This window comes from Streptococcus suis (assembly GCF_046032535.1).
GTDB lineage: Bacteria > Bacillota > Bacilli > Lactobacillales > Streptococcaceae > Streptococcus > Streptococcus suis_AK.
In genome coordinates this window covers 1-46527 of sequence record NZ_JARQPL010000014.1, presented here as the reverse complement: position 1 = coordinate 46527, position 46527 = coordinate 1, and the positions used below count along the sequence as shown (strand labels likewise).

The window sequence follows — 46527 nt, the reverse complement described above, 5'->3', positions numbered from 1 at the left end:
CTCCCTTTCTGGTCAGAACGATTTGGGTCACAGAAGAATAGCTTAGATTCTCCACGAACATCCATTTCGATGTCGTCTACTCTAGCGAATTCACCACCATTATCGGTCAGAATGACAGGGAATAGTTCGCAGAAGCTCATCTCTTTCTGATGCAGGTCGTTCTTGATAGCGTAGAGGTGTTTAGCGACCTCATTAGCTGTTTTATTATCAAGTAACCGAGCGAAGATAAAGTTACAGAAGGAGAGGTTAAAGGTGAGAAGTACCTTTCCGCCGATCCGTCCAGTAACGGTATCCATTTCCAGCCAATAGCTGATTCCTTTCTCTGTGAGAAAGCCTTGGAAGTCCTCGTAAGACCGTCCTTCTTTGGCAGATTTAGGAATGGCTTGTAGGTTTCTGGTTCTCCGCTTTCTGAATTTTACGACACGAGGGAAATCAATAGGCTTTGTGGACAGATAGCCTTTTTCAAGGTATCGGTAGATGGAAGCTCTGGATGCCGACAGTTCGTTTGAGGCGATGATGTGGTTGAGGTGTTGTCCCTTTTGGATGGCAGAAGAGACAATCTCGTCCATGCGATAGAATTCTTCTTTATTTAGGGCAACACCTGTTCTCGAATCTGAGAGCTTAGCTTCATAATCAAGCTGAGCTCTTTTTGCGTAGTAGAACTGTTTCTGGTATCCACAATTGGTTCTCTTTTTCGGACAGGCATTACAAACGTAGGGAGCCTTTTTGAGTAGAGGGCAGGCCTCGCAATTAGATGTACTAGAGTTCTCCTTTATCACCCTATTTCTCCGAACTTCTTTTGAGATTGTGGACGGGTCTTTTCCTAGCTTAACAGCGATAGCTGAGAAGGGCTTAAGTTGTTCAATTCCTATTTGAATATCATTGCGATCAGAGAGAGTTAAGTGTTTGTTTTTCATTGTCAGTTACCAACTTGTCCCATAGTAAGTTCTACCTTATTTCTTTGTCTCAGTCTAATTTCCAGTTTTTAAGACAGACTAGAACTTACTTTGGGAATTTAGCACATAAAAAGTTTTCAGAAAATTTAATCAAAAGTATTGACAAAGATTGATGGATGCCGTATAATCATCTGTAATCAGAAGAAGTAGTAAAGCAGAAGTCTTCAGGGAGCCTGTGGTACTGGGAACAGGTGGCGGAGTTTTATGAAATGGGCTGATGTGCATTTATGTCTATTTTATGACGTCGTTAGTCGGTCTTGCCGTACCACCAGTACTGCCTTCGCCCGACTGCCTAGTCCTAAAATGCCCTAAATTCACAATGATTGTTTGGCATAGCATACTTTGCGTAGACTGTTTTGGCTGAGTACGAGGCAGGTCGACGTAGCTTATACTGGCGGTATAGCAAGGAGAGCTAACAAAGTACTCAGCCAAAACAGTCACGCAAATGAACTTAAAACAATGATAGTTCGGTCGGCACACCTTACAGTGCAACTCCTTGTTGGAGGAGATGAGATATGGGAGAATTCTAGACAATTCCCATAAGTGAGGTGGCACCGTGTCATTGACGCCCTCGCATACTGTTTTTCAGTATGCGGGGGCTTTTTCCTTGTCTTGGTAGATTGTCGTTCAATTGAAAAAATGAAATACAGATAATGACATTCTACTTTGACAATGATAGAAATTAAGAGGTAATCATGATGAAACGATGGCGATGGTGGGATAATATATTGATGACGTAGAAATTGTATATTGTGTATTTTACGAGGAGAATGAATATGTTGAAAAATAAAAATTTACTTGCTACAATTGTTGCCCTTACTGTTATGGTAGTTGCTGCTTTGTTTATGACGCAAAAAGAACAGAACAATTCAACGAATAGCACAGAAAAAGTTAAAATTGGGGTTCTGCAGTTCGTGACCCATGATTCATTAGATGAGATTTATAAGGGAATCAAGGCAGGCCTTAAAGAAGGTGGTTATACCACAACGGATAATTTGGACATTGATTTTATGAATGCAGAGGCTGACCAGTCACAGGTTCAAACCATGAGTAAAAAATTGGTGGACAATGGCAATGAACTCTTGATCGGTATCGCGACACCAGCTGCACAGGGGTTGGCAAATGCTACGACAGAATTGCCAATCATCATGGGTGCGGTAACAGACCCAGTTGGTGCCAACTTGGTCAAAGACTTGAAAAATCCTGGTGGAAATATCACAGGGGTATCTGACCAGACACCTGTAGCAGACGCAGTTTCTCTCATCAAGGAAATCACACCAGAGGCAAAATCAATCGGCGTCCTCTATTCTTCAAATGAAGACAATTCAAAAATTCAAGTAGCAGAATTTAAGGCTGCAGCGGAAGAAGCAGGCTATACTGTCCTTGAATATGCAGTGGCTTCTAGCAATGAATTGGCAGCTACAGTAGAAGTGGCAACCAGCAAAGCAGATGTTCTTTTCACGCCAGTAGATAACACAGTCGCGTCTGCATTTTCAACAGTCGTTTCTGTGGCAAATAAAACCAAAACTCCTATTTTCACCAGTGTAGAAGACATGGTCGAAGGTGGAGGTATTGCATCAGTAACCCTCAGCCAATATGACTTGGGTGTGGCAACAGGTAAAATGGCTGCCAAAATCTTAGACGGTGCAAATCCTGGGGATACACCAGTGCAAATTTTCAATGAAGGTACTGTCGTAGTCAACCAGAAAGTCGCAAAAGAATTAGGTATTAGCTTGTCTGAGGACGTTATCAATCAGGCAAGCAAGGTTATCGAATAAAACAAAGGAAAGTTATGATAGTATCAACAGTTTCACAGGCTCTCTTATGGGCTGTACTAGGTTTGGGCATATTTGTCACCTTTCGAATTTTGAATTTCCCAGATATGACAACTGAAGGCTCTTTTCCGCTTGGAGGAGCAGTTGCAGTAACCTTACTGACACAGGGAGTTCATCCTGTCTTGGCTACTCTGGCTGCTGTTTTGGCAGGTTGCTTGGCAGGATTGGTTACGGGCTTGCTCTATACCAAGGGAAAAATTCCTACTCTATTGGCAGGTATTCTGGTCATGTCTTCATGCCACTCTATTATACTCTTTATCATGGGACGGGCAAATCTAGGCTTGTTAAATACCAGTCGATTGCAGGACTTGATTCCATTTTCCGAGCAAGTAAATGGTCTCGTGCTAGGTTTGGGAAGTGTTGCCCTAGTCATTGGAGCCTTGATGTTCTTCCTTTATACTCGGCTAGGTCAAGCCTTTATTGCAACAGGGGATAATCCAGATATGGCACGCAGTTTTGGTATCAATACAAGTCGAATGGAGTTGCTAGGTCTTGTTCTTTCAAATGGGATTATCGCTCTTGCAGGTGCCTTGATTGCACAACAAGAAGGCTATGCGGATGTGTCGCGTGGTATTGGTGTCATTGTGGTCGGTATGGCTAGTCTGATTATCGGTGAGGTAATTTATGGTAACCTTACTATGTTAGAACGATTCTTGGCCATTGTTGTCGGAGCGATTTTCTATCAGTTCTTAATTTTGGTGGTCATTTCCCTCGGTATCAATACCAGCTACCTCCGTATCTTCTCAGCCATGATTCTGGCAACTTGTCTCATGGTTCCTGAGTTGAAAAATAAACTTCTGAAAGGAGCCAGTCTGTCACGATGAAAGCAATTGTTGAATTAAAAAATGCCACCAAGGTGGTGACAAACGGTTTTGATGAAGAACGTGTGATTTTGGATAATGTCAATCTGACCATCTACCAAGGGGATTTTATTACTATTTTAGGTGGAAATGGGGCTGGGAAGTCAACTCTCTTTAATGTCATTGCTGGAACCTTGCCCTTGACCAGTGGTTCAGTCCATATTCTTGGTGAGGATGTAACCAATTGGCCTGCGGAAAAACGTGCTAAGTATCTGGCGCGTGTTTTCCAAGATCCTAAAATGGGAACTGCTCCGCGGATGACAGTGGCAGAAAATATGCTCATCGCCAAGTATCGTGGTGAGGGGCGGGGCTTAGTGCCACGCAGATTGGCCCAACAGACGGAAGAATTTGCCCAGCTTTTGCCGAGAGTGGGAAATGGTCTAGAAAAACATCTGGATACGCCAGCGGGGCTCCTCTCAGGTGGTCAACGCCAGGCATTGAGTTTGTTGATGGCGAGTTTGAAACAGCCTGAACTTTTACTCTTGGATGAGCATACTGCAGCCCTTGACCCTAAGACCAGCCAATCCTTGATGCAATTAACGGACGAGTTGATTGAGACCAAGGGAATGACGGCCCTCATGGTCACTCACCAGATGGAAGATGCTCTGCGTCACGGTAATCGCTTGATTGTCATGAAAAATGGTCAGATTATACAAGACCAAACTAGCGAAGAGAAGTCCCAGATGAAACTGGAAGATTATTATAAGTTGTTTGATTAAAGTCTGGAGAAATCCAGGCTTTTATTATCCTTTGAATTTTTAGTTAAAAAGCAGTATAATATACTAAATATGTCAAGAGGTGCTGTCATGGATAAATTGGTTTTTGAAAGCTTAGCTGACTTTGGAATGGACTATACCGTTGTAGAGCATCCACCAGCTCTGACAACTGAGGAAGCAGACCGTTACATTGAAGGCTTAGAAGGAGTACGGACCAAGTCCATGTTTCTGACTAATAAGAAAAAGACAGCCTACTATTTGCTGATTATGGATGATCAAAAGCAGCTGGATATGGACCAGTTTCATGATTTGGTGGGAGCCAACCGCATTCGGCTGGCCTCGAGTGATAGCTTGATGGAAAAAATGCACTTGCCTGCGGGTGCGGTATCTGTTTTTGGCTTGTTACATAATGTTGATAAGGATATTCAAGTCTTTTTTGATAAAGAAATCCTTTCTGAACCCATTCTAACTTTCCACCCCAATGTTAATACGAAAACGATTTTTGTAAAGACAGAAGATGTTTTGCGTTTTGTAGAAGAGATTGGCTTTTCAGCAACGATTGTTGACTTGGGGTAACAAAGATGAGAAAATGTTTAGCTATTTGTAGTCTATTGTGTTGTCTTTTTTGGTAGGATGTCGGACAGGAGCAGCTTATCAGGCAGAGATTGAACCGATGGAACAATCAGAATTGTATACGGAAAAAGAGATTGAGGCGGCTATTTTTGTCGTTCAAGATTACTTTGATCACCATTTTAACAGTTGTAAATTGCTGACTATCGGTTATAGTGGTGATAATGAAAAGGAATTTGATGAGTGGGCGGAGCACTATGGTGCAGAGGAAGCTATTATCCTAACTTCGTCTTTTAAGGTAGCAGCTGAGGGAGCAGAGCCCACCTTAGAGCCTAATAGTACCCATACGGATTGGAAATGGATTTTAGTGCGGAATGTTGGTGGTAAGTGGGAACATAAGGGACATGGTTACTAATGTATATGTAGAACTTCGTTGATTTTCAGCGGAGTTTTTTGTAAATTTTCTTGAAAAAATGTATAATAGAAGCGATAGCTATTTAGGTATTTCTATTTAAAAGTTGCGTTGATGGTTGAATATAATTTTGAACCAAGGTGTGTCTTTTGCAAATAGAGCTCCGACATAGCAGACTGTAATTCGACTTGGGCATCCCAAGGACCGTTGGTAAGAAAAATAAAATGGACACCTGTGGGATGTCCAAAAAGGAGAAAAAATGAGTAGCATAAAAATCATGGCTCTCGGAGGTGTACGTGAAAATGGAAAAAACCTGTACATTGCCGAAGTGAATGAACATATTTTTGTTTTGGATGCAGGGGCAAAGTATCCTGAGAATGAACAGTTAGGTGTGGATGTAGTCGTCCCAAATTTCGATTATTTGGAAGAAAATAAGCACCGTGTAGCAGGGGTCTTTTTATCTCACGGGCATGCAGATGCTATCGGGGCGCTTCCTTATCTCTTGGAGAAAGTGAAAGTGCCAGTATTTGGTTCGCACTTGACGATTGAATTGGCTAAGCTACTTGTCAAGGGGAATAATGCTACTAAGAAATTTAATGATTTCCATGTTATCAATGCTGAAACTGAAATTGATTTCGGGGATTCAGTGGTATCTTTCTTTCAGACGACCCACTCTATTCCAGAGAGTTTAGGAATTGTCGTTAAGACGGATGAAGGAAATATTGTTTACACAGGTGACTTTAAGTTTGACCAGGCGGCAGATAAGTTTTATCGTACGGATTTTGGGCGATTGGCTGAAATCGGTAACGAAGGTGTGTTGGCCCTCTTATCAGACTCAGCAAATGCAGATAGCAATGTTCAAGTAGCGAGCATGCATGAGGCCGGGGAGGAAATTCTGAATACGATTGCTGACTGTGACGGGCGTGTTATTGTGGCAGCAGTTGCCAGCAATATTGTACGTATTCAACAGATTTTTGATGCAGCAGAAGCAACTGGTCGTCGTGTCGTGTTGACAGGACATGATGTGGAAAACATTGTCCGAACAGCGATTCAATTGAAAAAACTTCGTTTGGTCAGCGAACGCTTGTTGGTAAAACCAAAGGATATGAACAAGTATGAAGACCATGAATTGATTATTCTAGAAACTGGTCGTATGGGCGAGCCGTTAAATGGATTGCGTAAAATGTCTATCGGTAGACATCGCTACGTTGAAATCAAAGAAGGTGATCTAGTTTATATTGTTACCACTCCAAGTATTTCAAAAGAAGCGGTTGTTGCTCGTGTAGAAAACTTGATTTACAAGGCTGGTGGAACGGTCAAATCCATTACAAAAAAACTGCGTGTATCTGGTCACGGCAATGCGCGTGATTTGCAGCTCATGCTCAACATCATGAAGCCTAAATATCTTTTCCCAGTTCAAGGGGAGTATCGTCAATTGGATGCTCACGCTAAGGCTGCGCTTGAAATCGGTATGTATCCAGAAAACATTATCATCGTTAAGCGTGGGGATGTCATGGCTTTTGAAGAGGGGGATTTTGTCCATAGCGGAGCGGTTCCTGCTGGTGATGTCATGATTGACGGAAATGCCATGGGCGATGTTGGAAATATCGTCCTTCGTGACCGTAAGATCCTCTCAGAAGACGGTATCTTTATCGTGGCTATCACTGTCAACCGCCGTGAGAAAAAAATCATTTCCAAGGCCAAGGTCAATACCCGTGGTTTTGTCTACGTGAAAAAGAGCAAGGACATCTTGCGTGAGGCATCAGAATTGGTGAATACAACGGTGGAAAATTACTTTACAAAGGATAGCTTTGACTGGACAGAGCTTAAGAGTGCTGTTCGCGATGATTTAGCAAAATTCCTCTTTGACCAAACCAAACGTCGCCCAGCTATTTTACCGGTAATTATGGAAGTCAAGTAAGCTGATTTATATATAGTCATTTGAATTAACTTTGATACATCGTCACTTTCGGCTTGCCGTACTCTAGTACAGCCTGCACCTCAGTTCCTTGTCTGAAAGCTAATTCATTCGACTATACATAAGAAGAGCCGAGGGCAACTCAGGCTCTTTACCATAAGGAGAAGATTTATGGCAATAATGAAAATTGAATACCACTCAGAAGCTCTAGATATGTCTAGACAGGTTACGGTTTTATATCCAGATCGCAATCGTGTGGAAAATCCTGATGACAACGATATTCCTGTCCTATATCTTTTGCACGGTATGGGAGGCAATCAGGATTCCTGGCTGAATCGTTCTATAGTGGAACGATTGGTTCGTTATACCAATCTTATCGTGGTTATGGTCAATACAGATAAAGGCTGGTATACCAATACCACTTACGGTATGAATTACTTCGATGCCATTGCAGTAGAGTTGCCTCAAATTCTCAAACGATTTTTCCCAAATATGTCTGACAAGCGGGAGAAGAATTTTATCGCTGGTTTGTCTATGGGTGGTTATGGGACTTTCAAGATTGCCATGATGACCAATCGTTTTTCACATGCAGCTTCGCTTTCAGGCGCATTGTATTTTGATTTTGATAATCCAGCGACAGCAGAATTGGGAAGTCTTTCGTATTGGCGAGGAGTATTTGGTGACATTTCTGATAAACAGAATCCAAATAATTTGTTAGAAATTGCTAAACAATCCGATAAAAAGACCAAATTTTATGCCTGGTGTGGCGAGGAAGATTTTCTCTTTGAAGGGCATCAAAAGGCAGTTGGGGAGTTGAAAGAGCTGGGATTTGATATAGAGGCAAGTTTCGGACCTGGTAAACATGAGTGGTACTACTGGAATCAGCAGATTGAGAAGGTATTGGCTTGGTTGCCAATTGATTTCAAATTGGAAGAAAGACTGTCCTAGTTTTTAAGAAAAGTTTCAGAAATTATGGCTATACTAAAACCTATTTCTAGAAAGAGGTATAGTCTATGAAACTTATTGGAAATATTCTACGGAGGATTTGGCGGACATTTTGGGGTCTGATTTGGTTATCAATGGTGTTGGCTTGTGGTCTAGGTCTATTATTCTATTTTCAACAGGAAGCAGCGCCTCAGATGTTACAAACTTTAGCTCAGGAAGTGCAATTGATGGTCAAAGGACAGTCTGAAGTGACGATTGAAGAAGGTGTTAATACCATTAAGCACCTGACGACTGATACGGTCAATACATCTGATCATGGTCGATGGGAAAGCAATACTGCGACTGTTTACATTGAAACCCAGAATCCAACATTTGTAGCTGCCTATGAAACAGCCATTGCAAATTGGAATGCGACAGGGGCCTTTACTTTTGTGATGACAAGTAATCCAAATCAGGCTGATATTATTGCTACTGAGATGAATGATGGAAATACCCAGGCAGCAGGTGAGGCCAATTCAACGACTAATTTATTGACGAATTATTATAGCTCGGTAACGGTGCGTCTGAATAGTTTTTATTTATTAAACGACCAATATGGTTATGATGGGAGTGGGAAAGAACTCGACCAAGATAAAAAGAGTTCGTCTTCCCACCCCCGCACAGTTGATTAGGCCAGATTTGGAGTGCAAAACACGAACAAATCTGCCAATCAACCACTGCGCTGAGATGTTGACACGAACTCTGAGTAGTGGTCCTGGGCTTTTTGCCCAGCCTCACAGCTGAGCATGAATTGGGCCATGCTATTGGCCTAGATCATGAAGATAGTCAGACCTCTGTTATGGAATCGGCAGGTTCTAATCATGGTATCCAGCAAGCAGATATTGATGCGGTCCTTGCCTTGTATTCAGAATAGAAGGGAAAATATGTTTCGAACAATTACAAACACAATAAAACGTTATCCTGAGCAAGCTCTGCTCTTTCTCTATAATGCTGGGATTTTTGCATGGATGCAGTCTACCAGTCATTCGATTATGGAACAAATCGGTATAGATAGCAGCTGGTTTGATAAAATCCCTGAACCTATCAAGGCCTGGACAGGTGCCAGTCTAGAGAGTATGCAAACCTTACTCAATTCTTCCGCTTGGGGATGGCTGATTGTATCTATGATATTGATGTTGGTCATCCGCTTTGTTAAGGGCTTGATCAAGTTTGTCATCATGCTGATTATTATCGGCGGTGGTCTTTATCTACTTTGGCAGAATAAGGAATTGCTTAGCGGATTGAAGGTATAAAAATCACAAAAGAAAAAAAGAAGCTGAGCAAGCCATCTTAGATGTCTGCTCAGCTTTTTTGACTTATAATACTCTTCGAAAATCAAACTCAGACCTTGTTGACTTGATTTGATGAGTGAAAGGGGAGCGGAAAAGAACTCGACCAAGATAAAAAGAGTTCGTCAACAATTTTTCGTTTTAAGTTGTTGAGTTGAGATGTTGACACGAACCCTGAGAAGCGAGGTTGGTCTTTTGGGCCCAGCCTCACTTTCGCAGAATACGGCAAGCCGAAAGTGACGATGTATCAAAGTTAATTCAAATGACTATACCTTGAAACAAAATAGTAACAGGGTTCTATCTGCATAAGTAGAAACGAACTAAGTTCGCCTATCTCCAACCTCCAAAGGTTCCCCAAACCTTTTGTAGCAAACTTCGTTCGCTTTATTTCCAACCACCCAAGTTTCCCCAAACCTTTTGTAGCGAACTTCGTTCGCTTTATTTCCAACCCCCCAAGGTTCCCCAAACCTTGGGGGCTAGTCTGATTTTGATTTTCATTGAGTATAAAATCCGGATAACAAGGTCAGCTTTTTATAGTGGTTTGAATTAGGGAAAGGACAAGTTTGAGTTATAGTGTTAGAAACACACTCCTAAAATAACTTTAGAGTTCTCAAATTGATAAACGTAGCTAATCCTGTTTTTGATTTGGTTTGCTATATATCCGCCACAACCTGTCAGCCTGAATCACTATCAAGTTTTCAAAGCTTTACTGCTCCCCTGTAGTGCTCCTATCAGAAGCTTCTTTCTTGTGGCTGATGGTATCAAGGGTTTCTTGACCATAGCTGTCTTTCTTGTTACTTAATATGCCCAAAAATAGAAGAATACTGAGAATAATACAAATGGTTTGCTCGATCTTATTCAATTCCTGACTGATATTGTAGCCAAAATAACTTGAGGCAATATTGTCAATCAGCATGAGAATAAGGGAAACAAGACCAATCCAAAACATATGGAGTTTGAGACGTTCTTTTAGTTTCATATGAATCCCTTTCTGTCATTGAAATTTTCTCCTGATAGCCCAAAAGGATAGCTGTTTTCTAATTCGATGGTAGACCGATTAACTATCGGATGAGGATTGAATCCCTAATTTTTGTAGGATATACCGGTAAGTATCATTTTCGGTTACCTTGTGAGTCAGGTGCCGCTGTTGGTGATTTAAGAGACGCTGTTTGTAGCAATCCACGGCAAGGCTAGGGTCAAGACCAGCAAGAAGCATGTCAATAATCAAGGTTTCATAGCCTTTGATATCACTTAATGTATTAACAGGTGAAGAAGGGGCGTCTGAAAGACTTCCTTTTCTTTTTCGGTAGCAATAGAGATTTTTAGAATAATAGACTGTTTTATGACTGTTGAGGACAAGCAAATGTGTCGTATACCTGTCTTCCGCTACTCTCACATTCGGAAAGCGAATGTATCTATTGTGTTCTTTTGAAGTAAATAAGTGACTACGGAACAATTTGCCCCAAGCAGTTAAGAAGGCAATAGTCCCCACAGTCAATAAATGTGAAAAATAGTTTTCAATCGTCAATACTTCTGTTCTCACTTCTTGAGAATGGATATAGTAGATGCCATTGTTTTCATCGAAACCATAGTATTCTCCAATGACGATATCAGCCTCATGGAGGGTAAGTTGTGTAAACAGATCCTCGATGAATGTTGTTTCGAGGTAGTCGTCGCTATCCACAAAGGTGACAAAGTCACCAGTCATGTTTTCTAAACCTAAATTTCGTGAATTTGCTACACCAGAATTGCATATTTTTTTAAGTAAACGAATCCGCTCGTCTCGTGCTTGGTATTCTTGACAAATGCTTACGCTACTATCTGTCGAAACGTCATCAATGAGAAGAATTTCTAGGTTTTGATAGGTTTGACCAATAATACTATCTAAACATTGCCTGAGATAGTTTTCTACGTTATAGATGGGGACAATAACTGAAATAAGTGGCTTTTCCATTAGGTATCCCTTTCTTAAAAAAAGTTTTGAATAGCCTGCACCATTTCTTCCGGATGGTTACTCGAAATCATGGTATTCGTTAGCTCTGGTTGATGGGCGACAGTATCAAAACTATAGATGGGAATTTGTTTTTGCTGACAGCGGTTGAGGATGTCTTTGACTTCCCACCAGTGATTGATGTCTAGATAGATGGAGGTACGATCCAAAATCTCATCTTCCAGTTCAGTATCGTTGATATTGCTATAGATATTGACATTGCTAAAACGACGAAAACTATTGAGATGAGGAGAGATATGGGTTCCAGCCAAGATATTGAAAGCAATATCCGGCAGGGAAGTAACCAGGTATTCCAAGTGTTCCAGAGTATCGGATGCCGTAAAGGTTGTGACCTGTTTGTCAAATTGTGGTCGAGGTCGATAGGTCATAGTTCCTGATGAGGTCACAATGGTATTGGCAGGGACATCCTTATAGATAGTGCAGCCTGCTCCGATGATCACATTGTCACCGATGGTCACCCCCTTTAGGATAACAGAATTAGCTCCGACCCAACAATGTCGTCCAATGGTGATAGGGGCTGTGCTAAAAGAGATGGTTTCAATGTGGTGATGGGAGTAGTGGTGATTGTTGTCATAAATTTTGACTCCATCACCAAACAGACAATAGTCACCGATGGTCACTTTCTCCATACATCTTAGAACACAGGAGGAGTTAAAAAAAACCTGCTTGCCGATTCGTAATTTGGCATAATTCTTGACTTCAAAGCTACAAAAGTTTTTAGCTATGACTCCTTCTGCAACCTGAATATCAGCATGTTCTTCAAGTTCTAAATTATAGTATTGGCCTAAATAATTGATTGGTAGTTTATGTTTCATATTGCTTTCCATTTTCTATCAAATAGGCAAATTTTAATAGTCTATTATATATTTCTGTATTTGTTTTTCCTCGTTCTTCTAGTATCGCAAGATATCTGCTTGTTCGATAACTATAGTAAGGGAAACTATTTTCTAAAGGATATCCGTGTAGGAATAAATCAAAAACTTGTGTCAGGTAGTTTTCAACAATATCTTCTATAGATTCTGGATCAGATAACGTGCTTGTTAGGTTACCATCTGTTCTGGTTCTATAACAGTAGCCTGCTAAGGAGTAGTAAATCGTTTTTTTACTTTTTAGATATAGTTGGTAGAGTACGAATTGATCCTCACAAACTCTTATGTCCGTTGGAAAACTTACTTTAAAGTCATTAAAAAATAGATTTTTCTTAATGAGCTTAGCAACAGGAAAATTAAAAATATCTGTATAAGCAAGAAATATTTTATCTATACAATCATGTTTGGATAATTCTTCTTTAATGATATTGTGTACATGGATGATAAAGTTTCCTTGATTTTCGATATAGCGATAATATTCCCCAACCACAATATCAGCATATTCAGCTATAGACACTTCGTATAATTTTTCTATAAAGTTGTATTCGATGTAATCGTCGCTATCAATAAAGATAATATACTCACCCACACAGTTTTCAATTCCCCAGTTTCGAGAATCAGATACCCCTCTGTTTTCAGGTTTATTGAATAGTTTAATTCGACTGTCTAACTGGGCATAGTGCTGACAGATTTGTTTACTGTTATCGGTAGAAGCATCATTTATTAAGAGTATTTCTATATTTTTATAAGTTTGATTGATGATGCTTTCCAAACATTGTGATAAATATTTTTCCACATTGTAGACGGGAACGATAACTGAAATTAAATCGTCCATACTGTGTCTCCTCCTAAATCATAACCTGATGAACCGTATCAGTCAGTAGCTTTTGAGCAAAGTAGCCCTTCGTAATCAGTTCTCGGAAATTCCAAAGAGAATCAAGGAGGGAACGGTATTCTTCCTCAGTGATAGAGGAAACGATGGCATTGGCTTCTTCCAGACTATCGACAAGGAACCCCAGCTTGTATTCGGAAATATAGTGGGCATTGGAGAGGCTACGCGGTGCAATGACAGGTAGACCTGCTGCGATGTAGGTGCTTAATTTGTAGGAAACGTTGAGATTATAATATTCTGCATCTTCCCCTTGAGACCAGACAAGACCAAAGCCACCATTTTTATTTAATTCTTGGAGTAGGCTGAGACTGTATTTCCAACCTTGGTAGGCTACATTGTTGGGTTTGGTTGGGTAATATTCTGGCGCAAAGAGATTGAGCGGTGTTGCAAACTGCCAGTCGTCAACAAAGTGGAAACGTTGCGGATTTCCTGTGAAGTTGACAACACGGTGAAAGGCAGGTTTTTCTAACCATATATCTGTTTTATGATCCCACATATTTTGCAAGAGAGTATTGGTGACCCGAAGACCGTGCTGGTAGAGCAGGTCTAGCATTTTCTGTGAAGGGGCGATAATCAAGTCAGCCATATTATACATCTCAATGGTCTTTTCCATCAGGTAGAAGTTGGAGCTGAACATGAGTGGTGGAATATCGTGGATAAAGATGACAATTTTTATGCCAGCGTAAATTTTGAGCCGTTTAATGTACTCGTGGTCAAAGTGGGTACCGTTCCAGCTAGGTGCTTGGAAGATGATAACATCGCCATTTCCTACAGCAGCGTTCATGCCATCAAATCGAATAGCCAGATTTTCAACGCTTTCGCCATCGGCATTGAAACTATAAATGCCGATTTCTTTGATATCTAATTTTTTTGCAATATCTGCGACCATGTTTTGAGCCATAAGGGCGACACTCAGGGGGGATTGGCCGTAGAGATTGGTGATATGAACTTTCATTGTTTTCCTCTCATTGTCTTATTTTTTGTACTTGTTATACTGTTTCGATTTGTTTCTAGTCTACCCAAAAAACATACTATTTTAAGGCTTATCTTGCCAATTGAAATAGGTCATCAATCTTTTTCCTATATATTCATACACCTCGCAATCTTGTTGCTGGTGATTTTCAAGATAGGTTTTATGTTGGTTTAGTAAGTAGATGTAGCATTCTTTTAGATAGGTCATATCTTTGTTTAATAAGGCAAAGTCAATTATTTTCTCTTCAAAGCCCTTGATTTCGTCCATAATACGCTTTTCTGATAGTTGCGTTTTGGTTATGCTATTTTCTCGTCTTCTGTACACATATAGATATTCATCGACAAAAATGTTTTTTTGGCTTTTAAAAAACAGTTTATGCGTCGTGTACTGATCTTCATGCAAGATATCTACAGGATATCTGATGGATTTATATGGGGTGTTATCATTGAATAAGTTGGCTCTATATAGTTTAGCCCAAGCAGTCACAGCAATAAATGAAAAATATCTATGACATTTTTCAAGGCATTGCTCTCCAGTCAACAATTCTATTTTATTGACACTATTTTGAGAATTAGGAAATACAAATAATTTGTTATCTTCTTCAAACTCTATATACTTGCCAATGGCAATGTCTGCCTGACAAGTTTTTGCATGTATATATAAGGTTTCGATGCAATGATTTCCAAGATAGTCATCACTATCAACAAAGGTTACAAACTGACCAGTCATGGCATCCAGTCCCTTATTTCGAGCATCAGATAGTCCGCCATTTTCTTGATGAATGACCATTATCCGCCCATCTTTTGCGGCATAGTCATCACAAATCTTGCCTGAACTATCGGTCGAACCATCATTGACCAGGATAATTTCTAGATTTTGATAGGTTTGGTTGAGGATACTATCCAGACATTCGTGTAGGTAATTCTCGACATTGTAGACAGGGACGATAACACTGATCAGCTCTTCTTTGATTTTTCGATAGACATAGAGAGTTTCTTTGACATAAGAAATCTTGTCGGTTTCATAGCTCTTCGGGATCAAATCATGGGCTAAATCGATATTGTTGTCTCTTACATAGCTTGTTTTGAAGAGTTTACAATAGGGATTTGTCAGATAGGTTTTATGTCTAGGGAAAGTCTGGAAGTGCTTTTTTACAGTTTCAGCCGTCACTGTCTCTTCCTTGAATAGATTGGCATGGAAGTAGTAATTACCATCGTTTTCATTAAAGTCACAGTTTTCCAGCAATACAATATCAGACTGGTATTGTTCAGCACTGTTCAAGGCTGTTTCGATAAATGAATCATCCAGTTCATCCATGTGGTTGAGACTGAGTAGGTATTGTCCTTTGACCAGCTTGAGCAAGTCTTGTCCTGAAGGACTTGCTGGGTCGACCTTTAAGATGTCTACACTTTCCGCATCCAGTGGGTATTTGGAGCAGACATCTTGCCTCTGAATATTTCCCTCAGTATTGTAGTTTAGAAGGATGAGTTGGATGTTTTTGTGGCTTTGTTTGCAGACTGTTTCGATAGTCGCTAGACTTGTTTCGTTGTAAATTGGTAGTAGGAGACTTACTAATTTATTTTCAGTCATCATTGTTTCAGTTTAACCCTTTCAATTTATATAAGATGAAAACAGGGTAGGAAGGTTTAGTTTATCAAATTTTAATTCCCTCCCCCAAAAGTGCAAGCTGCATGTCAATTTCTTCTGCCAAGTTTGGAGGTAGGGTAGCTGTGTTATTAGACAGGGACAGCAGTTCGTGACGATAGAAGTCTTTGTCCGCTCCCTTTGTTAAGACGTGATAGGTTTGTAGTGCAGTCAGATAGTCTGAGGCTTCTTGATTGTTGGTTATTAAGGTTTGGTCAGGTCGACTATTGCTAGAAATATAGGCTACTTCTGGTAGATAGACCAGACTTGCTTGGGAATGTAGCAAGAATCGAGTCAGGAGCTGGTCTGGGAGGTCTGTTCTTCGTTGCCAAGCCCTTGTCACCACTTGGGGAGCTAGGAGCATACCAGACAAGGATTGGTAATAGGCGACCTGCTGGCTGGGTGCCAGCTGGGTCTGTTGTAGGTAAGATTTTCCATCCAGAACTTGTTTTTCTTGCCACAAGGGGTTGAAAAAGTAGAAGTTACCAGTAGTCTGTTCAAATTGGCTACAGCTGACTTTGCTGATGTCAGCCTGATTTTCTTCTAGTGCTAGAAAGAGCTTGGCGAGATAGAAAGAGTCTACCCAATCATTTGCATAAATCAGACTGAGATAGCTACCTGCCATCTTTTCCAAACCTTCTTTAAGAAAATTGTGCTGATTATTTGGTGTAAAGTGATAGTAGCGGAAGATGGAGGAGGGTTTCACTGCTGCCAAACACTTTTCTTTTGTTTCCCTATCGGCTGAATAATCCAAGATGATACAATCAATATTGCGATAAACTTGTTGAGCAATGGAATCCAAGGTTTTATCCAAGTTGTCTGCTGCTTCAAAAATAGGAAGTACTAGGCTGATTTTAGGCTCGATAAACTGGAGATAGGCCTGATGAAACTCCAAGTAACGATTGACTGCGAGCCGATTGTACTCTGGAACATCAAGTTGGCGATTCCAAGGTTTTTCTAAACTAAAATGGTTTAACACAATATCGGCCTCTTTGCGAAGATTTGCCTGCCTTTCCATATAGCCGTAATTATAGATAGGGTCTAGGGATTTTATCTTCCCTTCCAATGCGACATTGATAATGTCTTGGTCTTGGAGACGAATCTTATCCTTGATGGTATGTCCGCATTCGAATAACAAGCTTTCAATCTTATCTTCTCTGATTTTTTTAAGGTCCATGAGTAGAACCCCTGAGTTAAAGTAGTAGGTCGGGTCCGTCATCCCAATACTCCGACGGTAGTCAAAACCGCCTTCTGATGGTGGTTCACTAACTGCGGCCATATAAGCCCCGTCTAATGGAGTTTCCCAGAGGGGCTGGAGATCCTTTTGAGCTAGAATATCGCTATCTAGGTACAAGATACGGTCTAAATCAGGAAGAAGACTGGCAAAGGCCATGCGGAAATAAACCTCAGGCCGTGTGATATGGCTACGGTTAAGAGGTAAGTCTTCGAACTGTTTGGCATCCACCACAAGGATATGGATGTTTAGATTGTGAAAGCGGTCTTCTAATTTTTGAAGTTTAAAGCGACTATAGTCTGATATATCAGATGTGAGGACATAGACGGAAACAGGGGATTTTCTTGTATGCACCATGATGGAATAGAGGGTGGTTCCCATGTAGTCTATATAGGAATCGCTGACAGTAAATGCTAGGTTCATAATGTTTCCTTAATAGAATGGCTTGTGATGAGGAAGTTGCTCTAAGAATTGCAATTCATTGAGCTTCGCTTCTATCTTGGTAGCGAGCTCTTCTTTCTCTAGTTTCTGGGCAGTCACAAGCAGGTCATAGAGTTCTTGTTTGTAGTATGTTTGGTAATGAGAGAGAGAGAGCTTGCAGAAGGCTAGATAACTAGCAAATCGACTTAATTCTTCCATTCGAGTACGAATTGCTTCCTCAGTTTCCAGTTGGGCTTTTGAGAGGAATGAGCTGCGTTTGACATATGTTCTGTTGTTGACAAAGGCTACAGATTCGCCGACCAAGTAGAAGAGGCAGGCTAGTAAATCTTCTGAGTGATAGCTGGCTAGTTGACCTGCTCTCTGGATGATAGTGGAATGGTAGAGTTTGCCATCTAGGTGGGTATGACGGAAAGTTTCATACCATTTTAAGCCGAAGAGGTTTTCTAACAAATAGCTGGTTTGTCGGTGGCCGTCAGCAAGGTCAGGCTCAAACATCTTGTAGATCCCCTCCTCCTCTTCTAGTAAGGTAAAGGGCGCACTGGCTATGAAGGTATCTTGCTCCACAAGCTGATGGTAGAGGGATGAGATATGGGTTTTGTCCAGCCAGTCCTCTGCCTCTATCATGCTGAAATAGCTGGTTTTGATGTGCGCTAGTCCTGCATAATAGGCTTCCATTTTTGTGGCAAAGTCTTTTTTGATCACCATTACTGGATGCTCTTTGGTCAGGTAAGGAATCAGGATTTCTTCCAGTTCAGGTTGGTCTTCTGGTAGCAGGAGTAGAATCTGTAGGTTCTTGTAATCCTGCTCAAAGACGCTGGCTAGGCATTGGCTGAGGGAGGCTGGTCTGGTCTGCCAAGCGTTGACTAGGAGAGTAACTGCTGGCTCGACAGTGGAGAGGTAGGCTTGAAAGGTTCTGCGATAGAGTTCGAAACTCTCGCGATTGTATTGGAGATAATTTTGGTCCTTTCTCCAAGGCTTGTGCCAATTGAAGTGGATAATGACCGCTTCTTCCAGCGAGATATGTTTGACCTTGCGTTGATAGGCAGTCATATTGTACTTGGCTTCAAGGTTTAGGATTTGCCCCTTCAAACCGATATTGATAATATCTTGGTCTTGATATTCAATGTAATTCTTTATCTCTTGCGCTTTGGCAAAGAGGAATTCCTCAATCTTGTCTTGGCGCATTAGCTCTAGGTTAAAGAGAAGTACCCCTGCATTTACATAAATATCCTGAGGGGTGAACCCGATTTTTTGTCGATAATCGGAGTTATCATGGAGCATGTCCAATTCGTTGACTCCGGCCAGGTAATGGTGAGTCAGGTCACTTTCCCAGAGAGGGTTGAGTGAGCCCTTTACCAAGATGTCACAATCGAGATATAAGATGCGGTCCAGTTCTGGCAGTTGGCTAGGCAACAGGATCCTGAAATAGGTTTCGAGCGAAATACCTTCTTTCAAAGGAAGGTGCTCAAAAGTCTTACTATCAATCTCAATAAAAGAAATGCTCACCAGCTGAGAAGTCAGGCGATTGAGTTTAAAACGACTATGGTCAGACATCCATTTGGTCAATACATAGAAATGCAGTTCCTGGTTAGGATGGTGTTGAATGATGGAATAGATGGTCGTTCCTAGATAGTCGGCATAGGAATCAGTAGCACTAAATGCGATATGCATCCGGTTCTCCTTTGTTTTTTTAGTTCTAAATCTACCTAGTCTTGCCCTCTTTTGTGGATAATAAGGTCTGTTAGTTTACTTTTAGCGCAGTCTGTACTGAAGGTGGAAATAAGGCGAACAGAGTTCGCTACAAAACTGTCTGGGAGACAGTTTGAGGTTGGAAATAGAGCGAACTTCGTTCGCTACACAAAGGTTCGGGGAACCTTTGGAGGTTGGAGATAGAGCGAACAGAGTTCGCTACAAAACTGTCTGGGAGACAGTTTGAGGTTGGAGATAAAGCGAACTTCGTTCGCTACACAAAGGTTCGGGGAACCTTTGGAGGTTGGAGATAGAGCGAACAGAGTTCGCTACAAAACTGTCTGGGAGACAGTTTGAGGTTGGAGATAAAGCGAACTTTGTTCGCAACAATCGTAATGGTCAGATTTGGAGTGTAAAACACGAACTGCTGAGATTTGCCTCGCAAATCTTATCTCCCACCTTTAACCTCGCTTTTTCCTTTCTAGGCTCGGGCTGAAACAGTTCACTGAACTGTTTCACTCCCCCAGACTGTTAAAGCCAATCAACCACTGCGCTGAGATGTTGACACAAACCCTGAGAAGTGCGCTGGACTTGAGCCCAGCCTCCCCTCGTCGAAGTATTAAAGGAGAAACTAAATGACCTTATCTGCTGGCTAGAGTAGATTGAGTCTTGCTAAGGTTTGATGATAGAGTTGATGATTATTTTGACAATAGCTTTCCTTGGCTAGTAGTTGGGCTTGTTCTTTATAGTAATCCATAAAATCAACGGTCAACAGTTGGTTATTGGCTAGCAAGGTAAAGAGATAGGCTAGGTCATCCACTCTATTGTTTAGTATTTCTAAGTTTTCAGCTTTTTCTTTAAAGCGACGTACATAGAGTTTGTGACGGCTAATCACCACTTTGCCAGCAGTTAGATAGGCAAGATAGGCTAATTTTGTGTTGTTTAATGACTGTCGATGAAAGATAGGTGAGAAAATTTGGGCATGGAATAATTTTCCAAACAAATTCTCATGTCCTTCTTTTTCAAACCAAATCAAGCTGTGTAAACATTGAAGTAGTTCTTTGCTCTTTATGACGGTACCGATTGGAAACTCTTCTGAATAGAAGAGGTAGTTTTGCTGTTCCTCATCAAAGACAGTGAAAGAGGTCTGGGCGATCTGGCAATCTTTCTCAGTCAAGGAGGTCAATAAGCACTCGATGTACTCTAAATCCAGCCAGTCAGTCTGACGTACAAAGGTTAGGTAATCTCCGTTTGCCTTTCGGATGCCAGCCTGATCGAGAGTAGTAACCTCGGTATCTACGGTGAGCAAGTGGAAACGGCTATCTTTCTGGTAAGCCTCCATTAGCGCTTGGCTATGTGAATAAGCTTTGTTCTGCACCAAGAGGATTTCAAGCTCGCGATAGGTCTGCACGCTGATAGATTCTAGGCAGGCTTGGAGATAAGGGCTTTCTTCGCCGATAGGGATAATGATGCTGACCACAGGCTTATTCTGTAGGGCTATGAATGCTGCCTGATAGTCTTGGTAGGTCAGGGCAGAAGCCTTGAGATAGTCGGGTATTTTTGTGATAGCATGCCAGGCCTTGATGTCACCGTTGAAGTGTTCGATGACAATCTCGTCAGCTGTCAGTTCCCTATTTTGCTTGCGGACATCGGTATAGTTGTAGGAAGGTGACAATTGCTTGAACTGTCCCTTGTAGTAGGTATTTAAAATATCTTGGTCAGGAAATTTATAGTCTCGAGCCTTTTCTAAGGCTATGGCAATCAACTGATTGGTAGTACCATTCTGACGCATCTTGTCAAGGTCCATCAAGAGCACACCTGAGCTAAAGTAGGCATCATTTGGACCAAAGCCCAGACTATCCAGATACCATTGGTAGTATTTGAAAATATCTGCTTCAACGATTGCTCCAAGCTCATATTCCTCTAAATCCGTTTGGAAGAGCTCCATCAAGTTTCCATGTACCAAGATGTCCACGTCTAGGTAGAGAATTCGACCCAAGTCAGCTAGGAGTTCTGGAAGTAGGAAACGGGAGAAGGATTCAATTGGAAATTGTTCAGTTCGGATAGGAATGGCTGAAAACTGCTGGTCTTCCAACAAATGGAAGTGCAACTCTAAATTGGGAGTTTGTTGAGCTAGGTTGCCCAAGTCTTGGAGAATGCTCTGAGCAATCTCCTTGTAAAGAATATGGACTCGTACCTCTTCCTTTGGATGATGGGCGAGGATAGATAAGATAGTGGCGCCAAGGTATTGGGCATAGCGATTATTAACAGAGAAAGCAATATCTATTGTTTTACTTTCTTGGACAGTCGGCAGGACCTCACCTGTCAAGTCTAAGACAATTTGTTGTAGATAGTCTTGATCCTCAGTGAAGATGATATCCTGGTCAAAATTATGTTCAGCTGTGTGCTTGTGCTGGAGTTTGATTTTGGTTTGAGCCTGCATGGTAAACCATTCATACTCCGAATCAATATGGCCAATATCAATTGCTTGCATACCTGTTTTAGACAGACGATAGGCCAGGACTTTGGCAGTTGGTCCCAACATCAAAAGGACTAGTTTGTCTTGTCCGTAGGTCTTGATGGCCGAAATAATCTCGTCTATTTGGGCGTAGGCATTTTTTGACGGGCAGATAATCCGCTGGATAGATTTGGCTTCTTGAAAGAGGTCATTGCCAACACCTGAGCGAGAGGTTTTGCCTTCGACAATCAGGATGTCTTTGTCTATCCAAATCTGCTTTAAGCTTTGAAAATAGCCTGCCGAGACGCTCTTATCAGCCAAGTCGATATAAGGGCGTGAGATAAAGGTGCTTCCATACCAAGGAGCTTTACAAATCTGGCGGTAGTAGTCTTGGTAGTGCTGTAAGTGCCCTTCCCAAAAATGATTACAGGCGTCTGTATAGCGTTCTCTGTTTTCGAAAACATCTGATAAACAGACCATGAAGTGCTGGTTGCTTTCAAGTCCTAGTATCTCTTTTAATTCACTGGCTAGCTGAGGGTCATAGTCTTGGTAAGGAATGCTGTGACCTGCAATAATGTCCATCTCTCCATCGCCAAATCGTGCGACAGAGCAGGAGTGTTCCAAAATATAATCTAGGCTTTGAGAAATAGGTTTTACTCGGATGGGGATAGTTGGTGTATTCATAGGAAATTGCTTGTTTCTTTCTGATTAGGAGGTTCTTATTCACTAAATAGTTCCAGTTTGTTTAAAACACGTAGGTATTCTAAGCTATCGCTACACTGATGGACTTCTAATTCATGTTTGGTATGTAATAGGACATTATAGAGTTTTTGGCGAACCAGCTCCGTATCCTTCTTGGCTAAAACCAAATCAACGATGCGTTCTTCCAAGGCTTCGATATTGTTCATGGCTGTTTCTAGTTTGAAGTCGGTGGTCATAAAGCTCTGACCATGACGGCGGTACATGTAAAATTCGCTATGAATCAGTGCGATTTGCTTGGCTTTTAAAAAGGTCTTGTGAATGGTATATTCATCCTCATACCTTTTGTTCTTGGGAAAACGAAGAGTATCGAATAAGGAAGCCTTGAAGAGTTTACCACACGGAATTACAAAGGGGGCAGTATTGAGGTTTTTCCAAACAACTTGGCGGTCGAGGGCTTCTTGAACGGTTAGAAATTCTGTCTGATCCTTTTGTGCCTGCTCAACGAAGTAGTAGAAGGTATGGTTTCTCTCGTCCCAGATGAAAAAGTGACCAATGACAATGTCGACATCATGCTGAATAGCAGTTGTCAGACAGGTTTCTAGAAAATCTTCACGAATACCATCGTCAGAGTCTAGGAAGGTAATATACTCCCCTTTTGCAAGGGACAGACCAGTATTGCGGGCTTCGGACACACCTTTGCTTTTTTTTATATGCTTTATGTAGATACGCTCATCACCTTTAGCATAGTCATCACACATAGTTCCGGATGAGTCGGTTGAGCCATCATTGATGAGTAATAATTCCCAGTTGGAGTAGGTTTGACCGAGGACCGTTCGAATACATTCATCCAGATAGTTTTCGACATTATAGACAGGGACAATAATACTGATTAGTGGCTTATTCAAGAGAATCTCCTTTTAGATAGGTATACTTGATTATTTTATCACAAAATGGACAATTTATACAGTAAAATTCGATACAAGCGCTTTGCTTGTGAATACAGGTTCTTAGGCAAGAAAATCCTTGTCCAGTATATGCTGCCAGCAACCCACCAATTTACTTCCGATGGACATTATGATAAAATAAAATGATATAGAAACTTAGGACCTGTATTTACAGTTCAGCACTTCCAGCAACTGCTGGTTTTTCAGTTACTCATTGTTCGTTGTTTTCAAAATACAGTCAATATTCTCTAACAACCTGCCTTGATTAGCGAAAAACAATCTCTTCTATTACAAGTATACAAGCGCTTCACTTGTGAATACAGTTTCTTGAAAGAATGTTAGATTTAGCGATGAATAAATTATTTTTTAGGTATCCTGTTTTAGGAAAAATCCTCGTTACAGGTTTGATTTTGTTTATCATTCTAGCAGGTCGTTATCTACCTGTTCCCTTAGTGAATTTGTCGGGCTATCTGCCTCAGACAGCGCTTGAAGAACTACCTTGGCATCAGATACCACAAAGTAGTTTGCCTATGCTATCCATCTTTTCACTAGGTTTAGGGCCTTGGATGTATGCTACGATTCTCATCTCTCTCTTCTCAATTGGCAGTAAGCAGAGCTCTCTTTCTCCACGGATGATGGAGTTTCGTAAGAATGCTCTGATGTTGCTTTTGGCCTTTATTCAGGGCTTGGGGCTGGCTATTGGATTGAACTATGGCGAGGGTGGCAAACTAGCCATTATTGATGAGATTTTTTTTGTAACCTTGGTCACGATTGCAGGTGCCTTTGTGATTAGCTGGCTGGCCAGCATGAATGCTGCTTATGGTCTGGGGGGGACAGCTATTATCATTCTGATCAATATTATTGTTGGGCAGCTTTATATTTTTCCTCTTTTCCTTGATTTATTCCAGACAGAATTGGCTTTTGTAGGAGGGTTGATATTAGCCTGGACAGCCCTTTCCATCTATTTAACGGTTGTATTAGACCATGCGGAATACCGGATACCTATCCAACGGATTGCTATCAAGAACGATTTGATGAAAGAGGCTTATATGCCTATTAAACTCAATATATCGGGTGGGATGCCTTTCATGTATGCCTATACCCTATTGGCTTTTCCGCAGTATATTTTCTTGCTTTTGTCTTTCTTGTTTCCCAATCAGGCCATGATTTTTCAATATTTGGCTAGTTATTTTACATTGACGAATTTGGAAGGGATTTTGTTCTTTTTGGCTATATTGGCTCTTTTAACCATCAGTTTTGCCTTTACAACGGTTAATCCAACAGAAAAAACAAGAGAAATGCGTCGAACAGGAGATTATATTCCTCTTCTTAGACCAGGTCAGCCAACCAAGGCCTACCTGATCTCCCTTATTTTTAAAATTGGTACCATCAATGCTGTTTTCTTGCTGTTTATGGTTGGTCTTCCTCTGTTGCTTAGTCTGGATTATCCAGATATTCAGAGGATTGCAGGACTGCCAGGGATTTTTATGATGGTTGTAGGTATTTTGTTGACAATTATCAAAGAAGTGAAAATGATGGGCTTAAAGAAACGCTATGGTTCACTCTTTGAATTGAAGTAGGAGAACGTATGACACATTACTTTATTCCAGCTTGGTATCCAGAACAAAGGACTTGGTATGATAATACCAATAACTGGTACAATATGTGGTCGACCGCTCGTTTTGATGACACCATCAATCAGTTGCGCATGTTCGAAACGGCAGGAGAAAAGAATCGACTGCTCATCTTGAATTATATGCCCAATCTTCGGTATTACAAGCACCGTTACGATTTGTTTGAGGTGGATACCTGGTCTCTTTTCGATCAGTTGCAAGGAATTGGAGACTATCAGGGAGCAGTGATTGATTATCTGGATTTTGACTGGCCACAGGGGATTGAATTTGTCAATAGCCCTTTCCTAGCTCTTGCTCTCTTAGGTGGAGAAGTCTATGCCCAGATCGAATTTGGTGAATCGGGTCAGGTTATTTGGATTAGTTTCTTTGACAAGGGGAGTTTGTTCAAGAAAATGGTCTTTGATGATCGGGGCTTTGTATCAAGTATTCTTTACTACCAGGATTGGCAGCCTCTCTATCAGGATTATTTGGGCTTAGACGGCAGGTGGAGAATTCGGGAATTTTTAGGGGACAATGACCAACATATTGAAATCAATCCTCAATTGGAAGTGGCCATCTCGGATAAAGCATTCTATGAGAACATGGAAGAATTGGTTCAAGAACGTTTGGCTTATTATCTGAAAAGTAGTTCAGAGGAGGCCCATATCTTTTTAACGGCCTCTCCTCAGCACTATGATGTGGTCATGAAGGCCAAGGGTAGCCAAAAGGTTGTTCTATCGTTTTTTGGTCAACGTTTCCCTTTGGAGCAGACAGCAAAACTTCTACCTATGTTGGCTATGGCTGACTTGGTTCTTACGGATAGTAAGAAGACAGCTGATTACTTGTCAACATTTAAGATTGCTCCAGTCCATCATTTGTCCTTGTTTGATACCCGTTTGTCCTTGGGTAAGAGCCAACGTTTGAAAGAACTAGAAGTTTACTTTTTATTGGATGGTTTAAGCCCAGACGAGTACCAGGCTTGCTTGGAAGTGCTCTTTAACAGGATGGAAGAATACGAGGATATGCATCTGCATCTGGTGTCTTATCAGACAAACCAAGAAACGGTCAAAAATCTTAGTCAAGATTTAGAAGAATTTCTAGAAACCAGGTCGGAACCCTATCTGTTTTTTGAAAAAGAAGAAGGACAGATGTTCGAATTTGGAGATTCAGAAAGTCAGGAGAGTCGCATCAAGCTGTCCTTTTTACATAGCGAAAATGAGATTATTCAAGCCTTTCAATATGTTCGATTGATTATTGATTTGGCAGAAGAGCCAGATTTGTATACCCAAATTGCAGGGATTAGTTCTGGTATTCCTCAAATCAATCGAGTGGAGACAGAATTTGTTGAACATATGAAGAATGGTTTTATTCTTTTCAGGGATGGAGGCCTACTAGCAGGTATCGATTTCTACCTAGCAGGTCTGACCAATTGGAATAAGTCGCTCATTCATTCTGTTCAAAAAATTTCGGAATATACAAGTGGTGTCCTAGTAGAAAAAGTGAAAGAAAAAATAAACTAATGGGAAATAAAATAGCTATTTTACAAGTTGGTGGAAAGAATTGGCGGGAAGAAGTAGCCATCTCTGAAAAGTTAGAATGGCATTATTATTCTCTAGATGATTTGGACATCCTGCTTGGTCAGATTGATGCTGCGAAAAAGGATAGGTCTAGATTAGAGAAAACAAGAAAACGGTTGGCAAGCTTGTTAGAGGAAACTGAAAAAAATAAGAAAGCTGAGAAAGTCCAGGAGGAGAATCTGCTACTGGAAACCTTGGAAGAAGAGGTAGAGCTTTTACAGAAAAAACTGGATGCTTATCCTCAGTATGCTGTCCTTATTTTAGCTGATGAAATATACCCAGGGACTGTGAAAAAGGTTTGTGAACTGTTTAAGGTTTATGAGATTTTTTATCCAGCAGGTTGGAACACGTCGGAATGGCTCCAGCAGTTTTTAAAAAAGGTCATGGCTCAAGCCTATAATCCTAGAGAAAAAGAGGCTTTTGTCCATACCCTATCCAAGGGATTATTTGTTGGACAATATGGTGCCAAGGTTCATATTAGTGATATGGAAGTTTCCCCTAATTTTTCAGGCAAGGTTCACATGCAGGGGCGAAAATACATGACTTTTGAAGGGGAATTTGGGGACGATTTTCAGCAGTTGGCCTTCTTTCGTTACAATATTCCCTATGGTGAATGGCAGTTTTTGAATTTATTTTTAGAGCACAGTCATTCTTCTACGGCTGACATCCGAATGCTTGTTCGGCTCATCCCAAATGGGGCTACCAGTCAAATTTATCAGCAGTGGGAATTTGATGGGGATAGCTTGAAGGATCAGGTTGTCATCGATGCTGATATAGATGGCTATCTCTTCATTTCTATCTTAGCTAAAGGTGTTGGAAGAGTAGAAATCGGTGACCTTCACTATCGTTGGGGAAGGAATGGATTGGGTGAGTTTATCTTGGGCGGACAACGGCTTGTCGACCATCAGCTCCAGGAGATTTTTACTTACTTTGACCCTGCTGATTTTAAACCACCCCTCTGTGTTTATTTCTCAGGTTTTCGTACTGCCGAAGGCTTTGAAGGTTTTTGGATGATGAAAGGCTTGAAAACACCCTTTATGCTGATTTGTGATCCAAGATTGGATGGTGGAGCCTTCTATTTGGGAAGTCAGGAACTGGAAGATAAGATTCAAGGCAAGATAGAAGAAGCTTTGGATTTTCTAGGTTTTGATTCCAGTCAATTGATCCTATCCGGCATGTCCATGGGGACTTTTGGTGCTTCCTACTATGGAGCCAAATTAAAACCTCATGGGATTGTGATTAGCAAGCCTCTTTTGAGCTTGGGGGATATGGCTTTAGCTGAGCGTTTACATAGGCCTGGTGGATTTCCAACGTCCTTGGATTTGTTATATTCAACCTATCAGTCCATGGATCAAGAAGCAGCAGACAGGCTCAACCAGCGTTTTTGGACCTTGATGGAAGAAGGAGTCTATGCCTCGACAAAATTTGCGGTGGCCTACATGAAAGAAGATGATTATGATGCGGCTGCTTTTGAAAATTTGGTTCGAACCAGTAAGGAAACGGGAGCGACTATTTTGGGTAGAGGTTACTCGGGTCGCCACCTAGATGGTAGTGCTGCAACTTCTGGTTGGTTTATCAAGCAGTATTATGATATGCTGCACAAGGATTTTAATAGGAGAAAATAGTGTGCGGTTAGAGATTAAGTGGAACCATTTTGCACAAGACACCTATTCGTATGGGAGTCGGATTGATTTTGAAAAAGAGGCTATTTCTTTTGAAAATCCCCTCATGCCTCCAAGTTTTGAAATAAAGCACTGGTATTCTCGGACCAATTTCCAGGCCAAGCGGCAGACCCCGACTCTTCCTGTTTTGAAAAAGGGAGCCAGCTACCAGTTGATTCTGGATGCGGAGGCCTATCCTCAGGGGAGTATTTACTTGCGCGTGGTGTTTTTTGATCGTTTTGGAAAAGAGCTGGGATTTGAGATTTTAAAAGATAAGAAAGCATCTTTTACCTATCCCAAGGAAGCTTATTCCTATGAGATTGCCTTGTTGAATGCTGGTTGTGAACGTTTGACCTTTCGCTCTATTTGGTTGCAATCGGTCTTCTCCCCTCAGGAAGAGTTGATTTTTTTGGAAGAAAAATGTAATCCTACAAGTTCTTCTCGCTTACATATTGTTTTTCTGGAGCATCCTGAAGATGTGTACTATGAGAAGGATTTGTTTGCAGAATGTATAGACAGGCTAGGTGATATAGTCTTTGTTTCTGATAGAGCTGACGATGTGTCCATGTTCCATCCTCAAACGGAGCAATTTATCATGGATTGTGTGGCTAGACACCCGGAAGCAAGGGTTCAGTTTTTTGCTTATGGGCCAAGAGGGAATCTAGCAGCTGCTTACTATAGCGAGAAAATAAAACCGGCTGGCTTGTTTCTAAGTTCGGTATTTTATCCTATTGAGACCTATCATTCACTTTTGGAAGAACAAGGGATTTCCCTTTCGCATGTAGAGGATTTGATAAAGCGTGCTAGGAGGGAGAGAGAAGAGAGGAAGGATGTCAGTGAAGGTTTTGTTTCTTCTCTGGTTCATCCCCTCCGATTCCTTATCCAGCAATTTTTAGACAAGGACGGTTCTTGAACGAATGAAAAAACTCCGACAATTTTTCTCTATGGATTATTATCGTTTAAAGAGATTGAAGAGGATTTTTACAGAAATTGATAGCTTAAAAGAGGAGATGGCAGGCCTGACGGATGCTGAAATGCGAGCTAAAACTCAGGAGTTCAAAGCGAGATTGGCAGCTGGTGCTAGCTTGGATGATCTCATGGTGGAGGCCTATGCCTTGGTTCGCGAGGCGGCCAAGCGTGTCTTGGGCATGTTTCCCTATCCTGTTCAAGTAATGGGAGCCATTGTTCTTCACGAGGGCAATATTGCGGAGATGAAGACGGGCGAGGGCAAAACCCTAACAGCTACCATGCCTCTCTATCTCAATGCTTTAGAAGGCAAGAGTGTTATGCTGGTAACGACCAGTGGCTATTTGGCGCGTCGTGATGCAGAAGAGATGGGAGCGGTCTATCATTTTTTGGGATTGACAGTGGCTTGTGGTGTGGATGATTCGGATGATCGGACCACCAAAGATGCTCTCAGTAAGAAAGACATCTATGCGGCGGACATTGTTTATACGACCAATGGTAGTTTAGGTTTTGATTATCTCTTTGAGAATCTGGCGACCCATAAGAATAATAAATACCTGCGCCCTTTTCATTATGCCATTATTGATGAAGCAGATGCTGTCTTGCTAGACACAGCCCAAACACCTTTGATTGTTTCAGGCTCTCCCCGTGTGCAGTCTAACCTTTATGCTATTGCTGATCATTTCGTTACTGGTTTGAAAGAGGGCGTGGGCTATTACTATAACCGAGAGCACGGAGAAGTTTGGTTGACCCAGGCAGGAATGGATGAGGCAGAGCGTTATTTTAGTTCGCAGGAATTGTTTGATATTGATCATGCGGAATTGGTCCGTCATGTCATCTTGGCCTTGCAGGCCCATAAGTTATACACTTTGGGAAAGAATTATGTTATCCAAGATGATGAGGTGAAATTGCTGGACAAGACGGACGGGCGTGTGCTGACTGGCACCAGGCTACAGGGGGGCATTCATCAGGCTATTGAACAAAAAGAAGGGGTCAAGGTCACTCCGGAAATGCGTTCGATTGCGTCAGTGACTTACCAAAATCTTTTCTTGATGTTTGATAAGCTGGCTGGAATGACAGGAACGGGTAAGACCGCAGAGGCGGAATTTATCGAAACCTATAACATGGAAGTGATTCAAATTCCGACCAACAAGCCTGTCATTCGCAAGGATTATCCGGACAAGATTTATACGACCATGCCTGAAAAAATTACTGCTTCTTTGGACTTGGTGAAGAAAATCCATGCGACAGGTCAACCCATCCTTCTGGTAACAGGCTCGGTCAATATGTCAGAGATTTATTCGGAAATGCTTTTGTTGGAAGGGATTCCCCACAGCTTGCTCAATGCCTATAATGCAGCGAAAGAAGCGCAGATGGTGGCGGAAGCTGGCCAGCTAGGAACAGTCACGGTGGCTACCAATATGGCTGGTCGTGGAACGGATATAAAGCTGGGACCAGGTGTGCGAGAATTGGGTGGTCTGGCTGTTATAGGGACAGAACGGATGAAAAGTCAACGAATGGACCTGCAAATGCGCGGTCGTTCAGGTCGCCAGGGAGACCCAGGTTTTAGTCAATTTTTTGCCTGCTTAGAAGATGATCTTCTGATTGAAAATGGTGGTAAGTGGATTCAAGATTTTTATAAGAAGAATAAAGATTTGGTGGATCCGAGCAAGCCACAAGAATTGACTGGGAAACGGTTCAGGAAAGCCTTACAACACTCTCAAGAGGCTAGTGATGGTACTGGAAGAGCCTCACGGGGCATGACCCTGCAATTTGACGAAAGCGTCAAACTCCAACGGGATTATGTTTATAGAGAAAGAGATGCTATTATTGAGGGACGGAGTCAGGCTCTAGATATTTTGCAATTTGCCAAAGAAGACATTGACCTCTACCTTAAACGCCATCCGAATGTAGAAGCTCACAACTTGGAACGCTATATTTTAGATCATATCACCTACGATTTTCACGCCTTTCCAGAACATCTGGAAGTAGGGAATCACAAACAAGTAAGGGCTTTCTTGCTGGGAATCATTGAGACAGAAATTCAGAGGAAGAAAGAACTTCTAACGACCGATTATCTTCAGTTTGAACGCCTGGCTGTCCTAAAAGCCATCGATGAATGCTGGGTGGAAGAGGTGGACTATCTCCAACAACTACGGATTATTGCAAGTGCCAGACAGGTAGCCCAGCGCAATCCAGTATTTGAATACCATCAAGAAGCCTATAAGGGCTATCAGAAAATGAAAGAAGAAATCAAACGCGGTATCCTTCAGAACATCCTTTTGAGCGATGTTTCCTATACGGAAAAGGGAGAGATGCAGGTGTATTTTGCTTAAGAAAGGGCTATAAATGACTGTCTATAATATCAATCTTGGGATAGGCTGGGCCAGTAGTGGTGTAGAATATGCCCAGGCTTATCGGGCTCAACTTCTTCGTCGTAAGGGAGTGGATGCTAAATTTATTTTTACCGATTTCTTTGGTCAGGATACTCTGGCTGACTTGACCCGAAATATTGGGTTTGAGGATAAGGAGATTATCTGGCTCTACACTTTTTTCACGGATCAAAAGATTGCTCCGATTAGTTATACGCTAGACCAGCTTCGGGAAGATGTTGCTGGGAATATTACTAGAGAAGAACGGGACGGGAAGATTGTGCGTTTCTTCTATGAGGAACAGGACTTATTTCTGACAGCCTATCTGCGTCAGGAAGATCAAGACCTAGTACATCGTGTCGAATACGTTTCTAGAGGAATGCTGATTCGGAAGGACTTTTTCACCTATATGAGAAGTTTCAGTGAGTACTACACTCCCCGTGATAACAGGGCTCATCTCTATCTCCGTCGCTACTTTAATGAAGATGGTTCGGTTGCCTATGAAGAGGTAATTGATGGTGAAAACTCTGTCTACCGCATGCCAGATGCCATCCTTTCTTCCAAGGATGAATGGATTGCCTATTTTATGCAGCAATTGCAACTGACTGCCAAGGATATAGTCATCTTGGACCGTGCGACAGGTACAGGACAGGCCGTTTTTGCCAATAAAGGACCAGCTAGGCTAGGAGTGGTCATTCACGCAGAACACTATAGCCCTAATAGCTTGACGGACCAAACGATACTTTGGAATAACTTCTATGACTACCAGTTTGTTCATGCAGATAGTGTTGATTTCTTTATCACCTCGACGCAACGGCAGAAGGAAGTTCTAGAAGAACAGTTTGCTCGTTATGTGGGTAAGGTTCCCCGTGTGCTTGATATACCGGTAGGAAGCATTGATACTATACGTCATTCGGAAAAGAGAAAGCCCTACTCCATGATTACAGCTTCACGTTTGGCTACGGAAAAACATGTAGACTGGCTGACCAAGGCTGTGATTGCAGCAAAGAAATACCTACCAGAATTGACCTTTGATATATATGGCAGTGGTGGCGAGCAAGGTAAAATCGAAACTATCATTAAGGAGTATGGTGCAGAGGACTATATCCAGCTAAAAGGTCATCAGGATTTGACAGAGGTCTATCAGAATTATGAGCTTTATCTTACAGCCTCAAAGAGCGAAGGGTTTGGCTTGACCTTGCTAGAGGCTATTGGTGCTGGTTTGCCGCTTATTGGTTTTGATGCTCCATACGGCAACCAGACCTTTATTCAAGATGGGCTCAATGGCTATCTCTTGCCTTTTCCACAAGTAGAAGATGAGAAGGAAATTGTTGCCCAGTATTGTCAGGCTATTCGCATTTTCTTTAGCCAAGAAAATCGTCAGCCCATGCAGGAAGTTTCCTACCAAATTGCTTCTAAATTTTTAACCTATGAAATTGAGAAAAAGTGGCTAGACTTAGTAGAGGAGGTTGCACAATGATTCATTTATTTGATAGCTATCATCAAGGAAGTTGGGATTTGCACTATTCCCTACTGTGCTCGGGTTATCATAATCCGACTATTGTCCTTAATGATGACGGTTTTCTACCTCACGATGTGACCTCGCCTTATCGTTTTTTTACCCAGTATGAGCAGATGGAAGGTCATGCCTTGTATTTCAATCAACTACAAACTCCTGCTTTTTGGGAAATTCGAGGGGATAATAGCCAGGCTGCTATTTATAATTTTGCTAATAAACGTGCCCAGATTCATTACGCCCATCCAAGCCATAAGCGCTTGATCAAGGCAGTGGATTGGTATGATGAGGCTGGGCGAATTGTGGTAACAGACCGTTACAATGATAAAGGAGTTCGTTTTGGTCAGACTAGTTATGACAGGCAGGGACAGGCTACTCAGACTAGCTATTATGGTCTCAAGGGGCAAGAAGTCTTGGTTGAAAATCATGAAACGGGCGACCTGATTTTGAATTATCAAAACCGTATCTACTTTTTCAAAACGAAGCATGAATGGATTGCTTTCTATCTAAAGGAGGCAGGTTTTGAGTTAGACCGTATTATTTACAATAGCTTGGGTTTATCCTTCTTGACGGCTTTCTATCTCAATGAAGATGGTGAAGATATTCTTTTCTGGCAGGAACCAATTCATGATAGCATTCCAGGTAATATGCTCCTATTGCTCAATCAGCAGAGCAGACGACCAAGCAAGGTAGTTGTACAGGATAAGGCCACTTATGAACGCTTGCTAGAATTAGCCAGTTCGGAACAGAGGGAACAGATTGTTTATTTGGGTTTCCTCTATCCTTTCAAGGAGAAAAAGAAGTTGAAACCAGAAGCCTTAATTTTAACCAATTCTGATCAAATAGAGCAATTGGATAACTTGATTACAGGTTTGCCCAATCTTCATTTTCATATTGGTGCCATTACAGAGATGTCTAGTCATTTGATGGCTGTTGGTAATCATGCCAATGTGACTCTTTATCCAAATATTTCCATGGATATGGTGAGGGACTTGTATCAGAAAACCAGTATCTATCTGGACATCAACCATGGTGGCGAGATTTTATCAGCTGTACGAACTGCCTTTGAACATCGCTTGTTGATTTTTGCTTTTGGTGAAACTGCTCACGCCAAGATCTATGTGGCCAAAGAAAATTGTTTTAGTTCCTTGCAGGTAGAGCTCTTAGTTACTAAAATCCAGAATCTTCTGACTGAGTCAGGAGAAGAAGCAAACCGTCTATTGACTTGTCAGGAAGAAGAGGCTAATTTAGTTGATGTTGCTGCTTATCAGCGTTTGATAGGATAGGAGAAACTATGACCAGAAAACATCCTTTGAGAGAACGAATTGAACAACGCTTGGAAGAAGAGCGGTATGTTCTTCCTAAAAAAAAGAAAAAAAAGAGAGGCTTTGATTTTCATATCATCATTATTCTCTCGGTGCTGATTAGTTTGGGTTTGATTATTTTTAGGATTATTCAATTCTTTTTTGATAAATAGATAAGGCTTGGTTGATCCAGCCTTTTTCTTATTGTCAATTATCAGTTTATCTTTGATTACTTCGACGTGCGAGGAAACGTCGTATCCTTATTTCCAACTGCTAGAGATTTAGCCTTCTGGGTGGGAGTGGGAAGAACTCGACCCTTCATAGAAGAGTTCGTCAACAAGTTTGTATTTCCAGTGGTTGACACTAACTTTGAGAAACGGTGCTGGGCTTGAGCCTAACCTCTGTAATAATGAGAGTTATGATAAGAAACGAAGTAGCAAGATTCGACATGGTTATTCATATTTAGAAGAAATGTTTATGCCGACCTACTTTCACTGTCAAAAAAAAGCCCTAGAGAGCCGATTATAACAAATTCAAAGTCGACGTGGTTCACAAAAAGCAATCATTGTCCCTGTATGTCAAGTATTAAAAGCAACTTTTGCTATTTAAAAAAAACAAACGAAATATCCTGAATTTTTAGCACAGAAAAAGACTACTAGGGAAGATCTAGTAATCTAGTTATAAATTTTTTGGCTTTGATTCTATCATAGGGAGGGAATGTTATATTCCTTTAGTTGTGGTATCAGAAGTCGACAACTAAAAAGAGTTTGAGGTTTCTCAGAGTTCGTCTTCCCAATCCCAGTTGTACGGTCTATTTCTAGACTGTTTTTAGTTCCGCTCTAAACGCCTAAAATCCTGCAACCAATTGACTACGAAGTTGTTCGACTAGGGAGAGGGGAAGAGTTGTACAGCGAGCAATAATATCATTATCCAAGCCTTCTGCTAATAAACGCTGGGCAAATTGGAGGCGTTCTTTTTGTTCCGCTTTCCCCCAAGCTTCTTCCCAAGCTTCTTCTCGTGCCTCACGTAGGGAAGAGTAGTAGAGTTCTTCTCTGTCAAATTCTTTATCCCACATGTCTTGTTCCTCCTTGGTCCATGTTCTGCCTAACTACCCACCTGTCGCCAATTGACTACGAAGTTGTTCGACTAGGGAGAGGGGAAGAGTTGTACAGCGAGCAATAATATCATTATCCAAGCCTTCTGCTAATAAACGCTGGGCAAATTCCAGGCGTTCTTTTTGTTCCGCTTTCCCCCAAGCTTCTTCCCAAGCTTCTTCCCAAGCTTCTTCTCGTGCCTCACGTAGGGATGAGTAGTAGAGTTCTTCTCTGTCAAATTCTTTATCCCACATGTCTTGTTCCTCCTTGGTCCATGTTGTGTAGTCTAGGGCATGTTCTGCCTGTGAAATAATCTTGTCTGGTTGGATAGTGAAGTCTCGGTTTCCAAAAAATTCAAACCATTTTTTCAAGTCGTATTCTGAGATAGTTTCGGGCTGGTATTTGCCCAATTCCAGAAAGGCGAGTTTGACCAGACTGTGCTGTTTGTCACTGTTTTTGGGCTGGATAAACAGTTCTTGGTTGGTGCTTTCTTCTCGCAGGGAGAAGATGTGAAAGGGTTGGTCATCGTCAAAGTAATTCTTCTCCACGAGGGCAATTCCATAAACAGGATAGAGCCATTCGTGAGTAGTATGTGTGTCACCATGTTCCTGCCGGGCTTGTTCAAAATTATCATGTACCTGGGTACAAATGTAGGTCCACAGGCGATTGATGAAAAATTTTTGCTTGACAATTTGAATTTCGATAATGACCTGGGTGCCGTCGTCTAGCTTGACCAAAATGTCCGTCACCGTGTAGAAACCGCGGGGCGAATGATCATTGGGCAGGCTAATCTGGTGACCGTCCAAGAGTTCAACTTCTGTAACAGCTAGGTTTAAAATGTCTGACACAAAGGCCTTGGTGACTTCCTTGTTTTGAAAAATCTTTTTGGCGACTGTATCCTGTGTTGGTTTTAAGCGACTATGTCTCAATCTACCACATCCTTTTCATTTGATTTCTTAATGGCAGAGTCTGGCAAAACACTTCTCAGAGTTAGTGTCAGCATCTCAGCGCAGTGGTTGATTGGCAGATTTGTTCGTGTATTACACTCCAAATCTGACCTAATCAACTGTGCGGGGGTGGGAAAACGAACTCTTTGTTGACTAGTCGAGTTCTTTCCCACTCCCACTTATTTATTCGAAATCAAATGGAAAAAATTTAAATCTACTGACAGGGGCCAGGTGGGGTAGTGAGCAGTAGTATCCTAATGATATTATAGCAGGCATCCGTCTTTTTTTCAAGAGTGGGAAGAGCAGTTGCTGGCTTGCTTGTTTATTCTTATTCATTTATTCGCTTTAATCAATAGATAAATTAGAAGATGTTTTGTGTTGGAATTTACCATTTTTTGAGTGGAATCGTGATTTTAGAATTTAAAAATGATATGCTCTGTTAAGCTAACTTTTAGTTATTTTAGTTATAGTATCAGTTATTCGGTATATCTTTTGAATTTTTAGGCTTGTTTCTGCGATAGATGCAGACTATTTCCTTTATAGCAAATGGTTCAATATTTTGATGGGAATCGTCAGTAGCATATTTGCTGGAAATCTAGATTTTTCAAAGGTATTACTTTTGTAATTGTATATATAAACAAAAAAGTTGTTCTTATTGATATAGCTTTATACTTATGGTAAAATGGTAGTAAAGTTTTATTTCTTCCATATATATATATATATATATATATATTACATGAATGAAAATGAATATTTATAGGGAGTTTTCATGAACAAAAAACGATTTAATAAGCATTTTGATGAAATTGGACGTAGAAGTAGGGTCAAAATGCATAAATCGGGTAAGAACTGGGTTCGGACAGTCTTGTCCCAAATCAGTCTTTTACGCGTGATTCGAGGGCAAGGTCAAGCCAAGGTTACTTTGCCGATTATTGAAACAAATGAGGAATTGAGAGGTTCGCGTCTAGCTTATTTGCAGGCCTTGTTAGCCTCGGGGGCGGCCATATCTGGGACGACCCTTGCGCTGAATACTTTTGCAGAAGAGCAAGTCGCTGTAGTGGAGCAACAGGTTGATAGCAAGGCAGACACCCTTGTTGATAAAGATATAGTGGTTGTTGAAAGCGTTTTAACAGAAGTGATTTCGGAAGAAAGTGTTACATCAACTACAGGTTCTGCCACGGCTAGTGAATCGGGAACAGGGAGTGCCAGCACCTCGGGTTCTGTTAGTGCCAGCCAGTCTGCTTCAGTAAGTCTATCTAGCTCAGAGAGTGCTAGTTTGTCTGCTTCTGTTTCTGTATTAACCTCTGCGAGTGTCTCCGTTTCGACATCAGCGTCAGAATCTGCTTCAACCAGTGTGTCTATGTCTGTTTCTAGCAGCCTAGTAGAGGGAAAGACGAGTTCGATAGGAGCAGTAGGTTCAGAAAATAGTAGTGAACCATCAGGAAGTAAGGTGTCTGAGTCCAGTCTGGTTGCTGTTGAGAGTAGAGGCGCCCTTTCTTATGCGCCTTCAACTGATTTGCTTGCTCCAACGGATGCTTTGGCGCAGCCCGATAGTACTATCGTTGCTATGGCTACTGCAAGTTCGGAAGTTGCAACAGGGTTAGTAGCTACTAGTTTGAACAGTAGTTCGTCTAGCCAGTCTGAGACAGCCCAAATGGCTAATAGTTTGGATTATACAAACTTGGACAATGCCATTGCTAGTTTGCAACATGCCCTTTCTTATCCAGAGGTGGATGCTACGACAACGACCGCTAGCAGATATAAGAGGTATGAAACAGCCCTAAAGGTTGCTAAAACAGCTTTGGAAGAATCGTTGGTCCTAAGAGAAGATAGTTCTCTAGGTCAGGATAAGGTCGATACCATGGCCTTGATAGCAGGTCAGGCAGCTATTAGCCTAACAGGCCGTATCAATCAGATTCAGGCTGCTGGTGGGAAGTTTGCGATTGCTGAAGGGTCAGGGACACGGGCAGTGACTAAGGGTGCTGCAGGTACAGATGTTAGCAGTTCTGGGGTTATTAATTTTAGGACTGCTACAGCGTCGAATGAATTTAAAGCTGGTGCTTTATCAACTGGAAGTCTTACTTCTTATGTGAGTCGAGTATTTTATGATTATAATGCAGATAGCAATGTCTTAACATATACTATTACCCTTCAACCAAAAGCAAATGGAAAGATCGGTATCGGAATAGGAATTGATTCGTCAAGTACTTTTGGACAAGTAACAGTTACAGGTGCTAGTCTTGAAAGTCAACTGACGAATAGGGTATTGAATCCTGGTCCAACTCCAAAAGGGAATTATTATTATCTCAGTAATGTTGTTGCCAATCAAACAGTAACATTTCAGTTGACTGTTCAGACAAATGGTACTGGTGTTAATAATATTCGTCTGAAAACAGCTAATATTAATACGACAAACAATAGCGATTTTGGCTTGGTGGCATCTAATGTTAATGACCCATATTACTTTATAAATCCTGATCAAAGGCTAATTACTTCTAATAACAACACTAAAGTTATAGCAGCATTTGTGTCTGGTGGAAGTCAAACCATCTATAGTAAGACTGAAGATGCACCAGTTATTACAGATGGTTTAACGGACAAGTCTACAAGTATCACCGGCACCGGTACCCCCTATAGTACGGTTACTCTTACCTTTTCAAACGGTGCCAAAACAACTACTGTTGTCCAATCAAATGGAACTTGGACAGCGACACCGCCTTCGGGTGCAATGGCAGCTTCTACCACAGTAAGTGCAGTTCAAGATACTGGTAAGGCATTTCCTGCCAAAGATGACGGGATTCAAAATGATGTTTTGAACAGTCAAGAGAATCGCATTTCTGCTGCTACAGTAGCAACAATCCGTGATACAACAAGACCAGTAGTAGCTTACCCAAACCAAGTGTATTTCTTTTATAATACACCATTATCCAAAGACCTTGTCCTTGCAACCGTCACGGAAGTATCTAATTCGGATACCTGGCAAAGGTGGGGGATTTCGAGGGCAGATGATACGGGAACATTGGATAACGATGGAAATCTAAACAGTATGCTAATAGATGCCAATGGAAGTCCGGTTAGTCTTGGCATTCGTCAAGTAGCAGGTACAACAAACCAATGGGAAATCTACATGCCTAAAGGTTCGATGATTGCCCCACAGCATTTCAATGGAAGCAATCTGTCCGCAAGTGAGCAAGACTTTTTCACACGATGGCCATTTGTTGTTGATGCTGCAGGGAATCGAAATATCTTAGGTAACTCCGCAGGTATGAGATTAACAGCTGTTGCTGTGCCAAGTGGTTACATCAATAAAGCATTTGGTCAAACAGCTACTTCTACTGAAATTACAAATGTTGTACAAAGTTGGACAAGTTCTGGTCGTTTCTTTGATGGTACGAGTCCAGCTAAAAGTTTGACTTATGTTGTACAAGGTACACCACCACCTACCAATGTTACAAAAACTGTTCCAGTGGCAGTAACAACAGGTGAGGGACTTAGTACGACAGCTACTGTACTTGTTAACTATCCACCAAGTTTCTCAAACGTATCTCAAAATGTATATGTATTTTCTGGCGTACCAACAACAGTAAACAAACAAGTTGCTACTATTACGGAGACGGATGGTCAAACCTTTACTACGCAAACCACTAATGCTGCGGGTCTGACAGTGAATACAAGTGGTGTAATCTCTACTGGTCAAACCTTTACAGGAGGAGTTGGTTCACAGACAGTTACGATAACAGCTACAGATAACTATAACAATAGTAATTCTCAAACCTTTATAGTTCGTGCTTACAATGTAACGGGTGGGCAGTCCATGACCGCTGAAGTGGGAACAAAGGTTACAAGAGAAGCTATTCTAAATCATGTCAAAGCAACTGCGACAGGTGGAGGATCAAGTGGATTAACTGGTTCAGGTTTAGACAATATTAGTAGCTACCGTATCCTATCAGGCTACGATGAACATCAACCAACAATGGGACAAAAGACAGTTCGTGTCCGAGTGACATTGACAGATGGAAACTATAAAGATGTTGATGTTTTTATTAATTACCAGGATACTCAAGCACCGACAGTACAACTAACTAGTCAGCAAATATATGTCTTTAATGGTGAGTCAGTCAAAATTTTGAATCCTGCAAGTCCAACTGCAGATAATCCTGTTTCGACGAAAATTCAGTTAGCAACAGTAACAGATGCGACAGGAGTTGCGACAACGGCAAGTAGTAATGGTGATGTTCAGAATTCGTCGGGTAGCAGCAATAGTAGAGGAATGGATGTTACTGTCGAGGGAAGTTCTGCTACTTCCAAAACGGTTTACCTAAGCGGAACACCAACTGTGGGGAATCTCCCGAACAATGGAGGTCCTGCCTATGGTTGGTATGGAAATTATTTGAAGATTTCTGATACAGCAAATCCAGCAAATACAACAACCTATAACTCAACGGATGCGAGATACCATTTGGTTGTTCTTGGAACGTCTGTAGCGACAATTGCTGACCGTGATATTCAGTCACCAACTTTCACGCGTGTTACAGAACAAAACATTTTGGATGCTGTTTCAGTTGACTTTGGGAATGCTAGTGATTACAACAATGCAAACAAAGCAAACATTCGTAAGGTATTGCTTTCAAATACAGATACAGGGACAGTAACAGCAGGTCAAAAGACAGCCGTTGTTCGTGTCTATACCTCTACAAATACCTATAAAGATGTGCCAGTCACTTTCACTTATCGTGACATGACGGCACCAACGGCAACTCTGACTGCGACCAGTCTCTACGCCTTCGAAGGGCAAGCCCTACGTGCACCAATCCAACTTGCGACCCTAGCTGATGCGCCAAATGGCTCAGGTTTAACAGGTGGTCAAGCTACGACTCAGATTGTGATGGCAAGTTCTACGACAGAAAACGGCAAGGGTCTAACCATCAATAGTTCTGGTCAAGTCAGCGGTACGCCAATAGCTGGTAGTCAAGGTTCATATACCAACCGAGTCCTTGTTCGGGATAACGCAGGAAATACAGGCTATTCGAATAGCTTTAAAATGTATGTCCTGCGAGCTAATCCTGTAACTGCAACTAGAGAGTATACTGGGAATAATAAGTTTACAACGGCTGAAATCACAGACCTTATTAAAAATCAAATTGCAGCAGATAGCCGTATTAGTGTCGCGGACTTGTCGGCATTGACCTATACTATTCCAGACCATACCTATGCGGTAGGTAGCCAGACCATTCAGGCGACGGTGAGAACGCCTGCAGGTGATACCAAGACGGTTCCAGTCACTCTGAATTATACTGATACGACCAATCCAACTATTACTAATCGCAAGGACGTTACCATATTTATTGGTAAACAGATTGAGATGGTTGGCAATAGTACCCTTATCCCAGTTACAGCGACAGATGTTTCCGGTGTTCGTTATAGTCTCAATAATGCAGGTTTTGGAGTCACTGTCGATTCAACGACAGGGCAACTACAAGGAACTGCGACAGGCAGTCCAGGTTTCAATACTCGTACTGTTACAGTTACGGATGGTCAGGGTCGGACGACTACTTCTGAGAATTTCAAGATTTATTTGATTCAAGCGACCACAACTACGGTGACGAGAGAGTACGGTCAGACGATTTCAGCAGATGAGATTAAAAATGCCATCACATTGAATCGTGGGACAAACGGTTCTCCAGTAACAGTCAATATGGAGTTGCTAAATGCCATTCCACAAAATGCAAACGGTACAGTTCGTGTGCGTTTAACAACCAGTGAGGGTGTGACAACTGTAGTCGATGTTCCAGTTGTTTATACAAATGAGCGACCAACTATTCAGGCAAGTAATCAGACGATTACCAAAAACCGAGAAGGCACTCCTACCATGTACGATGTGACAACAGGAGTAACGGTTCGTGATAGGGAAGATGATCGCTCTGCAAGCGATAGCCTGGTCACTCGTAAACGTTATGAGATTGTCAATGCCAATAATGTAGTTGTCAAAACAGTGGCAGAAGGTGCAGCAACCAATATTGATATTAGGGATTTACCAGCTGGTAATTACACTGTAAAGATTTATGCTACAGACAGTGGAAATACCAATCCTGTTGAAGGTTCCTATACCTTGACGGTCAATGCTGATACACAGGCACCAACCATTCTGTCATCGCAGAATGTATCTGTCTTCTCGGAACGCTCGATTGAAATGGTTTCGGGACGGACTTTGAAGCCTGTTACTGCTGAGGATCCGTCAGGAGTTACCTATAGTTTCAGGGAAAATTCTTCGTTAGGGCTGTCGGTAGATTCTACAACCGGGCAACTTCAGGGAATCCCTAGACCGACCTCTGGGCTTGGTTTCTATACTCATTATATGACGGTTACCGACAGTAGCGTCAATGTCAATTCGAGAGTGTCCCCTGGTTTCCGTATTTATGTTATGGGGATTACTGTCACCCCTATCGAGCGTCAATACGGTCAAAGTGTGACCATTGATGATGTAAAAAATGCCGTATCCGTCAATCTAGCAGGATCGACTGTGACAGTAGAAGAAGTGGTCGAAGGCACGGTTCCACAAGCAACAGGAGTGGCTAAACTGCGTTTAACAACCAGTGAGGGTGTGACAACTGTAGTTGATGTTCCGATTACTTATACAAACGAATCGCCAGTTGTGACAGTGCCAGGAGCTAAGACTATTCTCAAACAACCGACAGGTCAGCCAACTTCAATCAATTTGGCAGAAGGTGTTACTGTCAGCGATAGAGAAGACGACCGTTCACCTACAGATAACCTGACAACGACTGTTACTTATGAGATTTTGGATGGCAATGGTCGTTCGGTTATGACTGTTCCAGCTGGTTCTTCTACAACTGTAGATGTTGGCAATCTTCCGGCAGGGGATTATACGGTACGCATTTCGGCTCTTGACAGTGGAGGCACGCAAACAGTGACGGGTAGCTATCCTCTACGTATCAATGACAATACTCCACCTGTCATTACTGCGACGGACCGAACGGTTGATCGTAGCGATGGAAGTCATATTGATCTTTCTACTGGCGTAACAATTCGGGACACTGAAGATAATGCCTCTGGTACAGCATTGACGGTTACCTATAAGGTTGTTGATTCCAAGGGAGCTACAGTCTATGAAGGCAGAGATCCTAATGTTGCATCCAGTCTATTACAGGCAGGAGATTACACTGTAACTGTTTCTGCGACGGATTCGCATGGAGCTAAGACAGAGAAGTCCTATAAATTGAAAGTGACAGACCGCGTTTCTGTTTCTAAATCAGCAAGTTTGTCCGCCTCCGAGTCCGCCTCAACCAGTGCGTCCACTAGTGCCTCCACGTCAGCAAGCGCAAGTTCTTCCGAATCAGCCTCGACTAGTGCGTCGACTTCCGCAAGTACGTCCGCCTCGACTAGCGCAAGTACAAGTGCCTCAACGTCAGCCAGCACGTCCGCTTCAACCAGCGCAAGTACGTCTGCCTCGACTAGCGCAAGCACAAGTGCTTCAACGTCAGTCAGCACGTCCGCTTCAACCAGCGCAAGTACGTCCGCATCGACAAGTGCAAGCACGTCTGCTTCAACATCGGCAAGCACAAGTGCCTCAACGTCAGCCAGCACGTCTGCATCGACTAGCGCAAGTACATCGGCATCGACTAGCGCAAGCACGTCCGCTTCAACCAGCGCAAGCACAAGTGCTTCAACGTCAGCAAGTACGTCCGCATCAACCAGCGCAAGCACAAGTGCTTCAACTAGCGCCAGCACAAGTGCATCAACATCGGCAAGTACGTCCGCATCGACAAGTGCAAGTACATCCGCATCAACGTCGGCAAGTACGTCTGCATCGACGTCAGCAAGTACAAGTGCCTCAACAAGTGCAAGTACCTCCGCCTCAACATCGGCAAGTACTTCTGCCTCAATGAGTGCCAGCACGTCTGCCTCAACAAGTGCAAGCACAAGTGCTTCAACGTCAGCCAGCACGTCAGCATCAACCAGCGCAAGTACCTCCGCATCAACGTCGGCAAGTACGTCTGCATCAACATCGGCAAGTACCTCCGCCTCAACGTCAGCAAGTACGTCCGCTTCAACATCGGCAAGTACTTCTGCCTCAACAAGTGCAAGTACCAGTGCCTCAACCAGCGCGAGCACGTCCGCATCAACGTCAGCAAGTACGTCCGCTTCAACATCGGCAAGTACGTCCGCCTCGACAAGTGCAAGTACATCCGCATCAACAAGTGCAAGTACAAGTGCATCAACGTCAGCTTCAACCAGCGCAAGTACTTCTGCCTCAATGAGTGCCAGCACGTCCGCCTCAACGTCCGCTTCAACATCAGCAAGTACGTCCGCATCAACAAGTGCCAGCACGTCTGCTTCAACCAGCGCAAGTACAAGTGCTTCAACGTCAGCAAGTACGTCCGCCTCGACAAGTGCCAGCACGTCTGCTTCAACATCGGCAAGTACGTCCGCATCGACAAGTGCCAGCACGTCTGCATCGACCAGCGCAAGTACCTCCGCCTCAACGTCGGCAAGCACAAGTGCTTCAACTAGCGCAAGTACTTCTGCCTCAATGAGTGCAAGCACGTCCGCCTCAACAAGTGCAAGTGCAAGTACTTCCGCATCGACTAGCGCAAGTACTTCCGCATCGACTAGCGCAAGTACGTCCGCGTCAACTAGCGCAAGTACATCAGCTTCAACAAGTGCAAGTACGTCCGCATCGACGTCAGCAAGTACTTCCGCATCGACTAGCGCAAGTACGTCCGCGTCAACGAGCGCAAGTACATCAGCATCAACAAGTGCAAGCACGTCCGCTTCAACAAGTGCAAGCACTTCCGCATCAACGAGCGCAAGTACATCAGCTTCAACCAGTGCAAGTACGTCCGCATCAACGAGTGCAAGCACGTCTGCATCGACAAGCGCAAGTACGTCCGCTTCAACATCGGCAAGTACAAGTGCTTCAACTAGCGCAAGTACGTCTGCATCGACAAGTGCCAGCACGTCCGCATCAACGTCAGCCAGCATGTCCGCTTCAACCAGCGCAAGTACGTCTGCCTCGACAAGTGCAAGTACGTCCGCTTCAACTAGCGCAAGTACGTCCGCATCGACATCGGCAAGTACAAGTGCTTCAACTAGCGCGAGCACGTCTGCTTCAACCAGCGCAAGTACTTCAGCGTCAACCAGCGCAAGCACAAGTGCTTCAACAAGTGCCAGCATGTCTGCATCGACAAGTGCAAGTACGTCCGCATCAACGTCAGCAAGTACGTCTGCATCAACAAGTGCAAGTACCTCCGCTTCAACATCGGCAAGTACGTCTGCCTCGACAAGTGCAAGTACCTCCGCATCAACGTCGGCAAGTACGTCTGCCTCGACAAGTGCCAGCACGTCCGCTTCAACCAGCGCAAGTACAAGTGCTTCAACATCGGCAAGTACGTCCGCATCGACAAGCGCAAGTACAAGTGCTTCGACCAGCGCAAGTACGTCCGCCTCGACAAGTGCAAGTACGTCCGCTTCAACGTCAGCAAGTACCTCCGCATCGACAAGCGCAAGTACGTCAGCCTCGACAAGCGCAAGCACAAGTGCTTCAACGTCAGCAAGTACGTCAGCGTCAACCAGCGCAAGTACGTCAGCATCGACAAGTGCAAGTACGTCCGCCTCAACAAGTGCAAGCACAAGTGCCTCAACCAGCGCAAGTACGTCAGCATCGACAAGTGCAAGTACGTCCGCATCGACAAGCGCAAGCACAAGTGCTTCAACTAGCGCGAGCACGTCCGCTTCAACTAGCGCAAGTACGTCCGCATCGACAAGCGCAAGCACAAGTGCTTCAACTAGCGCAAGTACATCCGCTTCAACAAGTGCAAGCACGTCAGCATCGACAAGTGCAAGTACATCAGCGTCAACCAGTGCAAGTACAAGTGCCTCAACGTCAGCAAGTACGTCCGCATCGACTAGCGCAAGTACGTCTGCCTCGACAAGTGCAAGCACGTCAGCTTCAATGAGTGCAAGTACGTCTGCATCGACAAGTGCAAGTACGTCCGCTTCAACCAGCGCAAGTACAAGTGCTTCAACTAGCGCAAGTACGTCTGCATCAACAAGTGCAAG

At 42.4% G+C, this 46527-nt stretch carries 30 protein-coding genes and 3 pseudogenes; 19 read left to right on the top strand and 14 right to left on the bottom strand.

Annotated features, from left to right (window positions below):
- A partial coding sequence (locus P7J58_RS05965) for a transposase (RefSeq protein WP_408555617.1) occupies window positions 1-917 on the bottom strand: 917 nt, incomplete at its 3' end.
- 815 nt (window positions 918-1732) lie between these two features.
- On the opposite strand from P7J58_RS05965, the gene trpX reads away from it, so the two are divergent.
- From trpX to P7J58_RS05915, 10 genes and pseudogenes are all read left to right on the top strand, one after another.
- Entirely contained in the window at window positions 1733-2734 is a 1002-nt protein-coding gene (trpX, locus tag P7J58_RS05960; RefSeq protein WP_408555616.1) for a tryptophan ABC transporter substrate-binding protein, read from the top strand.
- 14 nt (window positions 2735-2748) lie between these two features.
- Window positions 2749-3615: an ABC transporter permease gene (locus tag P7J58_RS05955; protein ID WP_408555615.1), complete on the top strand. Its 867-nt coding sequence runs from the start codon at window positions 2749-2751 to the stop codon at window positions 3613-3615.
- Window positions 3612-4370 (top strand): ABC transporter ATP-binding protein, encoded by a 759-nt coding sequence (locus P7J58_RS05950; protein WP_408555614.1) that lies wholly within the window; start codon window positions 3612-3614, stop codon window positions 4368-4370. The genes P7J58_RS05955 and P7J58_RS05950 overlap by 4 nt, the downstream gene beginning before the upstream one ends.
- Before the next feature lie 87 nt (window positions 4371-4457).
- Complete coding sequence (locus P7J58_RS05945; RefSeq protein ID WP_408555613.1) at window positions 4458-4943, top strand: prolyl-tRNA synthetase associated domain-containing protein; 486 nt, start codon at window positions 4458-4460, stop codon at window positions 4941-4943.
- A 40-nt stretch (window positions 4944-4983) separates the two neighbouring features.
- A complete protein-coding gene (locus P7J58_RS05940; RefSeq protein WP_408555612.1) occupies window positions 4984-5352 on the top strand; it encodes a hypothetical protein in 369 nt (122 codons plus the stop codon).
- A 256-nt stretch (window positions 5353-5608) separates the two neighbouring features.
- Window positions 5609-7270, top strand: a complete 1662-nt coding sequence (locus P7J58_RS05935) for a ribonuclease J (RefSeq protein WP_044774139.1) — start codon at window positions 5609-5611, stop codon at window positions 7268-7270.
- 168 nt (window positions 7271-7438) lie between these two features.
- Window positions 7439-8215: an alpha/beta hydrolase gene (locus P7J58_RS05930; protein WP_408555611.1), complete on the top strand. Its 777-nt coding sequence runs from the start codon at window positions 7439-7441 to the stop codon at window positions 8213-8215.
- A gap of 65 nt (window positions 8216-8280) precedes the next feature.
- Window positions 8281-8883, top strand: a complete 603-nt coding sequence (locus P7J58_RS05925; protein ID WP_408555610.1) for a protease — start codon at window positions 8281-8283, stop codon at window positions 8881-8883.
- A gap of 104 nt (window positions 8884-8987) precedes the next feature.
- Window positions 8988-9125: pseudogene (locus P7J58_RS05920) on the top strand (matrixin family metalloprotease); the annotation flags it as partial.
- Between the two features lie 10 nt (window positions 9126-9135).
- Complete coding sequence (locus P7J58_RS05915) at window positions 9136-9504, top strand: hypothetical protein (protein ID WP_024376367.1); 369 nt, start codon at window positions 9136-9138, stop codon at window positions 9502-9504.
- A gap of 742 nt (window positions 9505-10246) precedes the next feature.
- Here the strand turns inward: P7J58_RS05915 and P7J58_RS05910 are convergent.
- The 10 genes and pseudogenes from P7J58_RS05910 to P7J58_RS05865 all read right to left on the bottom strand — a co-directional run bounded on the left by P7J58_RS05910 (window position 10247) and on the right by P7J58_RS05865 (window position 23358).
- Window positions 10247-10519, bottom strand: a complete 273-nt coding sequence (locus P7J58_RS05910; protein WP_029188938.1) for a phage holin — start codon at window positions 10517-10519, stop codon at window positions 10247-10249.
- Window positions 10520-10597: 78 nt separating this feature from the next.
- Window positions 10598-11494, bottom strand: coding sequence for a glycosyltransferase family 2 protein (locus P7J58_RS05905; RefSeq protein WP_408555609.1), 897 nt, complete (start codon window positions 11492-11494; stop codon window positions 10598-10600).
- Window positions 11495-11508: 14 nt separating this feature from the next.
- Window positions 11509-12366: an acyltransferase gene (locus P7J58_RS05900; protein ID WP_408555608.1), complete on the bottom strand. Its 858-nt coding sequence runs from the start codon at window positions 12364-12366 to the stop codon at window positions 11509-11511.
- A complete protein-coding gene (locus P7J58_RS05895) occupies window positions 12356-13255 on the bottom strand; it encodes a glycosyltransferase family 2 protein (protein ID WP_332439238.1) in 900 nt (299 codons plus the stop codon). The genes P7J58_RS05900 and P7J58_RS05895 overlap by 11 nt, the downstream gene beginning before the upstream one ends.
- 13 nt (window positions 13256-13268) lie before the next feature.
- Entirely contained in the window at window positions 13269-14267 is a 999-nt protein-coding gene (locus P7J58_RS05890) for a sugar transferase (RefSeq protein WP_408555607.1), read from the bottom strand.
- Between the two features lie 81 nt (window positions 14268-14348).
- Window positions 14349-15878, bottom strand: a complete 1530-nt coding sequence (locus P7J58_RS05885; RefSeq protein WP_408555606.1) for a glycosyltransferase — start codon at window positions 15876-15878, stop codon at window positions 14349-14351.
- Window positions 15879-15939: 61 nt separating this feature from the next.
- Window positions 15940-17586, bottom strand: coding sequence for a glycosyltransferase family 8 protein (locus P7J58_RS05880; protein ID WP_099877130.1), 1647 nt, complete (start codon window positions 17584-17586; stop codon window positions 15940-15942).
- Window positions 17587-17595: 9 nt separating this feature from the next.
- Window positions 17596-19275 (bottom strand): glycosyltransferase, encoded by a 1680-nt coding sequence (locus P7J58_RS05875; RefSeq protein WP_408555605.1) that lies wholly within the window; start codon window positions 19273-19275, stop codon window positions 17596-17598.
- Between the two features lie 670 nt (window positions 19276-19945).
- Window positions 19946-22414: pseudogene (locus tag P7J58_RS05870) on the bottom strand (SP_1767 family glycosyltransferase); the annotation flags it as partial.
- A 56-nt stretch (window positions 22415-22470) separates the two neighbouring features.
- Window positions 22471-23358 (bottom strand): glycosyltransferase family 2 protein, encoded by an 888-nt coding sequence (locus P7J58_RS05865; protein ID WP_408555604.1) that lies wholly within the window; start codon window positions 23356-23358, stop codon window positions 22471-22473.
- 389 nt (window positions 23359-23747) lie between these two features.
- Here P7J58_RS05865 and secY2 point away from each other — a divergent pair, with 389 nt between their 5' ends.
- The 8 genes from secY2 to P7J58_RS05825 are packed head-to-tail and all read left to right on the top strand — an operon-like array spanning window position 23748 to window position 34579.
- Window positions 23748-24977 (top strand): accessory Sec system protein translocase subunit SecY2, encoded by a 1230-nt coding sequence (gene secY2, locus P7J58_RS05860; RefSeq protein ID WP_408555603.1) that lies wholly within the window; start codon window positions 23748-23750, stop codon window positions 24975-24977.
- A gap of 8 nt (window positions 24978-24985) precedes the next feature.
- Entirely contained in the window at window positions 24986-26530 is a 1545-nt protein-coding gene (asp1, locus tag P7J58_RS05855) for an accessory Sec system protein Asp1 (protein ID WP_104930692.1), read from the top strand.
- Window positions 26530-28212, top strand: coding sequence for an accessory Sec system protein Asp2 (asp2, locus tag P7J58_RS05850; protein WP_408555602.1), 1683 nt, complete (start codon window positions 26530-26532; stop codon window positions 28210-28212). Before asp1 ends, asp2 begins: the two co-directional genes overlap by 1 nt.
- Before the next feature lies 1 nt (window position 28213).
- Complete coding sequence (asp3, locus tag P7J58_RS05845; RefSeq protein ID WP_029188929.1) at window positions 28214-29161, top strand: accessory Sec system protein Asp3; 948 nt, start codon at window positions 28214-28216, stop codon at window positions 29159-29161.
- Between the two features lie 4 nt (window positions 29162-29165).
- Complete coding sequence (gene secA2, locus P7J58_RS05840) at window positions 29166-31550, top strand: accessory Sec system translocase SecA2 (protein WP_408555601.1); 2385 nt, start codon at window positions 29166-29168, stop codon at window positions 31548-31550.
- A gap of 13 nt (window positions 31551-31563) precedes the next feature.
- On the top strand, window positions 31564-33066 hold the full coding sequence (gtfA, locus tag P7J58_RS05835) for an accessory Sec system glycosyltransferase GtfA (RefSeq protein WP_105096922.1): 1503 nt from the start codon (window positions 31564-31566) through the stop codon (window positions 33064-33066).
- Window positions 33063-34388 carry an accessory Sec system glycosylation chaperone GtfB gene (gtfB, locus tag P7J58_RS05830; protein ID WP_032511475.1) on the top strand — a complete coding sequence of 442 codons (1326 nt, stop codon included), beginning with the start codon at window positions 33063-33065 and terminating at the stop codon, window positions 34386-34388. The genes gtfA and gtfB overlap by 4 nt, the downstream gene beginning before the upstream one ends.
- An 8-nt stretch (window positions 34389-34396) precedes the next feature.
- Window positions 34397-34579 carry a hypothetical protein gene (locus tag P7J58_RS05825; RefSeq protein ID WP_024376351.1) on the top strand — a complete coding sequence of 61 codons (183 nt, stop codon included), beginning with the start codon at window positions 34397-34399 and terminating at the stop codon, window positions 34577-34579.
- 674 nt (window positions 34580-35253) lie between these two features.
- Here P7J58_RS05825 and P7J58_RS05820 read toward each other — a convergent pair.
- Together P7J58_RS05820 and P7J58_RS05815 are read right to left on the bottom strand one after the other, a co-directional pair.
- The gene (locus P7J58_RS05820) at window positions 35254-35481 is read right to left on the bottom strand and encodes a hypothetical protein (protein ID WP_172096824.1); all 228 of its coding nucleotides are present in this window, start codon (window positions 35479-35481) and stop codon (window positions 35254-35256) included.
- Between the two features lie 33 nt (window positions 35482-35514).
- The gene (locus P7J58_RS05815) at window positions 35515-36429 is read right to left on the bottom strand and encodes an Rpn family recombination-promoting nuclease/putative transposase (protein ID WP_125065839.1); all 915 of its coding nucleotides are present in this window, start codon (window positions 36427-36429) and stop codon (window positions 35515-35517) included.
- A 787-nt stretch (window positions 36430-37216) separates the two neighbouring features.
- Here P7J58_RS05815 and P7J58_RS05810 point away from each other — a divergent pair.
- Window positions 37217-37456, top strand: a pseudogene (locus tag P7J58_RS05810) (accessory Sec-dependent serine-rich glycoprotein adhesin); the annotation flags it as partial.
- Window positions 37457-43677: 6221 nt separating this feature from the next.
- Here P7J58_RS05810 and P7J58_RS05805 read toward each other — a convergent pair.
- Window positions 43678-46527: hypothetical protein (locus P7J58_RS05805; RefSeq protein WP_408572569.1), on the bottom strand; the 2850-nt coding region annotated here is incomplete at its 5' end.

Bases quoted from the DNA above. Each gene is read 5' to 3' on its own strand.
- trpX (WP_408555616.1), top strand. From the start codon at position 1,733: ATGTTGAAAAATAAAAATTTACTTGCTACAATTGTTGCCCTTACTGTT.
- P7J58_RS05955 (WP_408555615.1), top strand. From the start codon at position 2,749: ATGATAGTATCAACAGTTTCACAGGCTCTCTTATGGGCTGTACTAGGT.
- P7J58_RS05950 (WP_408555614.1), top strand. From the start codon at position 3,612: ATGAAAGCAATTGTTGAATTAAAAAATGCCACCAAGGTGGTGACAAAC.
- P7J58_RS05945 (WP_408555613.1), top strand. From the start codon at position 4,458: ATGGATAAATTGGTTTTTGAAAGCTTAGCTGACTTTGGAATGGACTAT.
- P7J58_RS05935 (WP_044774139.1), top strand. From the start codon at position 5,609: ATGAGTAGCATAAAAATCATGGCTCTCGGAGGTGTACGTGAAAATGGA.
- P7J58_RS05930 (WP_408555611.1), top strand. From the start codon at position 7,439: ATGGCAATAATGAAAATTGAATACCACTCAGAAGCTCTAGATATGTCT.
- P7J58_RS05925 (WP_408555610.1), top strand. From the start codon at position 8,281: ATGAAACTTATTGGAAATATTCTACGGAGGATTTGGCGGACATTTTGG.
- P7J58_RS05915 (WP_024376367.1), top strand. From the start codon at position 9,136: ATGTTTCGAACAATTACAAACACAATAAAACGTTATCCTGAGCAAGCT.
- P7J58_RS05910 (WP_029188938.1), bottom strand. From the start codon at position 10,519: ATGAAACTAAAAGAACGTCTCAAACTCCATATGTTTTGGATTGGTCTT.
- P7J58_RS05905 (WP_408555609.1), bottom strand. From the start codon at position 11,494: ATGGAAAAGCCACTTATTTCAGTTATTGTCCCCATCTATAACGTAGAA.
- P7J58_RS05900 (WP_408555608.1), bottom strand. From the start codon at position 12,366: ATGAAACATAAACTACCAATCAATTATTTAGGCCAATACTATAATTTA.
- P7J58_RS05895 (WP_332439238.1), bottom strand. From the start codon at position 13,255: ATGGACGATTTAATTTCAGTTATCGTTCCCGTCTACAATGTGGAAAAA.
- P7J58_RS05890 (WP_408555607.1), bottom strand. From the start codon at position 14,267: ATGAAAGTTCATATCACCAATCTCTACGGCCAATCCCCCCTGAGTGTC.
- P7J58_RS05885 (WP_408555606.1), bottom strand. From the start codon at position 15,878: ATGATGACTGAAAATAAATTAGTAAGTCTCCTACTACCAATTTACAAC.
- P7J58_RS05880 (WP_099877130.1), bottom strand. From the start codon at position 17,586: ATGAACCTAGCATTTACTGTCAGCGATTCCTATATAGACTACATGGGA.
- P7J58_RS05875 (WP_408555605.1), bottom strand. From the start codon at position 19,275: ATGCATATCGCATTTAGTGCTACTGATTCCTATGCCGACTATCTAGGA.
- secY2 (WP_408555603.1), top strand. From the start codon at position 23,748: ATGAATAAATTATTTTTTAGGTATCCTGTTTTAGGAAAAATCCTCGTT.
- asp1 (WP_104930692.1), top strand. From the start codon at position 24,986: ATGACACATTACTTTATTCCAGCTTGGTATCCAGAACAAAGGACTTGG.
- asp2 (WP_408555602.1), top strand. From the start codon at position 26,530: ATGGGAAATAAAATAGCTATTTTACAAGTTGGTGGAAAGAATTGGCGG.
- secA2 (WP_408555601.1), top strand. From the start codon at position 29,166: ATGAAAAAACTCCGACAATTTTTCTCTATGGATTATTATCGTTTAAAG.
- gtfA (WP_105096922.1), top strand. From the start codon at position 31,564: ATGACTGTCTATAATATCAATCTTGGGATAGGCTGGGCCAGTAGTGGT.
- gtfB (WP_032511475.1), top strand. From the start codon at position 33,063: ATGATTCATTTATTTGATAGCTATCATCAAGGAAGTTGGGATTTGCAC.
- P7J58_RS05825 (WP_024376351.1), top strand. From the start codon at position 34,397: ATGACCAGAAAACATCCTTTGAGAGAACGAATTGAACAACGCTTGGAA.
- P7J58_RS05820 (WP_172096824.1), bottom strand. From the start codon at position 35,481: ATGTGGGATAAAGAATTTGACAGAGAAGAACTCTACTACTCTTCCCTA.